42 protein-coding genes, 2 tRNA genes and 2 pseudogenes (2 of these 46 running past the window's edge) are annotated in these 57,671 nt (G+C 61.7%); 11 read left to right on the forward strand and 35 right to left on the reverse strand.

Annotated elements, in window-relative coordinates; all coding sequences use genetic code 11:
- Positions 1–7,761, reverse strand: partial view of a hypothetical protein gene (locus ACURWW_RS06260; RefSeq protein ID WP_445615882.1) — the 5' portion only. The gene continues 2,805 nt to the left of window position 1, outside the view; the window shows 7,761 of its 10,566 coding nt (coding positions 1–7,761); its start codon is at positions 7,759–7,761; its stop codon lies off the left edge, out of view.
- A 271-nt stretch (positions 7,762–8,032) separates the two neighbouring features.
- Here ACURWW_RS06260 and ACURWW_RS06265 point away from each other — a divergent pair, with 271 nt between their 5' ends.
- The gene (locus ACURWW_RS06265) at positions 8,033–9,739 is read left to right on the forward strand and encodes an ATP-binding protein (protein WP_445615880.1); all 1,707 of its coding nucleotides are present in this window, start codon (positions 8,033–8,035) and stop codon (positions 9,737–9,739) included.
- On the opposite strand, the gene ACURWW_RS06270 is transcribed toward ACURWW_RS06265, so the two are convergent.
- The 4 genes and pseudogenes from ACURWW_RS06270 to ACURWW_RS06285 all read right to left on the reverse strand — a co-directional run.
- Entirely contained in the window at positions 9,712–10,338 is a 627-nt protein-coding gene (locus tag ACURWW_RS06270; protein ID WP_445615879.1) for a LuxR C-terminal-related transcriptional regulator, read from the reverse strand. The genes ACURWW_RS06265 and ACURWW_RS06270 overlap by 28 nt on opposite strands.
- Before the next feature lie 88 nt (positions 10,339–10,426).
- Positions 10,427–10,615 carry a hypothetical protein gene (locus tag ACURWW_RS06275; RefSeq protein ID WP_445615878.1) on the reverse strand — a complete coding sequence of 63 codons (189 nt, stop codon included), beginning with the start codon at positions 10,613–10,615 and terminating at the stop codon, positions 10,427–10,429.
- Between the two features lie 29 nt (positions 10,616–10,644).
- Positions 10,645–10,992: an MmyB family transcriptional regulator gene (locus ACURWW_RS06280; RefSeq protein WP_458618452.1), complete on the reverse strand. Its 348-nt coding sequence runs from the start codon at positions 10,990–10,992 to the stop codon at positions 10,645–10,647.
- Positions 10,953–11,159 (reverse strand): annotated as a pseudogene (locus ACURWW_RS06285) (helix-turn-helix domain-containing protein); the annotation flags it as partial. The pseudogene ACURWW_RS06285 and the gene ACURWW_RS06280, both read right to left, overlap by 40 nt.
- A gap of 125 nt (positions 11,160–11,284) precedes the next feature.
- On the opposite strand from ACURWW_RS06285, the gene ACURWW_RS06290 reads away from it, so the two are divergent.
- The 3 genes from ACURWW_RS06290 (at position 11,285) to ACURWW_RS06300 (ending at position 14,226) form a co-directional block, all read left to right on the forward strand.
- Complete coding sequence (locus ACURWW_RS06290; RefSeq protein ID WP_445615876.1) at positions 11,285–12,247, forward strand: MFS transporter; 963 nt, start codon at positions 11,285–11,287, stop codon at positions 12,245–12,247.
- Positions 12,248–12,476: 229 nt separating this feature from the next.
- Positions 12,477–13,694 carry a CmlA/FloR family chloramphenicol efflux MFS transporter gene (cml, locus tag ACURWW_RS06295; protein WP_445615875.1) on the forward strand — a complete coding sequence of 406 codons (1,218 nt, stop codon included), beginning with the start codon at positions 12,477–12,479 and terminating at the stop codon, positions 13,692–13,694.
- A gap of 13 nt (positions 13,695–13,707) precedes the next feature.
- Positions 13,708–14,226, forward strand: coding sequence for a GNAT family N-acetyltransferase (locus ACURWW_RS06300; RefSeq protein WP_445615873.1), 519 nt, complete (start codon positions 13,708–13,710; stop codon positions 14,224–14,226).
- A gap of 64 nt (positions 14,227–14,290) precedes the next feature.
- Here the strand turns inward: ACURWW_RS06300 and ACURWW_RS06305 are convergent, their stop codons facing one another.
- Both ACURWW_RS06305 and ACURWW_RS06310 read right to left on the reverse strand, forming a co-directional pair.
- On the reverse strand, positions 14,291–14,707 hold the full coding sequence (locus tag ACURWW_RS06305) for a type II toxin-antitoxin system VapC family toxin (protein WP_445615871.1): 417 nt from the start codon (positions 14,705–14,707) through the stop codon (positions 14,291–14,293).
- Between the two features lie 32 nt (positions 14,708–14,739).
- On the reverse strand, positions 14,740–14,976 hold the full coding sequence (locus ACURWW_RS06310) for a FitA-like ribbon-helix-helix domain-containing protein (RefSeq protein WP_445615870.1): 237 nt from the start codon (positions 14,974–14,976) through the stop codon (positions 14,740–14,742).
- A 385-nt stretch (positions 14,977–15,361) separates the two neighbouring features.
- Here ACURWW_RS06310 and ACURWW_RS06315 point away from each other — a divergent pair.
- Both ACURWW_RS06315 and ACURWW_RS06320 read left to right on the forward strand, forming a co-directional pair.
- Positions 15,362–15,435: transfer RNA gene (locus ACURWW_RS06315), tRNA-Cys, on the forward strand.
- Positions 15,436–15,494: 59 nt separating this feature from the next.
- Positions 15,495–15,582 (forward strand) — tRNA-Leu (locus ACURWW_RS06320).
- A gap of 640 nt (positions 15,583–16,222) precedes the next feature.
- Here ACURWW_RS06320 and pgsA read toward each other — a convergent pair.
- From pgsA to kdsB, 7 genes and pseudogenes are all read right to left on the reverse strand, one after another.
- Positions 16,223–16,771 (reverse strand): annotated as a pseudogene (pgsA, locus tag ACURWW_RS06325) (CDP-diacylglycerol--glycerol-3-phosphate 3-phosphatidyltransferase); the annotation flags it as partial.
- Between the two features lie 109 nt (positions 16,772–16,880).
- Positions 16,881–18,719, reverse strand: coding sequence for an excinuclease ABC subunit UvrC (uvrC, locus tag ACURWW_RS06330; RefSeq protein ID WP_445615868.1), 1,839 nt, complete (start codon positions 18,717–18,719; stop codon positions 16,881–16,883).
- A 260-nt stretch (positions 18,720–18,979) separates the two neighbouring features.
- Positions 18,980–19,639 (reverse strand): UvrY/SirA/GacA family response regulator transcription factor, encoded by a 660-nt coding sequence (gene uvrY / locus ACURWW_RS06335; RefSeq protein WP_445615867.1) that lies wholly within the window; start codon positions 19,637–19,639, stop codon positions 18,980–18,982.
- 261 nt (positions 19,640–19,900) lie between these two features.
- Positions 19,901–20,572: an alpha-ketoglutarate-dependent dioxygenase AlkB family protein gene (locus ACURWW_RS06340; RefSeq protein WP_445615865.1), complete on the reverse strand. Its 672-nt coding sequence runs from the start codon at positions 20,570–20,572 to the stop codon at positions 19,901–19,903.
- Between the two features lie 16 nt (positions 20,573–20,588).
- Positions 20,589–21,611, reverse strand: coding sequence for a UDP-N-acetylmuramate dehydrogenase (gene murB / locus ACURWW_RS06345; protein WP_445615864.1), 1,023 nt, complete (start codon positions 21,609–21,611; stop codon positions 20,589–20,591).
- 12 nt (positions 21,612–21,623) lie between these two features.
- A complete protein-coding gene (locus tag ACURWW_RS06350; protein WP_445615862.1) occupies positions 21,624–22,094 on the reverse strand; it encodes a low molecular weight protein-tyrosine-phosphatase in 471 nt (156 codons plus the stop codon).
- A gap of 6 nt (positions 22,095–22,100) precedes the next feature.
- Positions 22,101–22,877 (reverse strand): 3-deoxy-manno-octulosonate cytidylyltransferase, encoded by a 777-nt coding sequence (kdsB, locus tag ACURWW_RS06355; protein WP_445615861.1) that lies wholly within the window; start codon positions 22,875–22,877, stop codon positions 22,101–22,103.
- A gap of 457 nt (positions 22,878–23,334) precedes the next feature.
- Here kdsB and ACURWW_RS06360 point away from each other — a divergent pair, with 457 nt between their 5' ends.
- Positions 23,335–28,386 (forward strand): chemotaxis protein CheB, encoded by a 5,052-nt coding sequence (locus tag ACURWW_RS06360; RefSeq protein ID WP_445615859.1) that lies wholly within the window; start codon positions 23,335–23,337, stop codon positions 28,384–28,386.
- 7 nt (positions 28,387–28,393) lie between these two features.
- On the opposite strand, the gene lpxK is transcribed toward ACURWW_RS06360, so the two are convergent.
- From lpxK to ACURWW_RS06380, 4 genes are all read right to left on the reverse strand, one after another.
- On the reverse strand, positions 28,394–29,449 hold the full coding sequence (gene lpxK / locus ACURWW_RS06365; protein ID WP_445615858.1) for a tetraacyldisaccharide 4'-kinase: 1,056 nt from the start codon (positions 29,447–29,449) through the stop codon (positions 28,394–28,396).
- 7 nt (positions 29,450–29,456) lie between these two features.
- Entirely contained in the window at positions 29,457–29,879 is a 423-nt protein-coding gene (locus ACURWW_RS06370; RefSeq protein WP_445615856.1) for an ExbD/TolR family protein, read from the reverse strand.
- Between the two features lie 21 nt (positions 29,880–29,900).
- A complete protein-coding gene (locus tag ACURWW_RS06375) occupies positions 29,901–30,527 on the reverse strand; it encodes a MotA/TolQ/ExbB proton channel family protein (RefSeq protein ID WP_445615854.1) in 627 nt (208 codons plus the stop codon).
- Between the two features lie 180 nt (positions 30,528–30,707).
- Complete coding sequence (locus ACURWW_RS06380) at positions 30,708–33,038, reverse strand: DNA internalization-related competence protein ComEC/Rec2 (protein WP_445615853.1); 2,331 nt, start codon at positions 33,036–33,038, stop codon at positions 30,708–30,710.
- Positions 33,039–33,313: 275 nt separating this feature from the next.
- Here ACURWW_RS06380 and ACURWW_RS06385 point away from each other — a divergent pair, with 275 nt between their 5' ends.
- Positions 33,314–34,027: a DUF2062 domain-containing protein gene (locus tag ACURWW_RS06385; RefSeq protein ID WP_445615851.1), complete on the forward strand. Its 714-nt coding sequence runs from the start codon at positions 33,314–33,316 to the stop codon at positions 34,025–34,027.
- Here the strand turns inward: ACURWW_RS06385 and ACURWW_RS06390 are convergent.
- From ACURWW_RS06390 to ACURWW_RS06400, 3 genes are all read right to left on the reverse strand, one after another.
- Positions 33,917–35,152: a lipoprotein-releasing ABC transporter permease subunit gene (locus ACURWW_RS06390; protein ID WP_445615850.1), complete on the reverse strand. Its 1,236-nt coding sequence runs from the start codon at positions 35,150–35,152 to the stop codon at positions 33,917–33,919. The two genes, ACURWW_RS06385 and ACURWW_RS06390, sit on opposite strands and share 111 nt — an antisense overlap.
- Position 35,153: 1 nt before the next feature.
- Positions 35,154–35,861, reverse strand: a complete 708-nt coding sequence (gene lolD / locus ACURWW_RS06395; protein ID WP_445615849.1) for a lipoprotein-releasing ABC transporter ATP-binding protein LolD — start codon at positions 35,859–35,861, stop codon at positions 35,154–35,156.
- A gap of 283 nt (positions 35,862–36,144) precedes the next feature.
- Positions 36,145–37,383 (reverse strand): lipoprotein-releasing ABC transporter permease subunit, encoded by a 1,239-nt coding sequence (locus ACURWW_RS06400; RefSeq protein ID WP_445615847.1) that lies wholly within the window; start codon positions 37,381–37,383, stop codon positions 36,145–36,147.
- A gap of 315 nt (positions 37,384–37,698) precedes the next feature.
- Between ACURWW_RS06400 and ACURWW_RS06405 the strand changes: the two genes are divergently transcribed.
- Positions 37,699–38,031: a hypothetical protein gene (locus tag ACURWW_RS06405; protein WP_445615846.1), complete on the forward strand. Its 333-nt coding sequence runs from the start codon at positions 37,699–37,701 to the stop codon at positions 38,029–38,031.
- A gap of 72 nt (positions 38,032–38,103) precedes the next feature.
- Here the strand turns inward: ACURWW_RS06405 and dnaQ are convergent, their stop codons facing one another.
- The 3 genes from dnaQ to ACURWW_RS06420 all read right to left on the reverse strand — a co-directional run bounded on the left by dnaQ (position 38,104) and on the right by ACURWW_RS06420 (position 40,294).
- A complete protein-coding gene (gene dnaQ / locus ACURWW_RS06410) occupies positions 38,104–38,862 on the reverse strand; it encodes a DNA polymerase III subunit epsilon (protein WP_445615844.1) in 759 nt (252 codons plus the stop codon).
- Between the two features lie 104 nt (positions 38,863–38,966).
- Positions 38,967–39,398, reverse strand: coding sequence for a ribonuclease HI (gene rnhA, locus ACURWW_RS06415; RefSeq protein WP_445615843.1), 432 nt, complete (start codon positions 39,396–39,398; stop codon positions 38,967–38,969).
- Entirely contained in the window at positions 39,395–40,294 is a 900-nt protein-coding gene (locus tag ACURWW_RS06420; RefSeq protein ID WP_445615841.1) for a class I SAM-dependent methyltransferase, read from the reverse strand. Before ACURWW_RS06420 ends, rnhA begins: the two co-directional genes overlap by 4 nt.
- 146 nt (positions 40,295–40,440) lie before the next feature.
- On the opposite strand from ACURWW_RS06420, the gene gloB reads away from it, so the two are divergent.
- Both gloB and ACURWW_RS06430 read left to right on the forward strand, forming a co-directional pair.
- Positions 40,441–41,232 carry a hydroxyacylglutathione hydrolase gene (gene gloB, locus ACURWW_RS06425; protein ID WP_445615840.1) on the forward strand — a complete coding sequence of 264 codons (792 nt, stop codon included), beginning with the start codon at positions 40,441–40,443 and terminating at the stop codon, positions 41,230–41,232.
- A gap of 362 nt (positions 41,233–41,594) precedes the next feature.
- A complete protein-coding gene (locus ACURWW_RS06430) occupies positions 41,595–43,223 on the forward strand; it encodes a LysM peptidoglycan-binding domain-containing protein (RefSeq protein ID WP_445615839.1) in 1,629 nt (542 codons plus the stop codon).
- Positions 43,224–43,289: 66 nt separating this feature from the next.
- Here ACURWW_RS06430 and ACURWW_RS06435 read toward each other — a convergent pair whose 3' ends face one another.
- The 11 genes from ACURWW_RS06435 to ACURWW_RS06485 all read right to left on the reverse strand — a co-directional run.
- Positions 43,290–45,197, reverse strand: coding sequence for a hybrid sensor histidine kinase/response regulator (locus ACURWW_RS06435; protein WP_445615837.1), 1,908 nt, complete (start codon positions 45,195–45,197; stop codon positions 43,290–43,292).
- A 126-nt stretch (positions 45,198–45,323) separates the two neighbouring features.
- Positions 45,324–47,996 carry an aminopeptidase N gene (gene pepN, locus ACURWW_RS06440; RefSeq protein WP_445615836.1) on the reverse strand — a complete coding sequence of 891 codons (2,673 nt, stop codon included), beginning with the start codon at positions 47,994–47,996 and terminating at the stop codon, positions 45,324–45,326.
- A 36-nt stretch (positions 47,997–48,032) separates the two neighbouring features.
- A complete protein-coding gene (locus ACURWW_RS06445; protein WP_445615835.1) occupies positions 48,033–48,293 on the reverse strand; it encodes a YeaC family protein in 261 nt (86 codons plus the stop codon).
- Positions 48,294–48,385: 92 nt separating this feature from the next.
- Positions 48,386–49,324, reverse strand: a complete 939-nt coding sequence (locus tag ACURWW_RS06450; protein ID WP_445615834.1) for a rhomboid family intramembrane serine protease — start codon at positions 49,322–49,324, stop codon at positions 48,386–48,388.
- Positions 49,321–50,214 carry an NAD(+) kinase gene (locus tag ACURWW_RS06455; RefSeq protein WP_445615833.1) on the reverse strand — a complete coding sequence of 298 codons (894 nt, stop codon included), beginning with the start codon at positions 50,212–50,214 and terminating at the stop codon, positions 49,321–49,323. Before ACURWW_RS06455 ends, ACURWW_RS06450 begins: the two co-directional genes overlap by 4 nt.
- A gap of 82 nt (positions 50,215–50,296) precedes the next feature.
- On the reverse strand, positions 50,297–51,529 hold the full coding sequence (locus tag ACURWW_RS06460; protein WP_445615831.1) for a cyclic nucleotide-binding domain-containing protein: 1,233 nt from the start codon (positions 51,527–51,529) through the stop codon (positions 50,297–50,299).
- Between the two features lie 327 nt (positions 51,530–51,856).
- On the reverse strand, positions 51,857–53,251 hold the full coding sequence (locus tag ACURWW_RS06465) for a sodium:proton antiporter (protein WP_445615830.1): 1,395 nt from the start codon (positions 53,249–53,251) through the stop codon (positions 51,857–51,859).
- 285 nt (positions 53,252–53,536) lie between these two features.
- Complete coding sequence (locus tag ACURWW_RS06470; RefSeq protein WP_445615828.1) at positions 53,537–53,764, reverse strand: hypothetical protein; 228 nt, start codon at positions 53,762–53,764, stop codon at positions 53,537–53,539.
- Between the two features lie 231 nt (positions 53,765–53,995).
- Positions 53,996–55,411 carry an ATP-binding protein gene (locus ACURWW_RS06475; RefSeq protein ID WP_445615827.1) on the reverse strand — a complete coding sequence of 472 codons (1,416 nt, stop codon included), beginning with the start codon at positions 55,409–55,411 and terminating at the stop codon, positions 53,996–53,998.
- A 163-nt stretch (positions 55,412–55,574) separates the two neighbouring features.
- Entirely contained in the window at positions 55,575–57,374 is a 1,800-nt protein-coding gene (oadA, locus tag ACURWW_RS06480; RefSeq protein ID WP_445615826.1) for a sodium-extruding oxaloacetate decarboxylase subunit alpha, read from the reverse strand.
- A 23-nt stretch (positions 57,375–57,397) separates the two neighbouring features.
- Positions 57,398–57,671: the 3' portion of an acetyl-CoA carboxylase biotin carboxylase subunit gene (locus tag ACURWW_RS06485; RefSeq protein ID WP_458618450.1), read on the reverse strand. 1,142 nt of this gene lie beyond the right edge of the window; 274 of the gene's 1,416 nt are visible here — the last part of the coding sequence; the start codon falls outside the window, past its right edge; its stop codon occupies positions 57,398–57,400.

Here is a 57,671-nt window from a genome sequence, read left to right on the forward strand (position 1 = left end):
TACCGTGGTAATGCCATTGAAATCCATCACCAGGCCGCCACCGCCGCCGTTGATGCTTTCCACCTTCACCGCGCGGGAGCCGTCGCCCGTAACGGTAATATCGCCCTCCTGCTCGACGGTCGCGTCGCCGCCCGTACCCCCGGCGCCGCCCACGGAGTCGAAGGCCCCGAGTGCGGCGCTGAGGCCGTTGGCAACCAGCGCGCCCGGCACCGAGTTGCTGAGCCCCATTCCCACGTTGCCGTTGCCGCCACCGCCGCCGATGCTTTGGGCGAGAATGCCATAGGCATTGTCGCCGTGGGTCACAATCTCCCCGGCATTGTGCACGTTCACCATGCCGCCATCGCCGCCGTCACCACCGCTGCCGCCAACCACGAAGGTGAGCGGCGCGCCCTTGCCGGCGTTGAGCAGCACGTCGGTGGCCAGGGCGATGCCCCCGTTGCCACCGCCGCCTCCGACACTCTGGGCGAAGACGCCATGGGCAGCGTCGCCCATGGTCTCCACAAGGCCGAAGTTTTCCACATTGATGTCGCCACCAAAGCCGCCGGTGCCGCCCTTGCCGCCGACGTTCACGCCCAGAGAGGCACTGCGCTTGCTCTCCGCGCCGGCCTTTCGAAAATCGGCCGTGACTACGGAACCGCCGTTGCCACCGCCGCCGCCAATACTCTGGGCGAAGATGCCGTAGGCCTTTTCGCCCTGAGTGACGATCGACGCATCGGCATCGTTGCTTATATCCACGGTGCCACCGGCGCCGCCGGTGCCGCCCTCGCCACCGACGTTGACCATGGCCCGCATCGATGTTGCCTTGTCGTTGAGCTTGGCGACACTGAGGCTGGCGGTTAAACCGGCGTTGCCGCCACCGCCGCCGATGCTCTGGGCAAAAATACCGATGGATTGGTCGCTTGCCGTGGCGATTCGACCCTGGTTGTCGATGGCGACCCTGCCGCCTTCACCGCCAGTGCCGCCCGCGCCACCCACGCCCACCTGGAGTGAACCGCTATTGCCCGCGGTGGAGACGGAGCCGTTCAGCACCAGGCCGCCGTCACCGCCGCCGCCACCAATACTGTGGGCACTGATGCCGTTGGCGGATTCTCCGAAGGTGGTGATGGTGCCCAGGTTGCTGATGAGAGTATCGCCCCCTTCACCACCGGTGCCGCCGCTGCCGCCGACCAGGGCGCTAGCGGTAATGTCGGCCACACTGGAAGCTGCGCCGGCTTGCAAGTTGAGCTCGGCAGCCCAGCCACCAGTACCTCCGCCCCCGCCGATACTTTGCGCGTACAGACCGTGGGCGCCATCGCCGTGGGTCGCCAGAATATCTTCACTGCGGACGTTTACCAGGCCGCCCGCGCCACCGGCGCCGCCGTCGCCACCGAGCGCGACTCGCGCCGCCATGGTTTCCGCGAGGATGATGCCGAGGGCTCCACCACCCACACCGCCGCCTCCACCGGTGCTTTGGGCATGAATGGCGTGGGACTCCGAGCCCTGAGTCACGATGGTGCTGCCCGTATCGATGAGTACCTCGCCGCCCCGGCCACCACTTCCGCCGGTCAGGCCCAAACTAAGACCGACGCTTGCCTCCTTGGCCGCTCCCTGACTGCCGGGCCTCTCGCTGCCTTTGAAGCCGATTGAGTGAGACGAGCTCATGCCGCCGCCGTTGCCGACGCTTTGGGCAAACAGGCCCACCGAGCGATCGCCTGCCGTGAACAACTGCCCGCGGGTGTCGACCGTTACATCGCCGCCGTCGCCGCCGGTTCCGCCTGTACGCCCCAGGGCCAGATCCAGCTTGTTGCTGGCACTCATGGCAAAGTTGAAGGTCAGGGCCGAGTTGCCGCCACCGCCGCCGATACTTTGCGCCATGAGCGCCGTCGAGTCGTGCCCCTCGGTGGCGATTAGACCGCTGTGATCCACGTTGACCGTGCCGCCTATGCCGCCATCGGCAGGCTGGCCGCCCATGGCCACATTGATTCCGGAGGCCTTCTTGTTGTAGCCCACACCCAGACTGAAGGCGGCATTGCCGCCACCGCCGCCAATGCTTTGGGCCAGCAGGCCGGTACTCTGGCGCCCGTGAGTCACAATGTTGCCGCTGTGGTCCACCACCGTGGCCGCGCCGTCACCAGCCTGGCCGCCGCCACCGCCAATAAGGATGTTGGCCTCATAGCTTCTGCTTTCAGTGCTGGCCAGGTTGCCGGACACCATGAAGTTCATGCCGGCATTACCGCCGCCACCACCGATGCTCTGGGCGATCAAGCCGTTGGATTGATCGCCGAAGGTCTCCAGGGTCGCGGCCTCGTTCGCGCCGCGAACTACGGTCACGGCGCCGGCCTCGCCACCGTCGTCGCCGGTTCCGCCCACCGCCGCCGACAAGGGGCTGCCTTTGGTGGCCACCACGCCGGATATATTCACGCCCCCGTGACCGCCACCGCCGCCCACGCTCTGCACCAGGATGCCGGTGCTGCGGGCGGAGTAATCGGTACCGTCAGGGTCGGACTCTACGGGGTCACCGTTTTCGTCCCTGAGCCGGCCGTCCGCCACGATGTTGCCGTCGCTGATGAGGGACACCTGCCCTGCGTCCGCGCCTTCCCCGCCGTCACCACCAATGCCCACGCCAACCGACACGCCCTTGCCGGGCCCGCCGCTGCCCGTGGCGTTCAAGGCCCCGCTGCCGCCCCCGCCGCCGATGCTTTGCACCAGAACGGCGGTGCTGTCCCGGCCCCGCGCCGCGATGTCGCCGGTTTGGCTCGCTGCCACGTTGCCGGCCAGATCACCGTCGCCGCCGGCGCCGCCCATGCCGAAGGCCAGGGAAGGCGTCTTGCTGCTGGAGGAGGCATTGATGCCGCCGCTGATATTCATGCCGCCGGCGCCGCCACCGCCGCCGATGCTTTGCACCAACAGGGCGCGCGAACCCGCACCGTCGGTCAGCAGATCGCCGATCACGCTGGCCGTCACGTCCCGGGCGATGCCGCCATCGCCCCCCCAGCCGCCAATCCCGGCGTTGACCTGACCATCCCCGGTGATGCCGCCCGCGACACTGATGGCGCCATTGCCGCCACCGCCGCCGATACTTTGGGCGGTCACGGCGTTGCTGTAGTCGCCGGTGGCCGCCACATTCCCGGCAATGTTCAGGTCTATCTGCCCGGCATCGCCCCCACTGCCGCCAAAGCCGCCCACACCGAGATTCAGCCCGCGGCTGGCACCGTTGCCGTGCTGGACGCCGGCGGAGACGTTGAAGCCGCCGCTGCCGCCGGAACCGCCCACGCTCTGGGCCAGAACGCCGTGGGATCCGCCATCCAGATGGCGCTGGGCAATGCCGCCATCGTCATCGACGGTAAACCGCGGCGCTTTGCTGGCCAGGGCCAGTACGTCACCGACAATGTCGGCGACCACGTTGCCCGCATCGCCGCCAGCGCCGCCAAAACCACCCAGCCCCAGGGATGCGCCATAACCACTGTCCTTGGCAAGGCTCAGGGAGCCGCTGATGTTGAGCCCGCCTTTGCCACCGCCCCCGCCGACGCTCTGCACGGTGACTGCATCGGATCGGGCGCCGCTGGTGATGGTGTCTCCCTCCAGCCAAAGGCTGGCATCACTGGCGTGGCCGCCTCCGCCGCCGAAGCCGCCGAGACCGGCGGCTACTGCGCCGCCGCTTTTCGACGAGAGGCTGACGGCGCCGGCGATGTTCATGCCGCCGTTGCCGCCACCACCGCCCATGCTTTGCACGACAACCCCGTCCGCGTCATCGCCGGCGGTCCGGACATCCCCGCTCAGATCCAGGCTTGCGGTAGCGGCATTACCACCACCGCCCCCAAAGCCGCCCGCGCCCAGGGACACCGCGCCCCCGCTCTCGCTGGACATGCTTAATCCACCGGAAATGTTGAAGCCGCCGTTACCGCCGCCACCGCCGACGCTTTGCGTCAACACGGCAGTGGAACCGTCACCAAGGGTGGTGACATCTGCCGCAATGGTGGAGTCCACATGATCGCCATCGCCGCCGTCACCACCGGCTCCGCCCAGCCCGACCGCCACACTGCCGCCGGCCTTGCCGGACAGGGACACCCCGGCGGAGATATTGAATCCGCCATTGCCGCCGCCACCGCCCACGCTCTGGGTAACTATGCCGTTGGCCCGCGCGCCTTCGGTATGGATGGATCCACTAATATCGCTGCTGACGGCGCTGGCGGTGCCGCCACCGCCGCCGCTGCCGCCCATGCCGAAGGCCACCGCACCGCCGCTTTCGTTACTGGCGGCAATGCTGCCGGAGACATTCATGGCCCCCTGGCCGCCGCCGCCACCGACGCTCTGGGCCACCACCGCATTGGCATCGTCGCCCAGGGTGATGGCTGACCCGGTGTAACCGAGATCAACCGTGCCGCTGTTGCCGCCGTCGCCACCGGAGCCGCCGAAGCCGATCGCGGCGGCGCCGCTGGATTTGCCCATGCTGAAACTGCCGGACATATTCATGCCGCCGCTACCGCCGCCACCGCCGATGCTCTGCGCCAGCACTGCGTCCGAGCCGTCGCCACCAGTGGTTACATCGCCGCTAAGGGCGCCGGTGACCGCGTCACCGATTCCGCCGCCGCCACCGGAGCCCCCCATGCCAAAGGCCAGGCTGCCACTGGCGCCGGCACTGGACGCCGCAACGCCCGTGAGATTGAAACCGCCCTGGCCACCGCCGCCACCGACGCTCTGCGCCGTCCAGGCGTCGGCATTGTCGCCGGCGGTGATGATATCTCCGGAGTAGATGACATCCACCTGAGCGCCATCGCCACCATCGCCGCCACTGCCGCCCAGGCCCACGCCCGCCGCGACACTGCCGCCCTCGCTGGCCGCCACACTGGCGTTCAACACCCAGCCGCCCTTGCCGCCGCCACCGCCGACGGACTGGGCCAGGAAGGCGTCCGATAAATCGCCTTCGGTGTGGATGCTGCCGCCGGCGTCGACGGTAACCGCAGCTCCGTGGCCTCCACCGCCGCCGCTTCCACCCATGCCGAATGAGAAGGAACCGGCGGCCGGACCGGCGGCGCCGGCCACCGCGATGGCGCCACCACCACTACCGCCGCCACCGCCCACGGACTGCACGACGATGCCGTCAGAGTCCTCGCCGCGGGTAACCACCGCGGCATCGCCCGTGAGGCTGGCGGCATCGGCGTTACCGCCATTGCCGCCGCTACCGCCCACGGCGGCGGACACAGCGCCAAAGGCGCCGAGTGATACCTGCACCGCCTGGCCGCCGTTACCGCCGCCTCCGCCGACACTTTGGCTCAGGATGCCTTCGGCACCGTCGCCGTATGTATGAATCCGCGGAGCGACGAGGGTCGGTTCACCGTCCACGTCGCGGGTAATATCTTCCAGGGTGATGGAGGCGCTGGAGGCATTGCCACCGTCGCCACCACTACCGCCAATAGCCACCCCGGCAAAGGCGGACCCGGAATAGCTGGCACCGCCATTACCCCCGCCGCCGCCCACGGATTGGGCGAAGATACCGCGCGCGCCATCACCCTCGGTGACCACGTCATGGCCGTTGGTGACCGCGACTTCGCCGGCATCGCCGCCGCCACCGCCGCTGCCGCCCAGCGCGAAGAAGACTCCGCCGCCGGTGCCGCCGTCACCACCTCCGCCACCGACGGACTGAGCCTGGATGCCATGGCTGCGCTCGCCCTCGGTGTAGATGGCACCGTGATTTTCCAGCGCGACATTGCCGCCATCACTGGTGGCACTGCCGGCACCGCCAATGGCCGCCACCCCGGCGCCATCGCCACCGAAACCGCCGCCACCCCCGACGCTCTGGGCGAACAACCCGCGGGACCGATCCCCCTGCGTGTGTATCGTCCCAGTGTTGGTAAGCGCGACGTCGCCGCCCGCACCGCCACTGCTTCCGCTCCCGCCGATGCCCGCAAGACCGTTACCGCCGCCACCGGAACCGCCGCCGCCGCCAATGCTTTGGGCAATCACCGCGTCGCTGCCCGTGCCAGCGGTGACAACCTGACCTTCGTTGGCCACTGTCACCTCGCCACCGTCACCGCCACTGCCGCCGCTGCCACCCAAGGACACGACACCGCCGGAGCCGCGCGCCGAGCCGCCGCCACCGCCAACGCTTTGGGCGAAGATGCCGCGCGAACCATCACCGGACGTGGCCAGGTCCGCCCCACTGTTGACCTGGACTTCACCGCCGGAACCAGCCGCCGAACCCGCGCCGCCCAATGCCACAAGGGCACCGCCCGCGCCGCCATCACCACCACCGCCGCCGATGCTCTGGGCGATAATGGCATCGGAGCCGTCGCCTTCGGTAACAATCACGCTGCCGGCGGCGTTGTTAACCGATACGGCGCTGCCATTACCGCCGGCCTCGCCGGTTCCGCCGAATGCCACGACACCGCCGCCGGTGCCGCCGCTACCACCACCGCCGCCGATGCTTTGCGCCATAAGTCCGTGAGCCTGGTCGCCCTGGGTATAAATGCCGGCTTCCGCACCCAGGTTGACCGTGGCCGTGCCGGCGTCGCCTCCGGCCGAGCCGCCACCGCCGAAGGAAACAATCCCCCCCGCGTCACCGCCATTGCCACCGGTGCCGCCGATGCTTTGCGCAACGATGCCGTGCGCGGCGAAGCCCTCGGTTTGGATGACACCGTAGTTGTTGACCGTCACTGCGCCGCCATGACCCCCAGCCAACGAGCTGCCGCCCTGGCCGACAAGGCCCCAGCTATCGCCGCCATCGCCGGCCGCGCCGCCGGTGCTTTGGGCGAGAATACCCACCGCGCCATCGCCAAGGGTGGCGATGTTGCCGTGATTGGTGACGGTGACCGTACCGCCGTAGCCGGGGGTCCCACCGTCGCCGCCGGAACCGAGCCATTTGCCGTCTCCGCCTTTGCCGGCCTTGCCGCTGCGGCTTTGGGCGAATATTCCGTGCGCTTCAAGACCGCTGGTGGTGATGTTCGCGGTGCTGTCCACAACCACGTTGCCACCGCGACCGCCGGAACCGCCGCGGGCAGCTTTCAGGTTTCCGTAGGAATCTCCGCCCGTGCCGCCATCACCGCCGATGCTGGACACGGTAATGCCGGGCAGGCCGTCGGTTATAGAGGTGATGGTGTCGACGGCGACGGTTTCGGTGATATCCGGGCCCGGTTTGCCGTCCTTGCCCTTGGTGGGGGCGTAGCCGATGGTCCAGCAGCTCCAGAAGCATATTCTGATACCGCCACCATCACTGCCGTTGCCGCCCGATCCGCCCTTTTTCTTGACGGCGACCACGTTGACATTACCGTCGGGCACGGTCACGGGAATGTCGCTCCCCGTCCCGCCGTCATCGCCCGGAACGACCCAGGTGACATCCTCCGGCACCACCACCACATCGAGCGGATCGGTGTCCCCGTCATCCAGAATGAACTGCTCGACGAGGCCAGTATCGGCATTGATGACGACGTCCGTTATCGTGAAGGTCTCGTGCACATCCGGATCGGGATTCTCGATGGTTGCGGGCACCGCCTCCGGCTCGCCAAATACGATGTATTCAGTACCATCCCCGGCTTCCGCCACCACCACCGGCATGGGCATGGTTTCCAGGTCGAGCAGTTCCACCACGGTCAGAGTTTCGCCGCTGGACGGGTGGGTAATCTCGTTGCCCACTTCGGTCTCGTCGGTGGGGAGATTGGCAAGAACCAGGGGAGCAAAAGCTCCGAGAACCGCGGCGCTGGGGCGGGCCAGCCAATGGGATAGACGTGTTGACGAAATGGCAACAGCCTGGCGAAGCGGATGTAGTTTGAAAGAAGGCATGGACACAGTCGGGCAAGCTCCGGATGGATTTCGGATTCTCCGTCACGATATAGCGGGACCCGGGCAAGCGCCATATGACAAACCGCATAGTCGAGGGTGGCTGAATGAGGTAACGGATGGTTGCTACACACGTTGTCGAGCCGATTTACTTGCCCCGGGTGCATGGCTAGACTGCGACCATCCAATTGGAAGCAACATCGCTCGTGGCCGGTGAACGAACTTGGAAACGCAAATACGAATACAAGAACAAGAACTCGCCGAGCAAATCAGGTTACTGTTGAAGCAAGTCATTCCCGCTCAAGGCGGCTCGGCGGGCATCTCACTGGCAACTGGATTTGCCCTCTGGAACAGCATCCCGCAACACTTGATTGTCGGCTGGGTAAGCGCGATCTGGTTGCTTGTTGTAGTTCGGATAATGGTCACGCGGCGCTTTCTCAGCCGGGAGCGCAGCGACGCCGATGTACTGCGCTGGCGTCCTATCGCGATCATGGGCGCATTCGCATCGGGCGGGCTCTACGGCACCGGCGCATTTCTGTTCCTGCCCTACTGCGATCCGTTCCAGTTGGTATTTATCACTGTTCTCGTGGCCGGGTCCATCGCCAGTGGATTGGCTTCCCAAACGCCTTATCCGCCGGCCTTCACCGCCTTTTCCATCGCCGTACTGGTCCCTTACGCCTTGGGGATGCTGATGCGGCCGGAATCCGTGCTGGCATGGGTGAGCGCGCTGACCTTTGTCTATTTGTTAACTCAGTTGGCCCACGGACGATATCTGGCCAGAATGGTCACGGAGTCCATCCGACTGCGGTACGAGAATGCCGAACTGGTGGAAGAACTTCGCGGGCAGACGCGTCGTGCCGAAGAAGCTGCCCTGAGCAAGTCGCGGTTCCTCGCGGCCGCGAGTCACGACCTGCGGCAACCTGTTCATGCGCTCGGAATGTTTGTGGAGGCACAGCAGGATGAACAGCTTCCTGAACGCGCCGAGCAGTTGCGCCTGCGCATGGGCGCTTCGGTGCGGGCCCTGTCCAAACTGACCGATAGCCTGCTCGATGTTTCCCGCATTGAGGCGGGCACACTGGAATCCCGATGCGAACCGATGGCGCTGGCGTCGCTGTTTCGGCAATTGGAGGCGGAACTTGCGCCCTTTGCCGCGCAACGGGGCATTCGTTTGCGGATGCGGGCCGGCCGTTATTGGGTACGCAGTGATCGCCAGTTTCTGGAGCGGATCATGCGCAATCTGCTGGACAACGCCATTAAGTACACCGACAAGGGTTCCGTGCTCGTGGTGTGCCGGCGGCGCGGTACGCATCTGGCGATTGAGGTTCTTGATAACGGCCGGGGTATCAAAGATGCTGAAAAACAGCGGATATTCCAGGAGTTTTACCAAGGCGGACAGCATCAGGAAGCATTCGGCGGCCTGGGGCTTGGGCTGTCGATTGTCAAAGGTCTTGCGGAAAACCTTGGGCACCGTATCGAAATGAATTCGCAACCGGAGAAAGGTTCAGCGTTTCGGGTTTTGCTCCCTCGCGCAAGTCCCGCGGAACAGAACGCGCGGGAATCAGCGATTGGGGAACCGTGTATCTCTATCGCCGATCTGGGTTTGTTTGTCATCGATGATGATCCGGCAATACTCGAGAGTATCGGGGTGTTGCTGAGTCGCTGGGGCTGCAAGGTGGCCGCTTATCGTTCGCTGGAATCCTGCATTCATGATCGCGAACGGGATTGGGAGCCGGACCTGATGCTGGTGGATTATCGTCTGGAAGGTCAGCAGACCGGCGATTACGTGGTGGAGGCGCTGCGCGCGCACTTCAACCGCAGGATCGAGGCGTTCCTTATCACCGGTGAAACCGCCGCGGAACCTCTGCGACGCATTAGAGAGGCGGGACTGCCGGTTTTGCGAAAGCCCCTGCAGCCAGCCCGGCTTCGCATCGCGCTTCACAATGTCATCGACCTGCCCGATCAGCTTTCGGAAAAATCCGCGACGTAGCCCAAGCGAATGGCCTTGGTGACCGCCTCGGTGCGATTGGCGGCGCCGAGTGCTTTAATGATGGCCGTGACGTGAATACGCACGGTGCCTTCCGCTGTGCCCAGATGCCTGGCAATGGTTTTGTTGGGTTCTCCCCGCGCCATCAACTCCAGCACTTGCCGTTGCCGCTGGGTGAAGGGATTGTCCGGCATTTCCCCGTCGTCCGTTGTAAGCGAAGGCGGAAAATAAACTCCCCCCGCCAGAACCTGCCGCAAGGCTTCAAACACCACGGCCGTGGGCGATGACTTAAGGATATAACCGCTCGCGCCCTCCCGTAACGCCGCTTTGACGGTTGCGGCTGATTCATGGGCCGAGATGATCACAATCGGTAAGGTTGGATCCGCGGAGCGCAGCCGTCGTAAGCAGCACAGGCGATCGTTTCCATCGCCAAGGCCCAAATCCAATAACGCCAGGTTCAGGTCACCTTGCTCCCTGAGTACATCGAGCCCGCCGCCGCAACTTGAGGCTTCGATCAATTGAAGGGTGTCATCAAGACGCGGAAGAAGTGCCTTTAAGCCTTCTCGAAACAAGGCGTGATCGTCAATCAATAAAATCTTCACGGTGATTTGGAACGGGCCTCAACCTACGCAACAGTTGTTCAAGCTATCACGCCCTTCAAGTGATTGCTACATTCGATCCCCCACTGACCTAGCTCAGACCGTCAATAAACTTCTCCAAATCTTCGATCGCCACCTGCTTGGTAAAGTGCCGGTCAAAGCCCGCGTCCTGCGCCCGGCTGACGTCTTTCGTCTGGCCATAACCGGTGAGTGCGGCAAGGACGGCAGGATGCGTTCGCGGATTCCGACGCAGGCGCCGGGCAACCTCGTAGCCGTCCATATCCAAGGCCAGGGCGACCGTGGCGTTAATCAGTCCGTGTTTGGCACGGTCGCGAAATAAATAACCATTCGCAAATGGCGGTGTTCGTCCACGGTCAGAACTTCATGCCGAAAATCCATCCGCCTCGCGCTGGTATCGAGAAAAGAGCCTATACCATAACCGTAGCGGTCAAGGTCGGACCGGCTCCACCATTGTCGGAAATCCGGCGATTGATCCTTCAAGTCGTCGACCAGCGAGAGCATGGCGGGATCTTCCGGAGCAACCGCGAGATTGCAACGGAATTGACTGAGGAGCTTCGAGGCGTCCTCCCGCCATTCGGGAAGGCGACGTCCTCGGACACTCTGATATCCCGACCCTGCTCGAACCAGGTGTACCAGGTGAGTCCCACGCCCGCCAGCGCGGCCACCTCCTCCCGCCGTAAGCCCGGGGTTCGTCGCCGACCGCCGACCGGCAAGCCAACGTCGGCAGGGCTGAGTTTTTGCCGGTGAAACGTGAGAAAGTCGGACAGTTCACGATGCCGACGATGCGGGGTGCGGCTGGTCACAAAGTTACTCCGGGTAGGTATTACTACAGGTAGATGTTACGCCAGGTAATAGGATAATGACTTAAATTGTAACCCTATAAGTGTGCCGCCATGATCCGTTTTCGACAACTTGGGAGGCGGCAGCGTTGCTGGGTGCCAGAACGCTGCTGCCCGAGTATCGGGTGCCCCACAGCGGCCGCATTGACCTTGCAAGCGTATTGCTGTCCCTGCTCGCAATGCTGCCCATCATCTTCGGAGTAAAACACGTCGCCAAGAACGGGCCGGAATGGAAGGCGCTCGCAGCCTTCGCCATTGGGATCGCGTGTACCGCGTTTTTTATCGCGCGGCAAAAACGCCTGGCTTACCCGCTCCTGGACGTGCGGATGTTCAACAACCGCGCCTTTTCCGCGGCGTTGGTTGTGCTGCTCGTGGGGCTGATTGGTGTCGGTGGCACGATGCTGTTGGTTGCGCAATATCTGCAATTGGTGGCTGGGCTGTCATCATTCAGAGCCGGACTCTGGATGGGGCCTCCCGCTTTTGCCATGGTCATTGCCGGCATTGCGGCCCCGCTGGTGGCCCGACGCATCCGGCCCGCCTATGTGGTCGCCACGAGCCTGGGTTTATCCGTGGTGGGTTATCTCATGCTGGCTCAGCTGGGCAGCCAGCCCCAAGGCATAATCACCGCCGTCTCCGCGTTTGCCTTTGTTTATGTGGGGCTGGGCACGATTGCAGCGCTCGGCACTGATCTGGTTGTGGGCTCGGTACCGGCGGAAAAAGCAGGGTCCGCTTCGGCCATGTCGGAAACCGTTCAGGAATTGGGCGCGTCGGTGGGCATTGCCCTGCTCGGCAGTCTGGCCAGCGCTGTTTACCGCCATCGGATAAGCGATCACCTGCCGGAAACCCTGGAGCAAGACCGACAAATCGTCGCGACTGAAAGCCTTTCCGCTGTGGTTGCCGCTGGTGATCGACTGCCAGACGGGCTTGTTATCCACGCCCAGGCCGCGTTCATGGCGGGCTTCAATGCGGCAGCAATACTGACCGCCGCCGGCATTGCCTTATTGGCCATTGTGGCGGCCATTACTTTGAAGCACGTGGGCGTTCACCAGTGACGGGGCTCGGCGGACGGCCCTGAGATACTTGTCCGTCATTTGCCGGGCTGATAGGATTCGCCGCAAATCGTGCTCGATATTCCCGAAGGTACACCAGCCGTGAGCTCCAAAAAATCAGACCAATAAGCCGCAACAACTTTCTCCCTTGTTGTTGCGGCTGTCTGTTCGACTCCAATCTCCCTGATTCAGACAGCCGTCAAATGTCTTCCATTTGAACGGATGTTTCGTCATGTCTACACACAATCCACGCCTGTGGACTTACAGTCTGCCGGTTGCGCTGATGCTTCTGGCACCTTTCAACCTGCTTGCTTCTCTTGGAATGGATATTTATCTGCCGGTTGTTCCGGTGATGCCGGATATCCTCGGGACGACGCCGGCGGTTGTCCAACTCACACTTACCTTGTACATGATTATGCTCGGCGTCGGGCAGGTTGTATTCGGTCCGGTGTCGGATCGAATCGGGCGGCGTCCGGTGCTGTTGCTCGGTGCGTTGATATTCTCAGCGGCATCGTTCGCACTCGCGGCCACAGCGTCGGCGAATCTCTTTGTCGGCTTACGCCTGGTGCAGGCCGTTGGCGCATCGGCAATGCTCGTGGCCCTGTTCGCGACCGTGCGTGATGTCTATGCCGCACGGCCCGAGAATGCGGTGGTTTACAGTCTGCTGAATTCGATGCTGGCTTTTGTCCCCGCGCTGGGCCCCATTGCCGGTGCGGTGCTTTTGCAAACCTTCGATTGGCGTGCCGTCTTCATTGCCCTCGGCATACCTGCGCTGATCATGCTGCTGATCGCGCTGCCAGGCTGGCCGGAGACGCGACCCAAAGCACGGAGCCGTAGCGGACTTGCCTTGGGTTCCATTTTGGGCAGCCTGCCCTTCTGGGCTTATACGCTGGGGTTCGGAGCGGCCATGGGTTCGTTCTTCGTGTTCTTCTCCACGGCGCCGCGGATTCTGATCGACGGCGCCGGGTTCTCGGAATTCGGCTTTAGCCTGGCCTTCGCCACGGTTGCGGCGGTGATGATCGGAACAGCGCGCGTCGCAAACCGGTTCGTGGCGCGATGGGGCGTCGCCGGCAGCGCTGCCCGGGGGATGGTGCTGTTGCTCCTGGGTGCGGGCTCGTTATCGCTGGGGCAATTTTATTTTGAGCCGTCGTTCTGGTCTTTCATTCCGCCCATGTGGTTGATCGCAGTCGGGATCGTCTTCACCACTTCGGTAACAGCCAATGGCGCATTGCAGGAGTTTTCAGATGTTGCGGGTACGGCCGTGGCCCTGCACTTCTGTATTCAGAGCATCGTTGTTGGCGTGGTTGGAACGGCGTTTATCGTCACCTTGAATGGAGACACCGCCTGGCCGTTGATCAGCTATTCGGCCGCGATGGCAACGATCACACTGGGTGGGCTATGGTGGCTTGGTATTCGCCGCCCGCAGCCTGAATCGCAGCCGTCTGCATAGGGGGAGACCCACCATGATTATCGTCAGGAAAGCCGCAGCCGCCGATGCAAGCCTTTTGCCGGACATTGAGCGCTCGGCCGGCAAGGCCTTCTTGACGATTCCCGATCTCGCCTGGATCGCCGAGGATGATGTTCAGCCCCTGGATCGCCACCTGGAACTCATTGCCGGCGGCAATTCCTGGGTGGCGGTTGACGAAGGGGACGCACCCATTGGTTTTTTGAGTGCGGAGAGGATCGGCGATCGGCTGCATATCTGGGAGCTTGCCGTGCTGCACGAATGCCAGGGGCGCGGGATCGGCCGAGCCTTGCTCGGCGAGGCCGTGGAATCAGCCCGATCTCAGGGATGCCTCGCCGTCACCCTGACCACGTTCCGGGATCTCCGCTGGAATCAGCCCTTTTACGAAAGTGTTGGATTCCGGATGCTGGGCGGGGGGGAAATTCCGGCGGATTTGCAGGCGATCCTTGATCGTGAAATTGCGAACGGTCTGCCTGGTGAGAAGCGGTGTGCTATGCGGTTGCCGTTGTTCGGCTAGTGGATGACCGGTAGGGTTCAGAGTACGAAAGGGACGGCAACAATGCATCGCAGAGAGATTGCCCCTAGGAAAAAGGATTGATTATTTCGATCCCGGTCCCGGCGAAATCCCGAATGTTGCGGGTTATCAACGTAAGACCATACACGAGCGCTGTGGCTGCGATCTGTTTGTCCAGCGCGTTTTCCGGGTACGGGACGCGTAGACGGCCCCATACCAGCGCCTCTTCCCTGCCAAAGTCGAGAATATGGTCTGCGTACTGTTCAAGCAAAGTTGAGAGCCAATCTTCCAGCAAACTGGCTTGAGTGTAATCGCCCCTATAATTAATCAGATCGACTCCGCGACGCAGTTCACCGATTGTTACGGCGCTAATATAGCTCGGGATGTCCTTTTCTCTCGCTTGGTCTATAAAGGAAATTACACCCGCGTTTGCGCGATTCGATTTGCGTAGCTCGCTGACTATATTGGTGTCGAACAGGTACATTTGTTTTCATCCTTGATTGTTCATCCTCGGGCCTAGTCCTCAAACACGTCGGGAGCGCCGCGATCCTGTACGCGAGTAAAGTCCTTGTCGTTGCCGACGTCAGGCATTTGGCTGAGCACTTCCAAGAACGTTTTCTTGGAGGGGCGCACCAGCGCCTCTTCGAGGATTCGGCGATGCTCAGCCTCTGCGCTGACCCCGTGCTGAGCGGCACGCTGCTTTAACGCGAGAGCTATTTTGTCGTCAACATTACGCACAATTAGGTTCGCCATTGGGTCACCTCCACAAACATGCGCTCAATGATATCATTGATATCACCGTAATCAAGCGCTTCGGAACATTTCTTCGTCAGCTCCGGCATCATCGCGAATCCGAGTCCAAGCGCCAGAAAACCCTAGGATTTTCCCCCACGTTTCGATAAAATGCCGCGCTCTTTGCAGAGGCCTGGTGGCAGAGTGGTTATGCAGCGGACTGCAACTCCCTGTCCCGTTGGGTAAAAAGAGCCGGTCTCGAACCGGCGTGAACGGAAGCACAGAGACAAAGTTTTATGGCTAGGTGGCAGAGTGGTTATGCAGCGGACTGCAACTCCCTGTCCCCTTGGGTAAAAAGGGCCGGTCTCGAACCGGCGTGAACGGAAGCACAGAAACAAAGTTTTATGGCTAGGTGGCAGAGTGGTTATGCAGCGGACTGCAACTCCGTGTACGCCGGTTCGATTCCGACCCTAGCCTCCATATCGAAAGGCAGCGCCCAGGCGCTGCCTTGTCCTCAGCCCCTGGCTTAAGCACCCCCCGCCCGGGTGGTGAAATTGGTAGACACAGGGGACTTAAAATCCCCCGGCCATTGCGGCCGTGCCGGTTCAAGTCCGGCCCCGGGCACCATCTTGTATAACCCGCCCAAATCTGGCCATTGCCACCTCGCTGCGCAAAACCTCGGCAGGGACTTGAACCGTATCGGTTCAGGTGACTCGCGCATCCATGCGCTCGGTCCTTCGGACCAGCCGGAAAACGGCTGTCCAAATCCGTTCCCGACGGATTTGTCCGGCCCCGGGCACCATCTTGTATAACCCGCCCAGATCTAGCCATTACCACCTCGCTGCGCAAAACCTCCGCAGGGACTTGAACCGTATCGGTTCAGGTGACTCGCGCATCCTTGCGCTCGGCCCTGCGGACCAGCCGGAAAGCGGCTGTCCAAATCCGTTCCAGACGGATTTGTCCGGCCCCGGGCACCATCTTGTATAACCCGCCTAAATCTGGCCATTGCCACCTCGCTGCGCAAAACCTCTGCAGGGACTTGAACCGTATCGGTTCAGGTGACTCGCGCATCCATGCGCTTGCGTAACGTCAACTCAGAGACGACAAAGGCCGGAGCTACAAAGCTCCGGCCTTTCCTGTTTCCGGCTCCTTCGAGTTGAGGGAATCAGCTACCGCTGGATTCTCTCTCGCTCCCCTCCTCCGTCGGGCTCGGGTTGGCGGGCCCGGGTTCGCCGAGTTTTTCGCGGACGTCCTCTTCCTGCTCACCGTGGTGGCTGAGGTAGGGCCAGGCGGCTTTGAGGTAGATGATCATGGACCAGAGCGTGAGTGCGGCGGCCACGTAGAGGCAGATGTAGCCGACGGTGGTGAAAAATGAACCGGGTACCGGCGGGAACATGAGCAAGACGATGATGGCGGTCATCTGGAAGGTGGTTTTAACCTTGCCCAGATTGGAGACGGCCACGGAGGCGCGTTTGCCCAGTTCGGCCATCCATTCCCGCAGGGCGGAAACGACGATTTCCCGGCCGATAATGACGGCGGCCGGGAGGGCAAACCAGGCGGTTTCGTGGGCTTCCACCAGCAGCACCAGAGCCACCATGACGATGAGCTTGTCGGCGACCGGGTCGAGGAAGGCGCCGAAGGCGGTGCTCTGGTTGTATTTGCGGGCGATGTAACCGTCCGCCCAGTCGGTGATGGCAGCCAGGCTGAAGACGGCGGCGGACGCGATGTAGTGCCACTTGTAGGGCAGATAGAACACCAGCGCCAGCAGTGGGATGAAGGCGATGCGCACCAGGGTCAGCTGTGTGGCTATTGTCATGGGTGGTGCTTTCATGCGGTCCTGGCTACCTCGCGAGTGCTTCTACTGCTGTGAATTCGTCGCGCGTCAATTCGCGCTTGAGCTGGCGCAAACAAAGCGCCGCAAGTTACTAATTGTGGAGACTGCTGTAAATATCCTCGGCGATCTTTTTGCTGATCGACGGAACTTTGGCCAATTCGTCGACACTGGCCTTGCGAACCTCCTGCATGCCGCCGAAGTGGCGGAGCAATTCCCGCCGACGTTTGGCACCCACGCCGGGGATGTCCTCCAGCAGGGAGGTGCGGCGTTTCTTGTCGCGGCGGTTCTTGTGGCCGGTAATGGCAAAACGGTGGCTTTCATCCCGCACCGCCTGAATCAGGTGCAAGGCCGGCGAGTCGCCGGGGATGACCCGGGCGTTGCCCGCATCGTCCAGGAACAGGGTTTCGAAACCGGCCTTGCGGGTGGTGCCTTTGGCCACCCCCAGCAGGCGCAGGTCGTTGACGCCCAATTCCGCCAGAACCTTTTTTGCCGCGTTGAGCTGGCCCTTGCCTCCGTCGATCAGGAGGATGTCCGGCAGTACGCCCTCCCCTTTCTGGATGCGGGTGTAGCGGCGGCTGATGGCCTGTTCCATGGCGGCATAGTCGTCGCCCGGAGTCACTCCCTTGATGTTGAAACGCCGGTAGTCGGAGCTGACCGGGCCGCCCTGGTCAAATACCACGCAGGACGCGACGGTCTCCTCCCCGCTGCTGTGGCTGATATCAAAGCACTCCAGCCGCCCGGGGGTTTCATCAAGGTCCAGCACGTCCCGCAGGGCCTCGAAGCGGCGCTGCATGCTTTGCTGGCTCTGCTCGTGGGCGCCCAGGTTTTCCCGCGCGGCCCGCTCCGCCAGCTCCAGCCACTTCTGGCGGGCGCCGCGCACCTGGCTGGCGATGCTCACGTTGCGATTGCGGCGAGTCTTCAGCGCATCCTGAAGCAGGCCCTTCTCATGCTCTTCTATGGGTGCACTGACCACGATCTGGGGCGGAATCTCCCGGGTGCGGGCGCCCAGGTAAAACTGGGGCATGAAGTCCGCCAGGAATTCGCCGTCGCTCTGGGGCAGCTTCTCTTGATAATAGTAGCTGCGGCTGCCCAGGATGCGGCCCTGGCGCACGTAGAGCACGTGGACGCAAATGCTGTCCCCCTGCCGGGCCAGGGCCATTACGTCCAGTTCACCGCTGTCCGCCTCCGCAAACTGCTGGGCCTGGATGCTGCGCAGGGCGGAGATCTGGTCCCGCAGCACAGCGGCGCGCTCGTAGTCCTGGGCCTCGGCCGCCGCTTCCATCTGGTTCGCCAGTTCGCGGGTCAGCTCGGTGTTGCGGCCGGTGAGAAACATCTCCGTATGGCGCACGTCCTCGGCGTAGTCCTCGGGGGAAATAAGGTTGACGCAGGGGGCGGTGCAGCGGTTGATCTGGTACTGCAGGCAGGGGCGGCTGCGATTGCGGAACACGCTGTCCTCGCATTGGCGCACCCGAAAGGTCTTCTGCAGGAAGTTCATGCTGTCGCGCACGGCGCCAACGCCGGGGTATGGGCCAAAGTACTGGCCTTTGCGCTTTTTAGCGCCCCGGTGCATGGCGATGCGCGGGTAGTCCTCGCCGCTGCTGAGGAAGATGTACGGATAGGATTTATCGTCCCGCAGCAGAATGTTGTAGGGCGGGCGCTGGGATTTGATGAGGTTCTGTTCGAGGATGAGCGCTTCCATCTCGCTCTGGGTCACGGTGACCTGAACGTTGTGGATGCGCTTGACCAGGGCCTCGGTTTTGGGCGCCAGCCCGGAATTGCGGAAATAGCTGGAGACCCGGTTCTTGAGGTTTTTGGCTTTGCCTACGTACAGCACTTTCCCGTTGGCGTCGTACATCTGGTACACGCCGGGGTTTGTGCTCAGGTTCGGCAGGAAGCGCTTGGGATCGAATCGGGTTTCTTCAGGGGACATCAGGAATCGGGGTTGCGATGGAGTGCCAATGATACCACGGGGGGGCCAGGGGCCAACGGGGCGGGAGTGTGCTCGGGGTGGAAAGTGTGTTCGGGGTGGGACATGTTGGGTTACGCTGCGCTAACCCAACCTACGGTGGGTTGTTGGGTTACGCTGCGCTAACCCAACCTACGGTTGATGACGGTTCGGGAGGTGGGGTGGCGTCGCGTGGCGCGTAGGTTGGGTTAGGCCGGAGGCCGTAACCCAACGGTTTTGCGACATCAGCGGCTGGCGATGGCGTCCAGATCGAGGAGGTTGTGGCGAACTGCCAGGAGCGCCAGCTCAACGTCACTGTGGATGCTGAGTTTCTCGAAAATGCGGTAGCGGTAGCTGTTAACGGTTTTGGGGCTGACGCAGAAGGTGTCGGCGATCTCCTGTACCTTGCTGCCGTTGACGATCATCACGGCTGTTTGCAGCTCCCGCTCGGAGAGGCTGTCAAAGGGATTGTCCCCGGTTTTGCCGCTGAACTTCTTGAGGGCCAGTTGCTGGGCGATGGAGGTGCTCATGTAATGGACGCCCTTCATCACGCTGTTAATGGCGGCGATCATCTCATCCACTTCCGCGCCCTTGGTCACATAGCCGAGGGCGCCCGCCTTGATCAGCCGCTCCGGATAGAGATCGTCATCGTAGGCCGTGACGGCAACGACTTTGATCTGCGGGTCGATGGCGAGCAGCTTGCGCGTGGCCTCCACACCGCCCATGCCAGGCATTTTTACGTCCATCAGGACGACGTCGGGTTTGTTTTTGCGGCAGATTTGGAGTGCTTGTTCCCCGGTTTTGGCGTCGCCGATGACTTCGAAGTTATCGACGTCTTCCAGCATCCGGGCGATGCCCATGCGGACGAGATCGTGATCGTCCACAACTAAGATCTTGATGGTCATTACGTTCCCCGTTGTCCCGCGCAGACCGGCAGGACGAAGTGTTCTTCTTATCGCATCCCTTCCTGCTGTTATCGCTAACCGCAGAGTGGCATCCCGCCAGTCTGCATGGTTGTCACACGAGCCGGGAAAATGTATCACCGCTGGCGGGGAAAGCATAGCGACAATTCCTGAGGCGCCGTCCAGGGTGGCATTTAAATCATTTCATTAGCGCCCTTTCGCAAGGCGTGGTTATTTGGCGTTCAGCACGTGTGCCCCGGCCGGTTAGCGCTCCCGTTTAACCGGCCCGATGATTTGCCTGAGAGTGATATTAATTCGCTCTTGAACCGGCTTGCGGGTTTTTGGCAGGGCGTGAACCCAGTTGCGCTGGGTGTCGCCGAGCATCAGCAACAGGGAGCCGGATTCAAGCAGCAACTCATGCTTGAGCCCCTTGTCCCGGCGATGTTTGAATACGAAGCGACGACTGCCGCCCAGGGAAACCGAGGCAATTTGCGGACGCGGCCCCAGTTCCGGCTCGTTGTCGCTGTGCCAGCCCACACTGTCCGCCCCGTCCCGATAAAGGTTCAGCAGCGCGCTATTGATGTGGAAGCCCGGGCAGATTTTCGCCAGGGTGGTCTGTACCCGCTCGCGAAGGGTTTGCAGCTCCGGGGTCCAGGGGTGAGGTTCGAAGTCGGTGCCGGAGTAGCGATAACCGCAGCCGGGGTCACCATACCAGGCGTTCAAGCGCGGAATCTGCACCGGTCGCCCGGCGATGCGGATGGTGGACTGCTCCCAGGCGATGGTGCGGCGCAGGGAGCTGAACAGCTTCGAACTCTCGTTGGTGTCGAGCCAGCCTCTGATCAACAGGAGCTCACCGCCCTCCATGACGATGGATTGATCCTCCGTCGGGAACAATGGATCAGTCGTGATTGACTGAAAGGGTACCGGGTTCGGCATGAGGTAAAACCGCCTGTTAATAGGCTACCGGCTCTCGTTCCAGGCGAATGCCGAAGCGCTCTTCAATATCCTGCTGGAGCCTGGCGGCATAGGTCAGCACCGCCTGACCTGAACGGCGGCCCGGGTTGACGAGCACCAGAGCCTGGTTGATGTGCATGCCCAGGCCCGCGTCGCTGTGCCCGCGCCAACCGGCCCTGTCCAGCAACCAGCCCGCGGCAATTTTCACCTTGCCCTCCCCCGCCGGATAGCTAACCACGTCCGGGTGAGTGGCCTTCAGCGTGGCAAAGGTCTCTGCGTCCACGATGGGATTCTTGAAAAAGCTGCCAGCGTTGGGAATGGTCGCCGGGTCCGGCAATTTGCTGCGGCGGATCGCGCACACGGCTTCGCTCACCATGCGGGCGTTGAGCTGCTGCTCAGGAACTTCCTCCAAGGCTTCGCGCAAGGGCGTGTAACTCAGGTTCAGTCTTGGTTCCCTCAGCAATTTGAAAGTCACGTGGGTAATGACGTAGCGATCTTTCAACGCGTTCTTGAAAGCGCTGTCCCGGTAGCGGAAGTCGCAGTCCGCCCGATTGAATGTAACGGGCTCACCCGAACAGCGATCGATGGCCTCGAGGCTGTGGAAGACACTGTCCAGCTCCACCCCATAAGCACCAATATTCTGTATGGGCGCTGCGCCGACAGTGCCGGGAATGAGCGAGAGGTTCTCCAGGCCGAAGTAGTCGCGCTCCAGGCTGTAGTCCACCAGGTCCTGCCACACCTCCCCTGCCCCGGCTCGCACAAGCACGCTCTGGGGGCCTTGCGCGATGAGCTCGAAGCCCTTGATGGCCATATGTAAAACCAGGCCGCGGAAGGTTTCGGGCAACACCACGTTGCTGCCGCCGCCCAGCACCAGAAGCGGACAGTGTTCACGATGGGCCAACAGCAGGGCCTCGCGCAGCTGCTGTAGACCCGCAATCGCAACATATCGCGCTGCTGTGCAGGGAACCGCCAGAGTGTTGAAGCCTTGCAGGGAGACGTTGCGCCGGGGCACCAGAGTCATGGCAACGATGCTCTACAACTGTTGGCGAATGTGGCGGAGCAGGCCGTGGCTCGCATCTTCCACCATATCCAGTACATGCTCAAAACCCTGGTCGCCACCGTAATAAGGGTCCGGCACCTCCTCCACATCGAAACGCTCGGAGAATTCGAGGAACAACCCCAGATGGCCACTATACTGCGGCGGCTTCATGCTCTGGAGGTTGCCCAGATTCTGCTTGTCCATGGCCAGCACGTAGTGAAACTGCTCGAAGTCCCGCGGGTGAACCTGCCGTGCGATCAGATCATCCATGGCATAACCGCGGGTAGTCGCCGCCGCCAGCGCGCGGCTGTCCGGCGCACGGCCGATGTGCCAGTCCCCGGTTCCCGCCGAATCGATGAAGATACGATCTGTCAGCTCCGCCTCCCGCACCGCGTGCCGGAAGACGCTGTGAGCGGTGGGGGATCGGCAAATGTTGCCCAGGCATACAAATAAAACGTTGATCATTGCTGTTTATACTCCGTGATTCTCTGTCATCAAGCTGCGCACCCGCTCCAGATCCGCCGCCGTGTCCACGCCGCCAGGCACTGTCGCGCTGGCTTCATCCACATGGATGCGCCGGCCCTGCCACAGCACGCGCAGCTGTTCGAGTTTTTCGATGTTTTCCAGGGGAGCCATGGGCCAGGTTACAAAGTCGTGCAGCAGCTTGACCCGGTAGGCATAGATGCCGATATGACGGTAGGCCGCCGGCGGTGTCTCACTCCCCTCCGCATCCGCCGCGAACTGATCCCGCGGCCAGGGAATGGGCGCGCGACTGAAATACAGTGCGCGATTGTTGTTGTCCCTGACCACTTTGACCGCATTGGGGTCGCGGAAGGTGGCGGCATCCGGGATGGCCTCACACAAAGTCGCAACACTGGACTGCGCATCGCGCGCCAGATTCCCGGCAACCTGGTCGATGACCCGAGGCGGGATGAGCGGCTCGTCCCCTTGCACATTGACCACAATTGCGTCATCGCTCAGGCCCATCAAAGTGGCGGCCTCCTGCAGGCGATCGGTGCCGGACTGGTGATCCTCCCGGGTGAGGTAGGCGGTACCACCAAAGGCCGTTACTGCGTCCACAATACGTTGGTCATCAGTGGCGATGGCGACCCGCTCTGCGGCACTTTGCAGCGCGCGCTCATACACATGCTGAATCATGGGCTTGCCCCCGATGGGTGCGAGCATTTTGCCGGGCAGGCGCGTGGAGGCGTAGCGGGCGGGAATTACAACGGAGAAAACTGTATTCATTCTGAGCAGCACTGACCTCATAAACTCGATAAAGTTGGGGGGTTGGCGCGTAAATCATGGAGCTTTAATGGCGCCTCTCGGAGCACCTGTGGTTCGCTTGCATAGGTCTGGAGGCTACAGTAGTATGCGCCACAAACTTGGCAGCTAGCTCTTCTTTCCAACCAAAATTTGCCTATTGTGCCAGTCGTCGCCTCACTAGCGAAGTGCTTTTGTGATGCACCGCACAGGGGTAGCCGCTCGGACGGGCTCAAGGACGAAATCTTCAGCTGGTTGGAACTCAAATCCATTTCGATCGAACAGCCGGCGACGGCGATCCCGTCGCCCGGTGGTGCGGTCTTGTAAACGGGAGAAGCAGTCCCGAACGGTGCGGTATCAACCCGTTAAAAGCGGAACACTGCCACCGACAAGCCGTCTCCGCCACTGTGTCGGCAGTATGCTTCAGTCAGGGCCAGTTTTCATGTCACACGATAGTCAGCAATCGGATCCCGCCAGTCCCAGACAGGATTCCGACACTCCCCGCCTGATCGTAGGCGTCGGCGCATCCGCGGGAGGGCTCGACGCCTTCAGTCAACTGCTGCGCTCCCTGCCTGACGATACGGGTATGGCTCTGGTCTTCATTCAGCATTTATCACCCAGCCACAAAAGCATCATGGTGGACCTGCTGCGCGAGCACACCCGAATGGGAGTGCAGGAAGCCGCGGATGGAATGCCCGTGGAGCGCAACCAGGTGTACATGATCCCGCCGGACAGCATCATGTCCATCAGCGATGGACATCTGCACATCAGCCGGCCCCAGGCCACCCGTCACGGACTCCAGTTGCCCGTTGATGAATTTTTTATTTCCCTCGCTGACGACGCAAGCGAGCGCGCCGTGGGCGTCATTCTTTCCGGGACCGGGTCCGATGGTACGCGCGGCATCAAGGCGATCAAGGAAGCGGGCGGCCTGGTGCTGGTGGAAAGCCCGCAGACGGCCAGTTACAAGGGAATGCCCCGCAGCGCATCGGGCACCGGTCTGGCCGACTATGTTCTGCCCGTGCCGGAACTGACGGAAAAACTGGCGGATTTCGCCCGCCAGCCCCACCTGATTCAGCGGGCTCAGGAGAGGTCCATTGTCGGCCTTGGAGAAAAGAACCTGCAGAACATCATCGAAGCCCTCCATCTGCGTTCAGGCTATGACTTCCGCGAGTACAAGAAGCCGACCCTGTCCCGCCGGATCCAGCGTCGCATGGGTTTGCGCAATGAAACCGATGCAAGTTCCTATGTGGAGTTGCTGAAATCCGACGACCACGAAGCCTTCCAGCTTTTCAAGGACATGCTCATCGGGGTAACGGCATTCTTCCGGGACCGTGAGGCCTTTCTGGAATTGCAGAACATGGTGCTGGAACCGCTGGTGCGCAGCCAGAGCGGCAGTGAACCGATCCGCATCTGGATGCCGGGCTGCAGCACGGGCGAAGAGGCCTACTCCTTGGCGATTCTGCTCAGCGAGGAGTTCGCCCGGCAGAAGATCAATTTCAATGCCCAGATATTCGCCACCGACATCGACGAAGATGCTGTGAGCCGGGCACGGGCCGGCCGCTACAGCGCCAACGTGGCGAATGAAATCCCCGAAGAATACCTGCACCGCTACTTCGATGAGGACGACGGCGGGTATGCGGTCAAGAAGTCCCTGCGCGAATCGGTGACCTTTGCCGTGCAGAACCTGATCGCGGACCCACCCTTCAGCAAACTGGATTTGGTTTGCTGCAGGAATTTGCTGATCTATCTCGAAAACAGCATGCAGGACAAGCTTCTGCAACTGTTTCATTTCTCGCTCAACTCGGACGGATACCTGTTTCTGGGCAGCTCCGAATCCACGGCCCGCCATGCCGGTCTGTACACTCCCCTGTCCAAGCAGAACCGCATCTTCCGCAAAAACCCGGCGGCAAACCAGGGACGTCAGATTACCGAACAGCGAACCTATTCCTTCAACAAAACAGCGGCCGGACAACTCAGCCGGCCGGACACCAATACGGCGCTGTCCGGTACACTTTTCTCCGCGGCCGAAACCACCCGCACCGCATTGCTGGCCAACTATGCACCGCCGGCGGTGTTGATCAACAACAACTATGAAGTACTTTACTTTCAGGGCGAGACCAGCCCCTACCTGTACGAGGTGGAGGGCGAACCCACCAACGACGTGTGCGCCATTGCCGCCGCGGGGCTGAAGACCAAGATCCGGGCTGCCGTACAGAAAGCGCGACGAACAGGAGTCAAAGGCTCCTCGCTGGCGCGGCACGTGCGCAAGAGCAACGACGAAAGAGTCTCCCTCAACGTCAGCGCCGTTCCCATCAGGAAGACCAGCTCCAGTGAATCTCTGTACCTCGTGACCTTTCAGGAGCAGGAGGACACCGAGCGGGAAGTTCCGGAAGTTGCGCCGGACGATGCAGAGGCGAGCCTCTCGTCCCAGCTCGAGTACGAGCTCTTTGTAACCCGCCAGGATTTGCAGAGCACCATCGAGCAGTTGGAAACTTCGAATGAGGAACTGAAGGCTTCCAACGAAGAAATCATGTCCATGAACGAGGAGCTCCAGTCCTCCAACGAAGAACTGGAAACCTCGCGGGAAGAACTTCAGTCCCTGAACGAGGAGCTGAACACGGTCAACAATCAGCTCGAAGACAAGGTCGAGGAACTCGAATCGGTCAACAACGACCTGTCCAACCTTCTCTCGAGCACCGACATTGCAACAATCTTCCTGGACACGAACCTGCGCATCCGCCGGTTCACTCCCGCGGCCCACAAGATCATTCACGTCATCGACAGCGATATCGGCCGGCCACTGGCCGACCTGGCCATGAACTTCCGGGACAAGGACCTGATTCGCGACTCCCGCAAAGTGCTGGAATCCCTGAGCCCCATCGAAACTCAGGTGACCGATGGTCAGGGGCGCTTCTACCTGCGCCGCATTACCCTGTATCGCACGCTGACCAATCGCATCGAAGGGGTGGTCCTGACCTTCACCGACATCACCGAGATGCACGAAACCATGAACCGCCTGAAGATCCGGGAGAAGCAGCAGGCCCTGGTTGCGAAGTTCGGTCAGGAGGCGCTGACCGAACCGGATCTGGATGCCCTGCTCGACCGGGCGGCGCGATGGTCGGCCGAGGCGGTGGGCGTGGATATGTGCAAGATTCTCGAGCTTGAAGAGGAACAGCTGTTCCTGCGCGCCGGCGTGGGCTGGCAGGATGGACTGGTTCGTTCGGCCCACCTCCCAACGGACCAGGGTTCCCAGGGCGGGTTTACCCTGGCCAGCCGCATGCCCGTCATCGTCGATGACCTGCAATCGGAGTCGCGCTTCCAGGGGCCGGAGTTCCTCACCCGGCACAATGTGCGCAGCGGGATGAGTGTGATCATAGGGCCCTACGAACGCCCCTGGGGTGTGCTGGGCGTACACACGGACCGGCGCCTGACCTTCACCCAGGAAGACATCAACTTCATTCAGGCCATGGCCAACGCACTCTGGTCCGCCATCCAGCAGAAGCAAACCCTGGATGAGATCCGGCAGCAGTCCCTGGCCATCCGCGACCGCGAGGAGTGGCTGCGCCTGGCGCTGACCTCTGCCGAACTGAGCAGCGCCTGGATCGATCTGAGCGCCGGGGAAATCATTCACTACCAGCCGCGGGCCGAAGCCGGCGACGCACTGGACCTGCGGCGGGAAGCGCTGGACAGTCACCTCAGATCCATACACGCGGAAGATCGCGCCCTCGTTGAAAATACCTGGAAGCACTCCATCGAGCAGCAACAGGGTTTTGTCATCGAATACCGGGTGCGGGACGGTGATCGCGAACGCTGGGTTCGCAACTGGGGTCGCTTCGTGGACCTGCACGGCAGCCCGCGTCTCGCCGGTATTACCATGGACGTGAGTCATGAGAAGCACAACGAGGCCCGCCTGCAGGCGGCCAAGCGGGCGGCGGACGCATCAAACCAGGCCAAGAGTGCGTTCCTTGCGAATATGAGCCACGAAATCCGCACCCCGCTAACAGCCATTCTGGGATATGCGGATCTGCTGCACATGGATCTGAACCGGGACGGACACTCGGACAGTTACCTGCACAAGATCAAGACCAACGGCCACAACCTGCTGGAAATCATCAACGACGTGCTGGACCTCTCCAAGGTGGAAGCGGATCGGATCGAGATCAACAAGCAGGCCTTCCCCATCAAGACCATGCTGGCGGAACTGCTCTCCATCGTCCATCTGCGCGCGCAGGAGAAAGGCCTGACCTTTGAAATGCAGGTGGAGGATGCAGTGCCTGCCTCGGTGTGCACAGACATGGGCCGACTGAAACAGGTGCTCACCAACCTGATCTCCAACGCCATCAAGTTCACCCAGCAGGGCTCGGTGCGTCTGCAACTGGCCGTGCAGGGACCGAGGAACAACACCTCCCTGCAGTTCAAGGTCATTGATACGGGAATCGGCATCCAGCCGGAACTGCTGGAGAAAATTTTCGATCCCTTCGAGCAGGTGGATTCCTCCATCGCCAAGAATTATGGCGGCACGGGGCTGGGCCTGACCATCTCCCGCCGGATTACGCAGCTCCTGGGCGGTTCGCTCGCCGTTGACAGCTCCCCAGAAAAAGGCAGCACCTTTACCCTGGATCTGCCCATCGGCTCGACGGAGGACGAGGAGTATGTCCGGATCGACACCATCGAAGCATTGACTCACGAACACACCGCGCCGGATGTGAACTCGGGCCAGTTGCAGGGCGTGCATATTCTGGTGGTTGACGACATCGACGACGTGCTCACGCTCATCGCACAGATGCTGAGCAGAGCCGGCGCAAAAGTCAGCACCGCGATCAACGGCGCCGAAGCGCTGGAGCGGATCGAGGAGTGTAAAGAGCGTGGTGAGCCGGTGGACGTGGTTTTGATGGATACCATGATGCCGGTGGTGGATGGCTATACCGCCGTGCGACGCCTGCGCAGCAAAGGTTTCGACAAGCCGGTGATTGCCCTGACCGCGGCAGCCATGACCAACGATCGGGAGCGCTGCCTGCAGGCCGGATGCAACGATTATCTTTCCAAGCCCGTGACCATGGAAAAGCTGCTGTCGATTCTCAACTCTCAGCTTTCCGGGCATGGCCGCGTCAGCATCGAGGAATCCGCCAGAGTGTTGATTATCGAAGACAACCGGGATGCGGGCGAGGCCGTAACCGAGTTGCTGGAGATATCGGGTTACGAGTGCCGACTGGCCGCCAGCGGTGAGGAAGGAATTCGCCAGGCGCGGGAGTTCGAACCGGCCGTGGTGCTATTGGATCTCACGCTGCCCGACATGGACGGTTACGAGGTGGCCCAGCGATTGGCAAAACTTCCCGGCGCCGACCAGCGCCGGCTCATCGCCCTGTCCGGTCAGGACCTGGAAGGTCAGAAGGACAAACTGGAAAAAGCGGGCTTTGAGGCCTACCTGCAAAAACCCGTGGGCGCAACGGCGCTGGCGGCCTACTTCCCTGCCCTGGCGGAGCTGGGCGTCTGAGCCGTACTCAGACGGAATGCCGGCGCGAGGCGTGGATCGCGTCGGCCACAGCGTCGTAGAATTCTTCTTCAAGCTGTGCGTGCACGGTGAGATACCAGTAGTTCTCCAGTGTGGCCGTGGGCACATCCTTGGCGCTTTCCAGCACCGCCTGACATTTCACCGCGTCCTTTTCCGTCATCACTACGGGCAGATCATCGTCAAAGCGCAGATCCGCCACCTGGAATGGATGGTGATCGGGAAAGCCGTGCTCGATAACGTCGAGGCCAAGGTCCCGTAGGGTTTGAAAAAAACGGGCCGGGTTGCCGATTCCGGCCAGCGCGTGAACACGCCCGGAAGACCAGGGCGGCTGCTCCACCGGTGCGGTTCCAATACCATGTACGGCCTGCCACGCATCGGGGAGCAGGCGCATTCGTTGCGCGGGTTTTCCGTGGCCCGCAATGGCCGCACCACCGTCCCCATTGATCACCAGCCAATCCACCTCCTGCAATCGGCTCAGGGGCTCGCGCAAGGGACCGGCGGGCAAGAGGTGACCGTTGCCCACACCGCGCTGACCATCCACCACCACGATCTCCAGATCCCGCGGCAGTCGATAGTGTTGCAGGCCATCGTCGCTGAGGATTACGTTGCAGTGATTCCCTGCGATCAACGCTCGAGCGGCCGCGAGGCGGTCCGCGTCGATCATCACCGGACAGCCGCTGCGGCGGGCAATCATCAGCGGTTCATCGCCGGCCTGCTCAACAGGGCTGCCTGCGCTTACCAGAAAGGGATAATGCGGCGCCCTGCTTCCATAGCCGCGGCTCACCACCCCCGGCCGAAAGCCGCGCTGGCGCAACGCACGGGCCAGAGCGATCAGCAAAGGAGTTTTACCCGCGCCGCCCACGTTGATGTTGCCCACCGCAACCACGGGGACCGGCAGGGATGCACTGGGCGCGATGCGGTGGTAGTAATAGCGCCGCAGTGTGATCAGCAGGCGGAACAGCCAGGACAGTGGCAGCAGCAAAGTGGCAAGCCAGCGGTGCCGTCCACCGTACCAGCTTGCCAGCAGTGTGCGTGAGTCGGCCACGGTAGCGTTATTGATCCTGGGCCGGATTGCGGGTGGTGATGCTCAGATTCAGGAAGCCCAGTTGCGCGGCCGCATCCATCGCGGTCACCACGGCCTGGTGCGGCGTGTTGGCGTCGGCGGTAATGATCAGCGGCCGCTGGTTGTCGCCGCCGGCGGTCTTGTCGATGGCGGCTTTGAGGGTATTGAGTTGCTTGTTGATCAGGCTTTGGCCGTTCACGGCGAACCCGCCTTCCGTATTGATCAGCACCTCGATCTGCTCGCTCTCCTGGGGCACCGGCTCGCCGGTCGCTTCCGGGAGATTGATGTCCAGATGGGTTTCCTTGGTGAAGGTGGTGGACACCATGAAGAAAATCAGCAGCAGGAACACCACGTCGATCAGGGGCGTGAGGTTGACGCTGTCTTCGGTGCGGACGTTACGACGGAATTTCAAGGGAATCTCTCTCTGCCCGAACTACGAAGCTTTGACGTCGACGCGCCGATCACTGTGGAGCGCATCCACCAGTTTGACTGCGTCCTGCTCCATGGTGACGATCAGGGAGTCCACCCGACGCTGGAAAAACCGGTGCAGAATCATCGCGGGAATGGCAACGGACAGACCGGCGGCCGTGGTGATCAGCGCCTCACTGATGCCACCGGCCAGAACGCCCGCGTTGCCGGTGCCTTCCAGCATGATGTTGGTGAACACCTTGATCATGCCCAACACCGTTCCGAGCAGACCGAGCAGGGGGGCCACTGCGGCAATGGTGCCCATGGCGCCCAGATAACGTTCCAGATCGTGGATCACCTGGCTGGCTGCTTCCTCGATGCTGTCCTTCATCACGTCACGGCCGTGGCGGGAATTACTCAACCCGGCCGCCAGTATCTTGCCCAGTTCCGATGAGGATTTGAGCTCGCGAATCTTGTTGCCGTCCAGTTGATTCTTCTTCAGCCAGCCCCACACCTCGGCCAGCAGATGACGCGGGGCAATCTTGGCGGGGTTGAGGGTCCAGTACCGCTCCACCGCAATGGCAACGACGGCAATGGAGCACAGAATAATCGGCACCATCAGCCAACCACCGGCGACAACAATCTCTAACACGGATCTCTCCTCGAAGTGGAACTCATCGATTTATGCAAAATTATGATGCGGCGAATTATAGCCCATGAGCCGGTACCCGCAGCCTGGGGCCAGGCGGCCACACTTTAGCACAGAACTTTTGGCGCCATGGGGTCCCTGCTTCTCAAAAAAACTTCCCCTATATCCGGGGAGCCGCGCCCCTCAGGGCCCATCAAACCAGTAGCGGCGCCTGACCTCCCGGAGGGCCTGTACGGTCAGTTTCCCTTCATGATTCCAGACAAAATCCAACTGGCCCGCCTGGGCCGTGTTGTGGGCCCGGCTCCCCACCCCGGCGTAACGAGCCTGAACCTCGGGGTGAGGATGGCCGTAGCGGCTGCGATAGGCAGCGCTGTATACCACGTGAGCAGGCCGCACCCAGCGCACGAATTCAGCGGACGAGGAAGTCAGGCTGCCGTGATGCGGCGCAACCAGAACCGTGACCCGGCGCGGCAGCATTCCTGCACCCAGCAGGTCCCGCTCCACTGCGCTGCCGATGTCGCCGGTGATGAGGATCCGCTGCCCGCCGTACTCCACCCCCAGGATGCAGGAGCGGTCGTTGCCGTCGGCGCCGGGATTCGGGGGTTCAATCAGAGAAAAGTCCACACCGTCCCAGGTCCAGTGCTCACTGCGCTCACACAGGCGCTGCGGGGGTGCGCTCCCCAGATCCAGCGGCAGTTCCTCACCCACCCAGAGCTGACCGCTGTCCACCTGTTCCAGCAAGGGCCCTGTTCCACCCGCGTGGTCGCCGTCCCCATGGCTGACGATGAGACGGTCCAGGTGGCGAACGCCCCGGGAGCGCAGATAGGGCCCCAGGATGGCCTCTCCCGCATTGAACCGCTCGCTGTAGGCGGGGCCGGTGTCGTACACCAGCGTATGGTTTTCGGTACGGACCACGGTCGCCAGTCCCTGCCCCACATCCAGCACGCTGAGCCTCAGCGGGGGCTGTGGTTGCGCACCGGGGACCAGCAGCGGTAACAGCAAGGGCAGACTCAACCAGCGCGCGGGCAGAGCCCTTGGCGCCAACAAAAGAACGATACCGGTAAGCCCGGCCACCAGAGCCGGCCCGGTAACCGCGCCCCCTTCCGGTGACCACCCCGAATTGGCGAAGCTGTAGTTGAGCCAATCCAACCCGCTCATACAAAAGCTCAGGCAGTGCGCCGCGACAGCGACCAACGCCGCGCCTTGTTCGAAGCCCAGGCTTTGCAGTAACACACCTGCGAGCAACGGACCCACGACCACGGAAGAGACCAGGGGAATGGCGAACAGGTTGGCCAGCGGCGACAGCAGACTGACCGGCTGATTGAGCGCCAGAAGTGGCAGCACCAGGCCCAGGGAGACTACCCACTGGGCGCGCCCGAACGTCAGGGCCCGACGCAGCCTGCCGCCCTCCTCCCAAGCCCGGTGACGATTCTGAAAATGAAACAGCAGGAAGGCCACCGCACCGAAGGACAGCCAGAAGCCCATCTCGTAACCGGACAGCGGATCGATCAGCAAGACCAGCAGAAAGGCCCAGGCCAGTGCCCGGGCCGAACTCCCGACGCGCCCTGTGAGAATGGCCAGATTTGCCAGCAGGACCATTATCAGAGCCCGCTGGGTAGGCAGTGAAAAACCCGCCATGGCCGCATAGAACACGGCGCACAGACAGGACAGCACCCCCGGGAGGTAATAGATGAGCGCGAGGCGGGTGCGAGCCATGGACAGCAAAGCCCGAACGGCGTGGCCCAGCCAGAACCCCAGCACCGCCACCAATCCCACATGCAAGCCAGAGATGGCCATCAGGTGGCTGGTTCCCGTGCGCCGCAGAAGATCCCATTGCTCGCTGTCGATCAGGGAGCTGTCGCCCACCGCCAGCGCCACCAGTAAGGCGTTGGTGGAGGGCTGGAAAGCACTGGTGAGCCGGTCGCGCACCTGCTCCCGCTGTTTTTGCAGACCGTAGCCGGGGGCGATGCCGTGCAGCCGGTTGAGGGTGGATGCCCGCACATAGCCGGTTGCCCCCACCCCTCGGCTCAGCAGCCAGCGGTGATAATCGAAACCGCCGAGGTTGACGAACCCGCGGGGTCGACTAAGTTTTACCCGCAAGGTCCACTCCTCGGCCACCCGCAGATCCTCGTCACCGTACCAGGACAGAAGCACCCGCCGCGGCAGGTTTTGCTCCTGGGCAAATTCCGGCTTGATGTTCAGGTACTCACTGACCGCGAACTGGATGCGCTGAAAGTCGCCGCGCCGTTCCGGCAGGTCGCTGATTACGCCCCGCAGGATGAGGTCCTCGCCCTCCAGCTCCACAGGCAGCTGCTCGTTCAGGATGTGCTGGCCGCTTACAACGGCCCAGCTCGCGCCCAGGAGGAAGCAAGCGAACACCCGCAGGCGGGGGTGGAAGAGCATGGGAATGATGGCGGTGCCGAGGCCCAGCCAGGCGGGGAGTGACAGCTCCGGCAATCGGGGCAGCCACGAGATTGCCAGCAGTCCTGCGCCGGCGGCCAGAATGTTGATCATCGGTTCGTCCCTGGGCCTCGATACAACTTGGCCTTGCGTGTTGCTCGGGCTTGCGTTTACGGGCCTTTGAGCTCCAAGCGGCTAACACTCGGCAGGGGCCGCTGCTCAGGATGGCGCAAGCGCCAAAGAATTCTACGGTTGCAACAGCAGAGCGTCAAAACTGTCGTCGTATAAAGCGGGACTGCCGACACCCGGAAGAAAGACAGGCAGCGCGTGGAGATCATCACCCGAAGGCGGCATAATGGCGCCCTCTCGAAAATGGCACCGAAGTTTATATGGCCAGAAAACTCATCAAACGCTGGGTTCCCGACCACTCGTCAGTCAAGCGCAACCCGGCGCTGAAGGCCTTCGGGGAAGTGCTGCACGACCCCAACCTTTTCCACCTCAACCGGCACTCGGTTTCAACCGCGGTATTCGTGGGCGTATTCGTGGCCTTTCTGCCCATCGTGGGACAGATGCCCCTGGCAGCGCTGCTGTCCATTTTCCTGCGCGGCAACCTGCCGCTGGCTTTACTGCTGAGCTGGATCAGCAACCCCTTTACCTATGCGCCGCTGTTCTACAGCACCTATGAATTGGGACGATGGATTCTGGACATGCCGCGGGTGAGCCTCCATCCCGAGTGGTCCTGGGAGTGGCTGCAAACGGAACTTCACCGCATCTGGAAGCCCCTGCTGACCGGGTCGGTGCTGTCGGGGATCGTGCTGGGTGGTCTGGGCTATCTGGCGATGCAGGGCTTCTGGTACTGGACGGTGATGCGCAGCTGGGAGCGCCGGCGCAGCGAGCGGGCCAGTCGGGAGCAGCCCGCCCCCGGTTCGGCTCAGCACCAGCAGTCACCTGAGCCCGCGCCGGAACCCAACCCGAATCCGGCGAATCCGGACTCAGACCTCGAAGCGGAGCGCTTCTGCCGGCTTGACGCGGCTGGCCCGCCAGGCGGGATAGAGGGTCGCAAAAAAGCTCAGAAAGAGTGCCACGCCGCTGATGGACAGTAGGTCCATCGGGCGGACCTCGGACGGCACGAAGCTGATGGGGTAAACGTCCGATTGCAGAAACTGGAAATTGAATAACGCTTCGACCCACTGCACCAGGTCCTGAACTGCGAACGCCAGCAGCAGGCCGAGCACCAGGCCCAACCCGGTCCCCACCAGTCCAATCACACTCCCCTGCACCATGAACACGGCCATGATTCTCTGAGTGCTGGCTCCGAGCGTTCGCAGAATGGCGATGTCGCTCTGCTTGTCCACGGTGACCATGACCAGCGTGGACACCAGGTTGAAGGCGGCAATGCCGATGATCAGAAACAGCAGCAGTCCCACCAGATTTTTGGACATTTGGATGGCCTGATAGAGGTTGCCCTTGCTGCGGACCCAGGTGGTGCTGGTGTATCCATAGGGCAGCGAGCGCACAATCGGGTAGACGATGGACTCCACCCGGAACAGGTCTTCCACTTTCAGTTTGATGCCGGTGACGGCCGAACCCAGGCCGGCGAGGTCCTGGGCGGTGGCCAGGTTGCTGAGGGCCATGCTTTGGTCCACTTCGGTGCCGGTGTTGATGATGCCCGCGACGCGCACACCGGCCACCCGCGGGTTCAGTTCCCCGCCGCTGCCCTGGGGCACGATGATCTTGAGTCTGTCGCCGCGACTGACCTTGAGTTTGTCGGCCAGCCCGCTGCCGAGGATGATGGCTCCGTTGTTGGCCGGGTCCTGCAGCACGGTGAGCAGCTCCGGCGGCAGGAAGTCTTCGATGGCGGACACGTCCTTTTCGAGCTGCGGGTCCAGGCCGTTCACGATCAGTGGGGCAATTTCCCGGCGATACTCGGCCATTCCCGCCACCTGCACGAAGGGTGCGGCTGCTTCCACGCCGTCCTGCCCCGCGACCCAGTCGCGCACCTCCGACCAGTTCTCCACACCCTCCATATGCTGGATGGCGGCCTGGGGAAGGATGGCGAGTATCCGCTCGCGCAGTTCCTTGTCGAATCCGTTCATGACCGAGAGCACCACCACCAGCAGGGCAACGCTGATCACGAGGCCGGCGATGGAGATGCTGGAGATGAAGGAGACCAGCTGGCTGTGCCGGCGCGAGGCGGTGTAACGCAGTCCGATGAAGAAGCTGAGCATATCAGGCGGCTTCGGCGTTGTAGGGTTTGAGGGCGCCGTCTTCGAGCAGCAGGACCCGCTGCATTTTCTGGGCGAGCCGTTCGTCGTGGGTGACGATGACGAAGCTGGTTTGCAGTTCCCGGTTCAGTTCCATCATGAGTGCCTGCACGGCTTCGGCGGCCTTGCGGTCGAGGTTGCCGGTGGGTTCGTCCATGAGGACGCAGCTGGGTCGTGTGACCAGCGCCCGGGCAATGGCGACGCGCTGGCGCTCACCACCGGAAAGTTCGGAGGGTTTGTGCTCGACCCGTTCGGCGAGTCCGACTTTGCCGAGTGCTTCCCGCGCCTGGTGGTAGGCGGCTTTCTTTTTGACTTTGCCGATGAGCAGGGGCATGGCGACGTTTTCGAGGGCGGTGAATTCGGGCAGCAGGTGGTGGAACTGGTAGACGAAGCCCATTTCGTGGTTGCGTAATCGGCCACGGGCGTTTTCGCTGAGGGCGAACATGTCCTGACCATTGAGTACGACGCGCCCTTCGGTGGGAAGGTCCAATCCGCCCAGCAGGTTGAGCAAGGTGGATTTGCCGGAGCCGGACGCGCCGACTATGGCGATGGTTTCGCCCTTGTTGATGGAGAGCTGTACGGATTTGAGAACCTCGACGCGCAGGGGACCCTGGGCGTAGGTTTTGGATAAATCTTCGCAGTGCAGGACTACGTCTTGGTTGCTGTCTGTCATGGAAACCTTTTGTGTTTGTTCCTGCGTCGTTGTGCTTAAGGCTTAGTTGATCGCATGTTTGGGTGCCACTCGGCCGTTTACCACTGGGGGGAAGGCCATTCGAAAACGCGTGAATACTTCCCTGTAGCTCCCTCGCGGGGTCCCTCCCGCGAGGGTTTCGAATGGCCTTCCCCCCAGCGGTAAACTACTTCTGGAGCTGTATGTAGACTTTGGCTCTTATATCGACCTAAGCAGCTGCATGCATGCGGGCCGCGCGGGCGTCACTGAAAACCATCCGTGGTTCTCATTCATACCGGAGGGCCTCGGCCGGGGCAATTCTCGCCGCTCTGATGGCTGGCGGCAATGTGGCGAGGAGGCTCATGACGATGGCGACGCTCACCACAATGAGTGTGTCGCTCAGCATCCAGTGGGAGGGCAACTCGCTGATGTAGTACACACCGGGGTCGAAAATCTTCTGGCCAAAGGCGCCTTCGAGGAAGCTGACCACGTCGCCCACATAGAATGCACCCAGCACGCCGAGAACGACGCCGAGCAGGATGCCGAACAGGCCCACGGTGCTGCCCTGAACAACGAAGATGGCCATGATTTGCCGGGCGGTGAGGCCCAGGGTGCGGAGGACGGCGATGTCGCTGCGCTTGTCGGCCACCATGAGGACGAGACTGCTGACGATGTTGAAGGCGGCGATGGCGACGATGATCATGAGCATGAGCATGATGAGAATTTTTTCCATCTTCACCGCCTGGAAGAGGCTGCCCTGGGTCTGGCTCCAGTCCCGCACCTGGTAGTCGCCCCCCAGTTGGTCCGCCACTCGGGACATGATGGGGCCGGCTGCGTAGATGTCGCGCACCTTGAGGTGCAGGCCTTCCACGCTGTCCCGATAGCGGAACAGCTTTTGGGCGCTGTCGATGTGGATCATGGCGAGGGTCTTGTCCACGTCGGCGCCTACTTCGAAGATGCCAACGATTTTGAACCGGCGGGGCATGAGGACGGGGCCGATGGGCGTGGTGCTCACCCGCGGGGTGAGGATGGTGATCTGGTCGCCGACGCGGGCGTTGAGAAATCTTGCCAGGATGCGGCCCACGACGATGCCCCACTCCCCGGGCTGGAGGTTGGACAGTTCGCCCTGAAGCATGTGCTGGTCGACGACGGATACCATGCGCTCCGCTTCGGGGAGGATGCCCTGGATCTGGACCATTTCGCTGCTGTCCCCGAGGCTGGCCATGCCGAACCCGCTGATGTAGGGCGCTCCGGCGACCACGCCGGGAACGGTGGCCACTTGTTCGGCCAGGGCGGGCCACCGGGTGATGGGCCGTTCGGCGCTGACGAAGCCGTGGGGGATGACGCTGAGGATGCGGCCTTTCAGTTCCCGGTCGAAGCCATTGAGCACGGAGAGCACGATGATCAGGGCCATCACCCCCAGTGTCATGCCCAGAAGGGAGAAGCCTGAAACAAAGGAGATGAACTGGTTGCGTCGTTTCGCGCGGGTATAGCGTAGGCCGATGAAGACGGGGACGGATGACATCTGTCGGTGCTCGCGCCGGGACGATTAGGTGATTCCAGCTACCGGCTTTGCACGCCGGGAGCCACGCTCGAAGCGGGCTACTATACTAGCAGGCCGGTGAAAAAGCATTTTTCGACAATCGGCCAGACCGGATGAATATGTCCGGCGCCGGGTCTGACAAGGCTCGACTTCCACCTGCAATTCCCGGCGTGCTAGTCTACGCTACCAGATACCCCAGGCTGGCCGGTGAAGGTGAATCCTGTCACAGGGCAGCCGATAAGTTCTCGATTTTATGCGCATTACCGGACCGGCGGGCGCAGCACGGAGAAAAGACGAATGAAAAAAGCAAAGCACACCGTATCGATGCTGGGCACGGCGCTGCTGGCGGCGACCCTGTTGGGCGGGGCGGCCCAGAGCAGCGCGGAATCGGTGCAGGTGCCGGTGGGTCAGCAAGCCGAGCAGAAGTGGACCATGAAGCGCCCGGTCACGGGCATGAGCCAGGATCAGGTGGAGGATTTCTTCGGCAAACCGGTGAACTGGCGGGAAGCGGTGGGTGATCCGCCCATTTCCAGCTGGATCTATGAGGATTTCGTGGTGTATTTCGAATACGACCGGGTGCTTCACACTGTATTGAAACCTTCGGGGCAGCCGGTGGCCAGCGCGGAGTAGAAGCGGCGTTCGGTCTTGTCGCGGCGCTGTCTCCCAGCAGCCGCGCCGGGCCTGCAAGCCCCGCACGTCCCCTCAATCCAGGGCTTCCGCCGCCTCCCGCGCGGAAGCGCCCTCTCCCTCTCTCAACTCAAGTTGTTGCCACAGGCTCGGCCCGCCAGCAGCCTTCTCGATTGCGGCGAGTTTGTCCCTGTGTGCCTGCAGTTCCTCCGCCGTGGCGGCGATCACGGGCAGGGGTGGCCGGTCGGCGCTCAGGCGGCGAATGGTGGTGCCCCCGGCTGATGCTTCGCCGGAGCTGCCTCCCAGGCTCAGGGCTGTCTGGCCACCGGTCATGAGCAGGTAGACGTCCGCCAGGATCTCCGCATCCAGCAAGGCGCCGTGCAGGTCCCGCTGGGAGTTGTCCACCCCGTAGCGTTTGCAGAGCGCATCCAGGCTGTTCTTCTGCCCCGGGTGCTTCTCGCGGGCCATGACCAGGGTGTCCAGCACCGAGCACAGATTCGCCACGACCCGTTTCGGGGACAGGCGCGCGAGCTCGGCGTCGATAAACCCCACGTCGAAGGGCGCGTTGTGGATGACCAGCTCCGCCCCGCTGATGAAGGCGAGAAAATCGTCGGCCACCTGATCGAAGGTGGGTTTGTCGGCGAGGAATTCGTTGGTGATGCCGTGAACCTCGATGGCTCCTTCGTCAATCTCCCGATCCGGGCGGATGTACTGGTGGTAGTGGTTGCCGGTCAGTTTGCGGCCGACGATCTCCACGCAGCCGATCTCGATAATGCGATGGCCCTGGCTTGGTTCCAGGCCCGTGGTTTCTGTATCCAGTACGATTTGGCGCACGATTTCCCCGTTGGTTGGTTCTTCCCCGTCAGCTCCGGCGTCTGGCAGCTTGCGGAAGCCAGGAGTTGCAAGAGTGGCAAGAATAGCAGAGCCGGACGGCCAGACTACAGTTCGTCAGCACCCTGGTTGGCCAGCATATCGGCAATTTCGTTTTCCCGGTGCCCGCCGTGCCCCTTCACCCAGTGCCACTCCACCTGGTGGCGTTGGGCTTCCGCGTCCAGAGCCTTCCAGAGATCATCGTTCTTCACCGGTTTTTTGGCGGCGGTACGCCAGCCGTTGCGCTTCCAGTTGGCCAGCCACTCGGTAATTCCCTTGCGCAGATACTCCGAATCGGTGGTCAGGCTGACCTTGCAGGGTTCCTTAAGGGTCGCCAGGGCCTTGATGGCGGCGGTGAGCTCCATGCGGTTGTTGGTGGTGGCGGGCTCGCCGCCGTAGATTGATTTCTCCTGGCCGTTGTAGCGCATCAAGGCGCCCCAGCCGCCGGGCCCCGGGTTTCCGCGGCAGGCGCCATCGGTAAAAATTTCCACTTCTTTCAATGTTGTTTCCTGGTTTGAGTGTGTGGGTGATCGCCGGACAAGCGCCGTTCCGCTGCCTTCAGGTGGGGACGGCGAACAGGATCAACAACCCGGGAACTGGGCTGAGCGCCCACCAGGGTCTCAATGGGGTTGAACTTCTTCCAGGTGGGCTTGATTGGAATCATGCCCACCACGTCCTTGCGGGCCAGAATGAAGTAAAAGCCTCCCACGGGCAACTGTGTCGCCCGGGCGAGACGTTCGATCCAGAGGGTCCGTTCCATCAGCTTGGGATGGGCAATGGGCCAGCGGTAGAAGCCGTGGTGGATCGATACCGGTTCGAAATCCAGCAGCCGCAACCAGTCCACCACCCGCCCCAGCCGCAGGGCGTGGTGGCGCCATTGGGGCTTGTTACTGAACACGCGGCCAAACTGTCGGAACAATCCAAACCAGCTGAACGGATTGAACCCCACGATGAGCACATAACCTCTGGGGATGACCACACGGGCCGTTTCGCGCAGCAGCTGGTGCGGGTGCTGACTGAAGTCCAGCACATGGTGCAGGATCGCCAGATCGATGGTCTCGGAGCCCAGTGGAATCCGCTCCAGGTCCGCCTGCCCCGTATAGAGCGCGGCGGCCTGCCCCGCCCCCAGGCCGCGCGCCGGCGACAGGGCAAAGCGGTGGTTGATGGTGCTGGCGCCGGTCAGATCCAGTTTGCGGCTGACCGCCAGTTGCATCAGATGGAAGCCGTATATGTCCCGCAGGCTGCGGTCGATGAGAGGCTGCTCTTCGGCCAGGACAGCCTTGCCCACCGGGCCTTCCCACCACTGCTCCAGCGGCGCCGTGGATTCCGTCAACGGTTTGACGCCGAAATGGCGTTGGGACCAGTCACGGAGTTTGCTGAGATTGTCCTTGATCAAAATCGCCTCGCTGAATGCGCCAGAGCTGGCCGCCGGGTCCCTTCGACAGTCCGCGGCGAGGCTATTATCATGGTTCCCTTCCCCGGCAACAACCGCAGCGGTCACCGCGCGCGATCCATCACCCCAATCAACAACAGGAAGGCCACATGACCAGCACTGAACTCCACGTCATTCCCGTACCCGCCTTTCGCGACAACTATCTGTGGGTTTTCCATCGCCCCGGCGACACGCGGGCCTATGTGGTGGATCCGGGCGATGCGCGGCCCGTGGAGGCCGCTTTGGCGGAGCATGGGCTCGATCTGGCCGGCATTCTCATCACCCACCACCATCCGGATCACACCGGCGGCATCGACCGGCTGCTGCAGGACCGCGACCTGCCGGTCTATGGTCCTTCCGGGGGCAGCGTGCCACAGGTCACCCGCCCCCTGGCGGAAGGGGACAGGGCGGAACTGCAGGAGGGGCTGGCCTTCCAGGTGATGGAGGTGCCGGGACACACTCTGGACCACATTGTTTATTTCTGCCCCACCACCGAGCCGCCCACCCTGTTCTGCGGCGACACCCTGTTTGCCGGGGGCTGCGGCCGCCTGTTCGAGGGTACGGCGGAACAGATGTACAACTCCCTGAGCAAACTTGCCGCCCTGCCCGACGCCACACGGGTGTATTGCGCCCATGAATACACACTGGCCAACCTGGCCTTTGCGGACGCGGTGGATGGCGGCAACGACGAATTGCAAAAACGCATTGCGGCGGAGCGCGCAAAACGGGAGCGCTCGGAGCCGACTGTACCTTCCACACTGGGTCTGGAAAAATCTACCAATCCATTTCTGCGCTGTGATACGGACGCAATCAGGCAGACCACCGAGGCGCATTTCGGTCGCACCCTGTCCGGAGGCCCGGAAGTACTGGGAGCTGTGCGGGAATGGAAGGACAGTTTCTGACGCTGTTAATCGCTTGCGGTGCAAGATCCTGTGATCACAGATGACCAACCTGAAGCTGGTCTGTAATTTGCTATTCCTCCCCTGCATCTACAACTTTGAAGAAGCCTGAGCATCGTTGCGGACGTTTTTTCCGTTCGATGCTCGCCGACGTCTCCCGACGTTGGTAAGGCCGTTCCTTTTTTGTTCTTTTTGTTGGCCATTGTCCGGCCATGCAGTGACCCCCGTCTATAATCAGGACAGTGGCGCCAACTCCATTTATTGACCCGGTGCAGGCGCGAACCTACAATCCGGAAGTTTTTTGCCAAAAGCCGGTGGACAACGCGACCTGTGAGTTGAAAACCTGCGAAATAGCGACCAAAACTATGCTGAGAAAAGCGGTAATTTTCTTGATCCTCAGTTTGCCACTCTACGGCTGCAGTCAGTTCAATTCTCTGGTCAATCGAGAGCCCATGGCTCTCATCGACGCGAATCCTCTGCCCGACACACGCGATGAAAGTGAATTCCTCGCGGGGCAGGACTTCGACCCCAATTGCGTCGTGGACCCTGAAACCTACGCTGCCTATCCAACGCCGGATTACGCGGATGTGTGGCAGCGACTGCGATCAGGGTTTCAGTTGCAATTCAGCGACAATGAGCGCATCACCAGTCACCGCCAGTGGTACGCCCGCAACCCGACCTACATGAAGCGCGTGTCCGAGCGGGCCACCCGCTACATGTATGCAATCGCCGAGAAGATTGAGCAGCGCGGGCTGCCCATGGAGCTTGCGCTGCTGCCGGTGGTGGAAAGTGCTTTCGATCCCTTTGCCTACTCCCACGGGCGCGCATCGGGTATGTGGCAGTTCATTCCATCGACGGGCCTGCACTACGGCCTCAAGCAGAATTGGTGGTATGACGGGCGCCGGGATATCGAAGCCTCCACGGACGCCGCCCTGGACTACCTGAGCACCCTGCACGGCTACTTCGATGGGGACTGGCTGCTGGCTCTGGCCGCCTACAACACGGGCCAGGGCAACCTGCGCAAGGCAATTCGGCGCAACAAGCGGGCCGGCAAGCCGACGGATTTCTGGTCCCTGAGGCTGCCGCGCGAGACGGAAGCCTACGTTCCCCAGTTGCTGGCCCTCTCACAACTGGTGGCGGAACCCGAGAAGTACAACATCACCTTGAACCACATCCCCAATGAGCCCTTTTACGACGTGGTGGATGTGGACTCGCAGATCGATCTGGCCAAGGCCGCGGAACTGGCCGATATGGAGATCGAGGACCTGTATCTTCTCAACCCCGCCTTCAACCGCTGGGCGACGGATCCGAGCGGCCCCCATCGTCTGCTCATACCGGTGGATCGCACAACCACATTTGTGGAAAACCTGAAGCAGTATCCGCTGGAGGAACGACTGGCCTGGCACACCTATGAGGTGCGCCCGGGTGACTCGCTGGCGGTGATTGCGCGACGCTTCAATACCACTGTGGACACCTTGCGCGACGTGAACCGCATCAACGGAAGCCTCATCCGACAGGGGCAGAGTCTGCTCATACCGACCGCCAGCAATGCCGCTGATTTTTACGCGCTGAGCGCCGAGCAGCGCCTGGCCAGCAAGCAGGAGCGCATCGGTGAGCGGGCCAAGGGCCAGAAGATCAGCTACACGGTCCGCCGCGGGGACAGTTTCTGGGAGATCGCCCGCCGCCATGGCGTCAGCGTCGGCAAGCTCGCCAGTTGGAATGGCATGGCCCCCAACGATCCGCTCAAGGTGGGACAGAACCTGGTGATATGGTCCACCGAGCCCACGGCGGTGAACCGCCAGGTGGCCCACCAGGATCGGCTGACCCGGGAGTTGGCCTACCGGGTGCGGCGCGGTGACTCACTGGCCCTGATCGCCAGCAAGTTCAACCTGTCCGTAAAGGATATCGCAGCTTGGAATTCCCTGGAGAAGCAGGATTACATCCACCCCGGTCAGCAGCTCAAGTTGATCGTGGACATTACCAACATCCACTAGCGTCGCTTCTGCCAGGCCGAACATGGATGTTCGGCCCCTCCCCTTTCCTCATTCCGGAAACTTTCGTTATTCCGGGAACGACTCCTCCAGCAGATTGAGCAGTGCATCCGGGCTGATCGGCTTGGTGAGGTGGTGATCGAATCCCGCCTTGCGGGTGCGGTCCCGGTCCTTGTCCTGTCCATAACCCGTTGCCGCTATCAGGACCCTTTGTTCCATGTTGAGCCGCTGTTGCAGCCGTGCGGCGACCTCATAGCCGTCCATCACCGGCATTCCGAGGTCCAGAATGATCACATCCGGCTGCTGTTCCACCGCCTTCGCAATCCCCGTTGCGCCGTCGTAAGCCGTGTGGACCTCATGCCCGTGGAGGGTGAGGAGCATGGCCAGGCTGTCCGCCGCGTCCTGGTTGTCGTCCACAATCAGAATACATCGGTGGCGGGTTTCAGCGCCGGGCGGCGAATCCCTGACCTCGTGTTTTGCCGGCTTCGCCGTCAATGGCAGGCGAACCAGAAACTCGCTTCCATGGTCGCGCCCTTCACTGCGGGCCTCCACCTGACCTCCGTGGAGCTCCACGATCTGGCGAACCAGCGCCAGCCCGATGCCGAGGCCATCGTCTGTGTAGTTCGTGTCCTCACCCCGGGCGAAGAGTTCGAAAACACAGGGCAGCAATTCCTCACTGATGCCGACTCCGTTGTCCTTTACCGAGATCAACCCCCAATCCTGCTCCCGGGTCACGGTCAGGCGTATCTCGTCACCTGCGCCTGAATACTTGGACGCATTGGTCAGCAGGTTGAGCACCACCTGCTCCATGCGAATGCTATCGGCATTCACCCACAGGGCCGATCCGGGCAATTCCAGAACAAGTGTTTGCTCCCGTTTGCGAACTTCCCCGCGGGCAAGTTCAGCCGCATGTCGCACCGGTGCAACAAGGTCAACAGTGTCGCGGTTCAGGGTCACCTGCCCGCTGTTGACCCGCGACACGTCCAGCAGGTCGTCCACCAGCCGGGTGAGTTGGGCCACTGGCCGTTCGAGCATGCTGGCGATTTCGCCGAGGACCTCGTTCTCGCCCACCTGCTTGCGTAGCAAAGGGACCGTATTGCGAATCGGGGCAAGCGGGTTGCGCAATTCATGACTGAGAATGGCGATAAACTCGTCCTTGCTTCGCCCGATACGCTCCAACTCGCGGGTTCGTTCCTTGAGCTCCCTCTCCAGCCGCTTGCGCTCGGAAATATCCGTGTGCACTTCGATCACAACATCGTGCCGACGATCGTCCGCCGGATGAATAATCCAGTGGGTCCACACATCGATAAGGCGGCCTTCGCGGCTCCTGTGTTGAACCTCGCCGATCCATTCGCCGTGTTCTCTCAAATGCGCTTCGATCTTTTCCCGCTCCATGGGGAAGCGGGTGTCCAGCAGTTGAAAGCTGAGCTTGCCCTTTGCCTCCTCGCGGCTGTAGCCGAAGGTTTTCGCGCTGCCGGCATTCCAGAAGATGACCTCTCCGTCCAGGGTGCGGGCAAACACGGTGGCATGATCCAGCAGCCGCGCCTGCTCTTCGATGGTTGCCTCAAGGTGCTGCTGTTCGGTCACGTCCTCGACACGATGAATGATGTAGGCGACTTCCCCCTGGGCATCCTGCACCGGAGTATTGAGCACCTTCCAGTAACGTTCCTCGAATCCGTCGCGCGGGTCCGGCTTTGGGATGTCGTACTTAGTCACTGGCATGGAATGAGGCTGGCGATGGGCCAACACCCACTCGAGCGAGGCGCGCAGATCATTCACGCCGCTGGAGTTCGGATCGTCCGGGTTGTCCGGGAAGGCATCAAAGACCCCCAGGCCAAGAATCCTGTCCCGGTGGGTCATGGTCGCCTGGAGGTAAGCGTCATTGACGGCAACAATGGACCAGTCCGGCAGGAGTACCAGATAGCAGGAAGGCGACGCCTCAAAGAGAGCCTGAAATAACTCTGGATCTGTTCCCATGATTCCACATCGGATCGGCGAGTCCCTTCGTTGCTGCGAAAGTGCCGCATCCATGCTGCAAGGGCGCCCGGCGCCCTTGATCAAACGGTCTGATAGCGCTTGCCGGAACGCTGGGAAGCGCCGGCCTCAGTCCGCGAGGCTCTTGCTGACCACCTCGAACACGTCCTTGGACAGGTCGGTCATGTCCCGCAACCGGGTGAGCTCCTTCTTCATCAGTTCCTGACGAGTCGAATCGTACTTGCGCCAGCGCGTGAGGGGAGTGAGCAGACGCGCGGCAATCTGGGGGTTCACCGAGTTGAGCACCCGCACCTGATCGCCCAGAAATCCATAGCCCGCGCCATCGGGCCGATGGAAGTTCACCAGGTTCTGATTGCAGAACACCCCGATCAGCGAACGCACCTTGTTGGGATTGGTGAGATGGAAGCTGGGGTGCTTCAACAATGAGGTGACGCGATCCAGAGCATCCGGCTTCTGACAGCTCGCCTGCACCGACAGCCACTGATCGACCGCCAGGGGCTCGTTCTGGAAGCGCTGGTAGAAATCCGCCAGCGCCTCTTCCGCCCGTTCGGGGGCCACCGGGTGGGCGCTGTTAACCACGGCCAACAGCGCCGCAAGCCGGTCCGTCATGTTGTTGGCATTGCGGTACTGTGCGAGGCAGCGGGCCAGCTCCGCTTCGTCGTCCAGCAGTGAGAGGTAGCCGAGGACCGCATTCTTCAGGCTGCGGCGGGCAATCTGTCCGGCACTGGGCTCGTAGGATTGCTCTACGTTCAACCGGTCATAGGTTGCCCTCAGTTCGTCCTGCAGACGCTCTGCAATCACCCGTCGCACCCGATCGCGACTCTGATGTATCGCGTCCACGTCCACCCGCTCCGAGATCTCGCTCAGATAGGCTTCGCTGGGCAGGCGCAGCATCAGGGCTACCATCGCCGGGTCGAGTGTGTCGTCCGCCAGCAGGGCCGCCAGGGCGTCGATCAAACGCTCGTCCACTGGTGCGGCACTCACGTCCGGGTAGTGTTTCATCAAGTCGCGGATCACTTGTGTGCCCAGCAGTTGGCTGGCGTCCCAGCGACAGAAGCCGTCGCTGTCGAGCTGCATCAGCCGCATCAAGTCATCCCGCGAGTAATCGTATTCGAGGCGCACAGGCGCGGAAAAACTGCGCAGCAAGGAGGGAACGGGTTTTTCCGTTACGTCGAGGAAGGTGAAAGTTTGCTCCTCTTCCCGCAGCTCCAGTACCTTTTCCGTTCCGGGAACAGCGGTCTCCCCTTGCAGCTCCACCGGCAGCTCCCCTTCGCTGCCCAGCAGGCCGACGGTCACGGGAATATGCAGCGGCAGTTTGGGCTGTTTGTCCGGGGTTTCCGGCAGGCATTGGCGGATGGTCAGGGAATAGGTCTGCTGGGCGGCGTCGTAATGGTCCGTGACCTTCAGCAGCGGCGTTCCGGCCTGAGTGTACCAGTACCGGAACTGACTCAGGTCGCGACCGGAGGCATCCTCCATGGCCTTGACGAATTCGTTGATGGTGACGGCCTGCCCGTCGTGGCGATCGAAGTAAAGATCGCTGCCTTTGCGGAACAGATCGGGGCCCAGCAGGTTGTGGATCATCCGCACCACTTCCGCGCCCTTCTCGTAAATGGTCAGGGTGTAGAAGTTCGAGATTTCGATGTAGGCGCTGGGCTGTACCGGGTGCGCCATGGGCCCCGCGTCCTCCGCAAATTGCGCGGTGCGCAGAATGCCTACATCCTCCACCCGCTTGACCGTGGGCGAGCCCATGTCGGCGGAAAACTCCGCGTCCCGGAAAACCGTGAAGCCTTCTTTGAGGCTGAGCTGAAACCAGTCACGACAGGTGACCCGGTTACCGGACCAGTTGTGGAAATATTCGTGGGCCACCACGCCCTCCACCCGCTGGAAGGCAGCATCGGTGGTGATGTCGGGCTTGGCCAGCACACAGGAGGTGTTGAAGATATTCAGCCCCTTGTTCTCCATGGCCCCCATGTTGAAGTCGTCGACGGCGACAATCATGAAGATGTCCAGGTCGTACTCGCGACCGTATACCTTCTCGTCCCAGCGCATGGCGTTCTTCAGAGAGCGCAGGGCGTGATCGCATTTGTCCAGATCCTTTTCTTCCACAAAGATCCTGATCTGCACATCGCGACCGGAGCGGGTGACGAACTTGTCCTCAACCACCGCCAGATCACCCGCTACCGCCGCAAACAGGTAGGCCGGTTTTTTGAACGGGTCATGCCAGGTCTGGTAGTGAAGCCCACCTTCCAGCTCTCCGCTGTCCACCGGGTTGCCGTTGGACAGGAGCACCGGATAGCGGGCCTTGTCCGCCACCAGAGTGGTCGTGAATTCGCTCATGACGTCGGGGCGATCCAGGTACCAGGTAATGTTGCGAAAGCCCTCCGCCTCGCACTGGGTGCAATACATGGTGCGGGATTTATACAGGCCCTCGAGGGTGGTGTTGTCCTGGGGCCGGATGCGCACCACTGTGCTCAGGGTGAACTCCTCCGGAACGTCCCGCACACGCAGATGCTCTTCGGTAATCTCATAGCTGCTCTTGGCCAGGGGTTCGCCATCGAGCGCGATGTGCTGCAACTCGAGGTTGCAGCCGTCCAGCACCAGTTCACTGCCCTCCTTCGAACCCGGGCCGTGCTTCGAATCCGGGTTGCGTCGCATGCTCAGGCTTGAGTGGACCGTGGTGAAATCGTCGCCCAGCTCGATGCGCAGTTCGGTGCGCTCGATCAGAAAGGCAGGAACCTGGTAATCCTCAAGCCGAATGGCCGCAGGAGTCGCGTCTTTCATTGGAGTACCTCGTCAATTTTTTTCGGAATGATCGGATCACGTCCAGCGCACTGGCGCTTGGGCATCCTCGTCGCCGTCGTCGTGACCGCAGGCGGTCTTGTCAGCCGCGTGGATGTAGCCGGTGCGCTCTTCCGGCGGCAGGTTCTTCACTTCATAGGCAATGATGGCCTGCATGGTGATCTCTTTCTGGTGTGGGCTCAGCACCTCGCCATTGGGCCACTTGCCCAGTTCAATGGCGGTCTTCAGGCGCTGGTAAACGTCCGGGTCCAGGTTTTGGCTCAGTTCTTCGAAATTCACGGGGTCCTCGCGTTGTTGTGGGGACGGGGCGGAGAGGCAGGGTCGGCGGATGGCACGGTGTCGTTCACCTCAAGTCCCACGGTTTTCTCTCTTCACGGATCATGTTCATCGGCGCCCCGCCGTCTTCCGTTCGCCAGTCCGGCCAGCAATCCCCAGGATATGCCCACCATCAGGCCGGTCACGTGGGCGGCGTTGGCGACGCGGCCTTCGATGAAGACGTCGAGCGCGCCGACGGTGCCCAGGAGCAGCATCAGCAGGAGCATGGGGATCAGCGCCTTGGGAAACACCAGCATCGGGTGGGGCGCAAGCAATTGCCGCAGCCAAATATAACCGATAAAGCCGTAGTTCACGCCGGACATGCCGCCAAAACGGGGGTTGCTCTCCCACATGAGCTGGCCCAGGTTGGCGATCGCGCCAGCCGCGAGAACAAACAGCAGGAAGCGGCCACTGCCCATCACCCGTTCGATACGCGCTCCAAACACCCACAGGAACAGGGCATTGAATGCAATGTGGATCAGGTCGAAGTGGAGGAACATGGGGGTCCACACCCGCCAGATTTCACTCCCATCGATGTCCCCCACCCGGGCAGCGCCGCGGTGCAGGCCGATGTCCACGATGGTGAACCAGTGACCGATCTGCAGGCGTGCGTCGGCGAACACCACCAGATAGCCCAGAACACTCAGGACAAGCAGAAGACTGGTGACCGGCAACAAACGGAGAATCAGTGCGGCCTGGTCACTCCAGCCGCTGCCCCGGGCCGCTGGCGCCGCCGCAGCGGCGGTATCGGCATCGGCATCGGCAAGTTCGCGAATTTCCACGTCGCCCCGCTGCCAGGCCTCGAGCAGATCCATGAGCCCCCGCCGATCCTCTTCTCGGGCCGCCCACACCACCTGCTCGGCCCCTTCTTCGGTGATCCGATGAGGAATGCGGCGCTCAGTGAGCGCCCGGCTGATGAGGGACAGGTCGAGCGCCTGGGGCAGACGCTCAACTTCCAGCCACTCCTGCCCGTAAACGTCGCGATATTTCGTCAAGACTTGACCTGTTTGGTGATATGACTCTGCCAGCCCAGCTTGGACCTGCAGGTTTCGTAGAAATTATGGTTGAGCGGATGAATCAGCTGTAACTTCCAGGGATGCTTATGGACATGAATCTCGTCACCGGGTTCACTCACCACATGGTTGTGGCCATCACAGGTAATGTGCGGAAAGGCGGTGTTGTGCTCCCCCACCACCAACTTGATCTCGCTGCTGCCGTCCACCACGATAGAACGGCTGCTCAGTGTGTGGGGATTCATGGGAACCAGAACAATGGCGTCCATCCGCGGGTGGACCAGCGGGCCACCGGCGCTGAGGGCGTAGGCAGTGGAGCCCGTCGGGGTGGAGATGATCAGCCCGTCGGACCGCTGGGTGTAGACGAACTGGTCATCAATGTAGAGCTCGAATTCGATCATCCGGATGAACTGGCCGGGATGCATGACCACGTCATTGAGGGCCTCACCGCCGCCGATGGTTTTGCCGTCGCGGATCGCCGCCATGCCCAGCATGAAGCGGGTCTCCATCAGGTACTTGCCTTCCAGCACCTCCCCCACCCGGCGCTCGATCTCATCGGGAGTGATGTCCGTGAGAAAGCCCAGCCGCCCCTGGTTCACCCCCAGCAGGGGCACGTTGTAACGGGCCAGAGCCCCCGCGGCGCCCAGCATGCTGCCGTCGCCGCCCACCACCATCACCAGATCGCACTGGCGGCCCAGTTCTTCACGGTCGACGACTTCCTGGGTGTTCCCCGGAAGGACGGTGGCGGTGCGCTCTTCGAGGAGGAGCTTCACCTGGCGGGACTCCAGATAGCGGATCAGGCGACGCAGGCTGTATACGGCCTGTTCACTGTCCAGACGGCCGATAATGCCGATGGAGTTGAATTCTGCCATGGACGCTGGCTCCGCTTGAGAAAAGGGGGAGCATTATAGCGTTTGGGCGGGGTGTGGCGTCCAATGGAAGGAATGCCTGGCCTCACGACTCCCGGACAACCATCCCGTCCTTCAGTAAGAAGCTTGCATTATCCAGCGACAGATTCACGCCCTGGGCGGGGCGCAGGCCCTTGAGGCCGGCGTCCAGGGCGACGGCCTTGTAGCCGGCGCGGGTCAGCAGGTGGGCGGCGGCCCGGCTGCGCCGGCCGGTGTCGCAGTAGATCACATACTGGACGTCCTTGCTCAACAGGCGGGTTTTGATACGCAGCAGATTGAGCGGGAGGTTGATGGCGCGGTCCAGATGCTCGGCCTCGTACTCCTCCTCGGTGCGCACGTCGATGCTGATGGCGCCCTCGTCCAGCAGAGCGCGCACTTCGTGGGCATCGGCCAGTTGAACCCGCGGTTCCTTGAGGAGCTTGAGAAAATCCCGCTTGGAAATGTACATCAGAACCCCATCGGTTTTCATGATGACCGAGGCGTTGCGCACGGTTTCATTGACCAGCGCGTCCTCGCCAAAACAGCGGCCGGGGCCGATCTCGGCGATGGGCACCGGAGGGGTCATGCCATCGGGCGACTGGCGGACCTCGGCCTCGCCGGTCTTGATGAAGTAGCAGTTGTCACCGATCTCGCCCTGGCGCAGAACGGCCTCGCCAGCCTCCACAACCAACGTGTTCAGGCGGTCAAAGATGATCTGGGCGTTGATCGGGGGCACCTTGTGGAAGAGGTTCGACTTGAGGATGGTCATCATCCATTCCGCGTCCTCGTCCAGATCCCGCTGATAGGCGATATCCAGCAGCATGTATTCAGCTACCTGGCTCCAGGTGAGCATCTTGTCCAGGTATTCCGAATCCACCCGCAGGACGCCACAGTCGGTCAGTGCCACCGCCCGACACGGCCGCGGCTGCTCATGGGCCAGTGCCTTGAGGGTATCACTGCCGCTCACAATGGTGCGGGATCCATGGGAGTCCACAAGTTCCAGGTCTCCGTGCAAAAGGTAGATGTGCTGGCGATCGTAGCTGCCCGCTTCAAACAGGGGCTGGCCGCGAAAAACGAGCTCCACCGAGCTGTTGCGAATCAGTTCCGCCAGGTGGCTCTCGGTAACGGATTTCAAGGGGCTGAGGGTCTGGGCCAGCCGCAGATCCACGCTGAGTTCCTGATCGCTGCGCGAGGCCGCCAACATGGCCTTGTCACCGAGGATTTCGCGGCGTTCGCGTCCGTCATAGGCGTCGTTGACGCCCAATCGGCTGTAACTTGCTCTCAGTGCCGAGTCCGTCATGATTACTTCTGTCCGCTTCTTGCGCATCGCCCCAAATGCCCTGCCAATCAGTTCCGGTGCCCCGAGAAGACGGGGTTGCCCGGAATGTGACGCAAAATGTCAGTGTGTCGCCCATTTTGGTTAATCGCGGCGGCGGCCCATAATCGCCGCCGCCCGCCCCTTGGGCATTTCGCCCGTTTTTGTTGTTGCCCCAAGCTGTATCTCAGCAAAAATAGCAGATTTGGTGCCAGCTTCGGCATCTCCTGTTCCCCGGTTCTCTCTGCTGTGAGGATCATCCACAGACGCCATTCGCCGGCGCCCCGCGTGGGAAGGGAACTCGCTCAGAAATCAAACCGCCGCATTCTTGCCAAAGGTCGCATACGCCCGGGCGGGCGCACTTCGGTGGCGTTCACAGCGGTCGTGCTCGCCGGCGTGGAACTGGCCGGGTGACGGTACCCGGTCAATCGTCTCCGCGCAGACTTCACCACCGTCCTTGATGGCCCGGCATTTGGGCTGCCGGTAGTGGTCCAGCCAGTCCTTGTACTGATGGGTGCTGACACCGCATTTGGCCGCCGCGTAGCCGGTGGGATCTTCCAGGTAGGCCGCCATGTCCGCCAGCGGCACCGTCAGGTGCCCCGCTCCGGGATGGTAGGCCACGAAGTTTACGCCTGCTTGCTCCAGCTTCTCCAGCAACTGCCCGTTGCTGTTGTTCAGCAGGTGCTGGTTTTCCTCACGGAGCCGGCGAATCTCCCGCTCCAGGCTGGCCTCCTGCTCCCCGCGATACATGAGCTCAACTTCGCGGAGTTGGAGCTTTTCCTTGATCTCCAGGGTGGCCGCCGCCACCTTGGCCTGAACCTCGGTCTCGAAGTTTTCCCGCATGGTGCGCAACTGGGTACTTTCGTCCAGGTGGGCGGATTTGAGCTTGTGCTCGAAGTACTCTCGCAGGCCCTCGATCTTTTTGGCCTGCCCTTCGATTGTTTCTTTCAGCTCCTTGTTGCGACGACGCTGCAGTTCCAGCTCCTGCTGGCGCTTGTCCAGTTGCTGGCGGTACTCCTGGAGGCGTTGCTGGTGATTGAGTTGAAGTTGCTGGACTTCCTGCTGCCGTTTGCTGTTGAGGGTGAGAATGCGCAGCCGCTGTTCCTTGAGCAGGCCGGCCATGTGGTCCCGGAACTCTTGCTCGAACTTGCGGCGCAGCTGTTGCGAAAGTCGCGCTTCGATCTCCCGGGTATCTGCTTTTGAAGGCGCCGCAGATTTCTCCGGTTTCGCCAGCGTTGGCGGTTCTTCGGTTTCGGCCGGAGCCTGGACCCGCAGGTTGAGGCGATTGGCCTTGATGGCTTTCTTCAGCAGGATGAAGTCGTTGTTGCCCGGCGTCATGTCCGGATCCCAGAGATTCTGCTGATGCCAGGCAATGGAACACTGGCTGCGGCAGGCCAGACGAATGGGACCACCCCCCAGATCCGGGCCCCGGCCAGAGTTGTCGGCAAACTGTTCAATGGGCACGTTCCAGCGCTTGTCTGCCTGACCGTCGGAATCGAAGCTGATGCGGAAGAAGACCGCGGCAATGATCTGGAGCTTTCCGTTCACTCGCAGGTAAACGGCCTGGGCACTGCGGCCGGCCAGATCGGGAATGGGGACAACGCCATCCAGAACGGCTTCAAATTCCGAGTACAGCATCTCGCGGTTGACGCGATTGTGCTCGACAAAGAGCACCGCCTCGGAATATTCAGCGTCGGATTTGAACATGAAAGCGCCCCCGGACCCTGCACCTGCGGGCCCCCTTGATCATTCTATAGGGTTATTATTGACCACTGACGCGCCAGCCACCGTGATCCGGTCGCCAGTTTGTGCGTCCGGTCTCACTCGACGCTGGCACATCTGCACAGCAGTGAACCGGAGCCACTCGACGAAAGACTGAGTCGGAGAATTTGGGGACAGCGAGAGGAAGAATCTCCCGCCGGAGCCCGGAGGGCCGGCGAGGATGGGGGAAGGTATTGCCGGGATCGAATTGTGCGGCGCCCGGCCAAGTGATCAGACTTCGATCCACTCGTCGAGGGTCTCGTCGTCCTCGTAGTCGTAATCCTGTGCGTCCAGTACTTCTTCAATGTAATCCTGCATGAACTTCTCCTTTGAATTTGTTTTCCCGTTATCCGCCGCTCCACGTCCGGGCAGCGGGAATGAATGAAGCTCGACATAGTTTGGCCCCGGGTGAGACCTTTCGAAGACGCCATAGCCGACGGCAAGGAGCCTATCCGCCACGGCAAAGCTGCCGGCCCAAGAGCCGCACCTCCTTGTGGCCTCCCCGCATCATCCTGAAGCGAGGGTTTCGAAAGATCTCACCCGGGGCCAAACCCGGGGCGAGGTCATACCGACAGCCACAGAAGTGCAAGCCCTATGCCATCCATTTGGCACAGGCGCAGCTTGACCGTCTTTCATGACAACCGGATGAAAGCACCCGCCGGATGCCGCAGGTTCGGCAAGCGCGAAAGCTCAGGAATCCGCGGGCTCACGGGGCAGTTCGATGTGAAACGTTGAGCCGTTGCCTGGGGTACTTTCCACCCAGAGCCGGCCACCGTGTGCTTCGATGATACGGCGACTGGCGGAAAGGCCCAGGCCGATACCGGGGATTGTGCCCTTGGTTATGGCAGTCCGGTAAAAAGGTTTGAAAATTTTCTCAATGTCCTCACTGGGGATGCCCACCCCCTGATCACTGATAACCACCCTGACTGCTTCCTCGTCGCCGGCAGCGGCGACGCGCACGGAGCCCCCGGTGGGCGAATATTTGATGGCGTTGGAGAGCAGGTTGTTGAGCACCTGGCTGACCCGGCCCAGGTCGCAGCGGCAAAAAAGTGGCTCGTCGGGAAGCTCCAGGACGAAGGTGTGTGCTTGGGACGTCCCTTGATGCAGATCCACCACATCCTTCAGCAGCGGACACAGATCTTCGCGGGCCAACTGCAAGTCCATCTGGCCCGCCTCGATTCGGCTCGATTCCAGCAGGTCCTGGACCAGCTTGTCCAGATGCTTCACCTGCCGCAGCACGAGGCTGGGGAGTTCCCGATCCTCCTCAGTGCTTTTGTGAACCAGAAGTTCCGAGACCAGGGATATGGAATGCAGGGGATTGCGCAGGTCATGAGCGATAGAAGCAATAAACTGCACTTGCTCCTGGCGCCGTTCCTCCAGCCGATCCGCCATATGGTTGAAACTGCGCCCAATCTCGCGGATCTCATACAGACCACTGATGGGCGAGCGGGCGGCGCTGTCACCGGTCGCGTAGCGCCGAACCGTCGAACTCAACCGGGCGAGCGGGCGTGCTGCATACACGGTAACGCCATAAATCACCCCCAGCAGAATCAGCCCGGTCACACCCAGCAGCCCCACGGCAACCTGATCGGTGAGGCGGTTCCGGTCCTCGATCTGAGCCATGAGCTCACCCAGCTGGCTGCGATTGAGGTCAATGAGCTGTTCAACGACGACTATCGTTTCGTCCACGCGAGCGCTGATCTGACTGTATTTCTCCAATGGAGGAATGTCAGCGGTACGCAGTTGTTCCTGTTCCGCGAAGTAACTGGCCATCTGCTGGCCCAGCGCATCCAGGATGTCCACTTCTTCTTTCGTGGCGTTCAAAAGACGCAACGTTTCCAGTCGCTGAACAATCTGATTGCGCTGAACCTGAAGCGAAACAAGCCGCTCGGGGTCCTGCATCAGGGAATAAAGGAAGGCGTCGCGATTATCGGCGAGCAACCGGGATTTGAAGGTCTCCGCGAGGCGAATACTTTCTCCGGCGGTGACAAGCTCTCCCGCGCTTTTGTCGAGAAGGTTGGCTGTCTGAATCAGAGATGCTGAGAGAGCGACAAAAAGGCCGAGCAACAGCAGGAGCACCACCGCTACTGAAGTTCGTAATCTCATGGATACATCTCTGCCGCCGGTTGCCGATCAGATTGATACCCTATGCGGACCGCAAAGCAGCTCCCGCGTTCGGGAACTGACTGTCCGTAATGGCGCGTTCGGGCGACACTCCGGCGGGGAATGAGCCAGGCCGTCCATGGCCTTTATCGGCGAAGTCGGCGCTTTACTCCTGGATTTCCACCAGAACTTCACCCGGGTTCACCCGGTCGCCTTTGGCAACATGCACCGCGGCAACCTGACCGGTAACCGGCGCCTGAATCTCCGTCTCCATTTTCATGGCCTCGGTAATCAACACCGGCTGGCCCGCTTCGACGGTGTCACCAACGGCCACCAGCACATCCACGATGTTGCCCGGCATCCCGGTGGTTACATGGCCCGGTGCGCTGGCCTGCGGGCGACCGTCGCCGCCTTCGCCACGCACGTAGGCGTTCAAGGGCTCGAACACCACCTCTTCCGGCATGCCGTCCAGGGTCATGTAAAAGTGGCGCTTGCCACGGTCCTTGCCACCCACGCCGGTGATGGCCACCTGATAGGTCTCTCCGTGAACGTCGATGCGGAACTCCGTGGCCACCCCCTCGTCGCTGGCACGGCGGTTCTGGGCCACCGGTATCAGGGACTCGGGCTGCAGGGTTCCGGCCTCGCGCTCTTCCAGAAACTGGCGACCGATGTCCTGAAACATGGCGAAGGTCAGCACGTCCTCATCGCTCTTGGCGACGGCGCCGATCTCCTTGCGCAGGCGCTCCATCTCCGGGCTGAGCTGGTCTGCCGGCCGACCGTCAATCAGCTCGCCGATGCCGATCGCTTCAGTGCGCAGTTTGGCGTCCACCGGCGCGGGCGGCTGCCCGTATCCGCCCTGAAGATAGCGTTTCACCTCGTTGGTGATGGTCTTGTAGCGCTCTCCCGTCAACACGTTGAGTACGGCCTGGGTGCCCACAATCTGTGAGGTGGGTGTGACCAGAGGCGGGTAACCCAGGTCCTTGCGCACGTGGGGAATTTCCGCGAACACATCGCGGATGCGTCCCAGCGCATTTTGCTCTTTGAGCTGGTTGGCCAGGTTGGACATCATGCCACCCGGTACCTGGTTGATCTGCACCGACACGTCTTCGCGGGTGAATTCGCTCTCGAACTGGTGGTACTTGCCGCGGACTTCCCGGAAGTAATCGGCAATCTCACCCAACAGTTCCAAATCCAAACCCGGGTCCCACTGGGTGCCGCGCAAGGCCGCCACCTGGGATTCGGTGGCCGGATGGCTGGTGCCCCAGGCGAATGCCGAGATGGCCGTATCAATGTGCTCGGCGCCCGCTTCGATGGCCTTCAACTGGCACTGGGCGGCCAGACCGGAGGTGGCGTGGCTGTGAATGAACACCGGCAGATCCACAGCGCCCTTGATCGCCTTGACCAGGTCATAGGTCGCATAGGGCGTCAGCAAACCGGCCATGTCCTTAATGGCAATGGAGTCGGCGCCCATGTCTTTCAGAGCCTGGGCCTGGCCGACGAAGAGTTCCTCCGTATGCACCGGACTGGTGGTATAGCAGATGGTCCCCTGGGCGTGCTTGCCGGATTTTTTAACCGCGCCGATGGCGGTCTCCAGGTTGCGCAGATCATTGAGAGCGTCGAAGACCCGGAATACATCAATGCCGTTTTCCGCGGCCTTGGCCACAAAGGCTTCCACCACGTCGTCCGCGTAATGGCGATAGCCCAACAGGTTCTGGCCACGCAAAAGCATTTGCAGGCGGGTGTTGGGCAGGGCCTCGCGCAACTGGCGCAGCCTCTCCCAGGGATCTTCCTTCAGGAAGCGCACACAGGCGTCAAAGGTAGCGCCGCCCCACACTTCCAGGGACCAGAAGCCCACCTTATCCAGTTTGTCGCAGATGGGCAGCATGTCTTCCGTGCGCATCCGGGTGGCAATGAGGGACTGGTGGGCGTCACGGAGAATTACCTCGGTGATTTTGATTTTGCTCATGTGATTATTTTCCTCTCGCAACCTTAAAGCCCGGCATGGGCCGCGATGGCAGTGGCAATCGCCAGCGCAATATCGCTGGGATCCCGTTTGTCGGAATAGTTCAGTAACTGCGGGTGGTTCGGCACGAAGCTGGTGTTGAACTCACCGCTGCGAAAATCCCCGTCCTGCAGGATCTCCTGATAGTAGCGGGCGGTGGTTTTTACCCCCTGCACGCGCATGTCCGAGAGTGCCCGCGCGCCGCGGTCGAGGGCTTCTTCCCAGGTCAGCGCCCACACCACCAGTTTCAGGCACATGGAG

The sequence above is a fragment of the Gilvimarinus sp. F26214L genome, assembly GCF_054401055.1.

What these genes read in the sequence shown, in the direction of transcription:
- ACURWW_RS06275 (WP_445615878.1), bottom strand. Translation starts at nt 10,615, where the DNA reads ATGGACGGCTACGAGGTTGCCCGGCGCCTGCGTCGGAATCCGCGAACG.
- cml (WP_445615875.1), top strand. Translation starts at nt 12,477, where the DNA reads ATGTCTACACACAATCCACGCCTGTGGACTTACAGTCTGCCGGTTGCG.
- ACURWW_RS06300 (WP_445615873.1), top strand. Translation starts at nt 13,708, where the DNA reads ATGATTATCGTCAGGAAAGCCGCAGCCGCCGATGCAAGCCTTTTGCCG.
- ACURWW_RS06305 (WP_445615871.1), bottom strand. Translation starts at nt 14,707, where the DNA reads ATGTACCTGTTCGACACCAATATAGTCAGCGAGCTACGCAAATCGAAT.
- ACURWW_RS06310 (WP_445615870.1), bottom strand. Translation starts at nt 14,976, where the DNA reads ATGGCGAACCTAATTGTGCGTAATGTTGACGACAAAATAGCTCTCGCG.
- uvrC (WP_445615868.1), bottom strand. Translation starts at nt 18,719, where the DNA reads ATGTCCCCTGAAGAAACCCGATTCGATCCCAAGCGCTTCCTGCCGAAC.
- uvrY (WP_445615867.1), bottom strand. Translation starts at nt 19,639, where the DNA reads ATGACCATCAAGATCTTAGTTGTGGACGATCACGATCTCGTCCGCATG.
- ACURWW_RS06340 (WP_445615865.1), bottom strand. Translation starts at nt 20,572, where the DNA reads ATGCCGAACCCGGTACCCTTTCAGTCAATCACGACTGATCCATTGTTC.
- murB (WP_445615864.1), bottom strand. Translation starts at nt 21,611, where the DNA reads ATGACTCTGGTGCCCCGGCGCAACGTCTCCCTGCAAGGCTTCAACACT.
- ACURWW_RS06350 (WP_445615862.1), bottom strand. Translation starts at nt 22,094, where the DNA reads ATGATCAACGTTTTATTTGTATGCCTGGGCAACATTTGCCGATCCCCC.
- kdsB (WP_445615861.1), bottom strand. Translation starts at nt 22,877, where the DNA reads ATGAATACAGTTTTCTCCGTTGTAATTCCCGCCCGCTACGCCTCCACG.
- ACURWW_RS06360 (WP_445615859.1), top strand. Translation starts at nt 23,335, where the DNA reads ATGTCACACGATAGTCAGCAATCGGATCCCGCCAGTCCCAGACAGGAT.
- ACURWW_RS06380 (WP_445615853.1), bottom strand. Translation starts at nt 33,038, where the DNA reads ATGATCAACATTCTGGCCGCCGGCGCAGGACTGCTGGCAATCTCGTGG.
- ACURWW_RS06385 (WP_445615851.1), top strand. Translation starts at nt 33,314, where the DNA reads ATGGCCAGAAAACTCATCAAACGCTGGGTTCCCGACCACTCGTCAGTC.
- ACURWW_RS06390 (WP_445615850.1), bottom strand. Translation starts at nt 35,152, where the DNA reads ATGCTCAGCTTCTTCATCGGACTGCGTTACACCGCCTCGCGCCGGCAC.
- lolD (WP_445615849.1), bottom strand. Translation starts at nt 35,861, where the DNA reads ATGACAGACAGCAACCAAGACGTAGTCCTGCACTGCGAAGATTTATCC.
- ACURWW_RS06400 (WP_445615847.1), bottom strand. Translation starts at nt 37,383, where the DNA reads ATGTCATCCGTCCCCGTCTTCATCGGCCTACGCTATACCCGCGCGAAA.
- ACURWW_RS06405 (WP_445615846.1), top strand. Translation starts at nt 37,699, where the DNA reads ATGAAAAAAGCAAAGCACACCGTATCGATGCTGGGCACGGCGCTGCTG.
- gloB (WP_445615840.1), top strand. Translation starts at nt 40,441, where the DNA reads ATGACCAGCACTGAACTCCACGTCATTCCCGTACCCGCCTTTCGCGAC.
- ACURWW_RS06430 (WP_445615839.1), top strand. Translation starts at nt 41,595, where the DNA reads ATGCTGAGAAAAGCGGTAATTTTCTTGATCCTCAGTTTGCCACTCTAC.
- ACURWW_RS06435 (WP_445615837.1), bottom strand. Translation starts at nt 45,197, where the DNA reads ATGGGAACAGATCCAGAGTTATTTCAGGCTCTCTTTGAGGCGTCGCCT.
- pepN (WP_445615836.1), bottom strand. Translation starts at nt 47,996, where the DNA reads ATGAAAGACGCGACTCCTGCGGCCATTCGGCTTGAGGATTACCAGGTT.
- ACURWW_RS06455 (WP_445615833.1), bottom strand. Translation starts at nt 50,214, where the DNA reads ATGGCAGAATTCAACTCCATCGGCATTATCGGCCGTCTGGACAGTGAA.
- ACURWW_RS06460 (WP_445615831.1), bottom strand. Translation starts at nt 51,529, where the DNA reads ATGACGGACTCGGCACTGAGAGCAAGTTACAGCCGATTGGGCGTCAAC.
- ACURWW_RS06465 (WP_445615830.1), bottom strand. Translation starts at nt 53,251, where the DNA reads ATGTTCAAATCCGACGCTGAATATTCCGAGGCGGTGCTCTTTGTCGAG.
- ACURWW_RS06475 (WP_445615827.1), bottom strand. Translation starts at nt 55,411, where the DNA reads ATGAGATTACGAACTTCAGTAGCGGTGGTGCTCCTGCTGTTGCTCGGC.
- oadA (WP_445615826.1), bottom strand. Translation starts at nt 57,374, where the DNA reads ATGAGCAAAATCAAAATCACCGAGGTAATTCTCCGTGACGCCCACCAG.